Genomic DNA, 57,671 nt, shown 5'->3' with positions numbered 1-57,671 from the left:
ATTCCAAGAATGATATAAATGACCGGGTTGCTCCAAAGAATCCCATTGAGCCAAGAAATGAAAGCTTCCAAATGAATCCCCCTTTATCAAAATAATTTCTTGCTATTTTGAATTATAAGATAATTTAACCCAAAGGACAATCAAAATGTGATATTTAACAGTAAACAATTTATTAAGCTGTGTGAAAACAATTGCTCGTGGGGTTTACTCTGCTATTTTTGTGATTTGACTAATCCGACTTGCTCTGGTTCTGTCGGGATTCGATTCTCAGGTAAAACTCTTTGAAGGTTGCCTGTCTTCAGACAAGTTTGTGCTGTTTTCTCTAAAAGTTGTCAAAAAAACGCTCTACTTCAGACAGCTTTTCGTTGTTTACCTGAGAAGTTGTCTGAAGTTGCCCTGGGTTCAGACTAGTTTGGACTGGTTTCCCTCGAAGCTGTCATAAGTGGCACGCAATCTCCTTAAAAAACACACGAAAAAGCGAGAGAAAATTATCTCCCACTCTTTCAGTGTTAGTGTTTTAACAAGTTGAATAAATATTATTGAACACTTCTTTCACGCATAATTGGAAGTGTGCAGCATCTGAAGGATCCGCCAGATTTGATGATTTCCGTTATATCCACTTCAATGACATCAAATCCTTTACTTCTTAGCTGTTCATTAACGCCATTATTCACAGGCAAGCTCAGTATTTTCTTGTTCCCGATACCAAGCACATTCGTTCCAAGTGTGAATTGTTCTTCCTCGCTAACATCGATCAATTCATATTTCGAGCTGAACATTTTAATATCCTCGTCTGTCAGTGCAGGTCGATAGATTAGTGCAACTTCAGGGGAAACGACATTGAAAACACAGTCAAGGTGCAGATACTCCGCTTTAAATGGGACGGATTTCACTTCAAAGGTCGGAAGCAGTCCTTGAAGGTGGTCTGCCGCTTGTTGGTTGGTCCGGTTACTCAGCCCGACATATACAGTGTCTTGATCAATGACAACATCCCCGCCTTCTATATGGTCCCCGATTAAATTATAGTATGATATTCCGTCATCCTCGAGCCATTGTTTCAGGACGTCTTCCTCACCTTTACGTACATCGCTTGCCATATCCGCCACAAATATGGTTTGGCCAAGTGTGAATCCGATATCCCTCGTAAACACTTGCTCCGGATATTTTTTGTGGTATGGAAGCAGGATGACCTCTACCCCATGATTTTTCAATGTGTTCACAAATTCATTATGCTGTTCCAAGGCAACTTCTATATGTATGCCTTCATCCTTGAAATGTTTCTGGGTTTCATTTATTACTTCGCGGATTGTCATATACTGTGGCTGACAAAGAATGACTTTCTTAAGTACGTCATATTCATTTATGACATACCCTCTATTTTCGGGCTGCATATTTTGTTCCATCATCATTCCTCCTTTGAACAAATCATTATAGGTTTTCCGGATTACACTTTAAACATTACTTTACTCAAAAAAAACCTGTCAGATATCCTTACGAAGTCGCTGACTTTATTCCAGAAAATCATTAAGCTTGAAAAAATGTTTCAATATTGAGGAGATGAATATGAAAAGTCGGAATGGAATGGAATTAGCTCAATTGATTATCTTGGTCGATCTTTTTCGTGATGAATTGTATGAAGAACTTTTGAAAAGGCATGGAAAGCACGCTCTTGAACTGTTACGTACTGCCCAGAATGAAACTTATTAAGGAGTGATTCACTGTGTCCTTGCATTTGCGTACTGCCGTGGAAAAGCTTAAAGACCATTATATCCAGCATCTGATTAAATCAAATATGACAAATGAAAGCGAAGAAGAATTAAGAAAGCTAACATTAACGGAACTGAAAAATTTAATAAATAGGTTTTAGCCAATTTACAAATTGATATACCATGTGAGAAAATATAACATATAATATTAAAAGTGAATAAAGTGTGGTGAATGAATTGGCTGCAGACCCCTCCTCCTACAAAGAAAAGAAAGTAATTACCATTGGTATTGTCAGTGAGTTGACCGGTCTTTCAGAACGACAGATACGATATTATGAAGAAAGGAAATTGGTTTTCCCCGACCGTACTCCTGGCGGAAGCAGAAGATATTCATTCTTAGACGTTGAACAATTAGTGGAGATTGCCAACAAAATCGAAGATGGTGTACAGACTTATGAGATCCGGCAGGAAATGATTAAAGAAAAGAAGCGACATAAAGACGAAGATCATAAGAAAATGATACAAGGACAATTGAACGCAAGATTCGGCGTTCGAAAATACTAAACTGAAGACCTTCATTATTGGAGGTTTTTTCTTATGTCCAGAATTCGTGTTAGGTTTTCTTACATAAACGTAGATTGAAATAAAAATCCATGCGAGAATACAAACTACATTCACAATTTGAAAGGGGACGAAAAAAATGGATACGGTATTTTTAATGAATAGCCTATGGGTAATGATCTCCGCTGTTTTAGTTATTTTGATGATTGGTGGCTTCATCCTGCTTGAAACAGGATCAACCCGAATGAAGAACGCTGGCCACATTGCTGGAAAAACGATTTTGACATTTGGAATTTCATCAATTGTTTTCTGGGCTGTAGGTTATGGACTTATCTTTGGAGAAGGCAACTCAATTCTTGGATTCTCAAACTTTTTTTATTCAGGCTATGATATTGAGGGGTTAGGACTTTCAGGTGCTGTCTTCTTTCTATTCCAACTGGCATTTGCGGGAATCTCTTTAACGATTGCTTTTGGCGGATTTGCTGAGAGGGCAAAATTATCTGTCTATCTTGTTTTTGCACTCCTGTTCTCAGTATTGGTTTATCCGTTCATCGCCCACTGGATTTGGGGCGGTGGCTGGCTTGCAGAACATGGAAAACAGGATTTTGCTGGCTCGACTGTTGTCCATCTCACTGGAGCAATGGCAGCACTAGCAGCAACCATTCTTCTGAAGCCGCGGATTGGTAAATTCAATAAAGACGGTTCAGCTAATAATATCGAAGGTCACAACCAGGTCTTCACAGCATTGAGCGTATTGTTACTATGGGTTGGCTGGTTTGGATTTAATGCAGGAAGCACCGTTTCTGTTGATGGAGCATTTTTTGGATTTGTTGCGCTCAACACGAATCTTGCAGCAGCTGCCGGTACTGTTGCAGCCATGCTCATCTCCTGGATTGTTTTAGGCAAAGCGGATGTTCCAATGATGCTGAACGGAGCACTGGCAGGACTCGTGGCCATTACGGCCTCTTGTGCTTTTGTTGATACTTGGGCAGCGGTCCTGATCGGATTGATCGCCGGCATCCTTGTTTTCTATAGTATTCGCTTCTTTGAAAGCAGGAAGATAGATGATCCTATCTTTGCGCTATCTGTACATGGTACGGCTGGTGTTTGGGGAACTCTTTCCACAGGATTCTTTGCGACACCTGAACTAGCCACAGTTGGAAATCCAGGTTTGTTCTATGGCGGCGGTTTTGAACAGCTAGGAGTGCAGGCGCTGGGAGTTTTCGCCTCAGGAGCTTTCGCTTTCGCAGTATCTTATATCATCTTATCGATTATGAAGGTAACAATGAAGGGCTTGCGGGTAACAGAAGAAGAAGAAATCATTGGCCTGGATATTAGTGAACATGGGAGCTATGGGTATCCAGAATTGGTCAATAAGGAAGCAGCAGCTAAGGTTTCAATGGATGTCACTTCAACATCCAACATCCCCTTAAATTCACAGCAACCTTCTGTCAATTAGATTATTAAGTCTGTTATATGGAGCGGCGGTCCCTATTGGGGCCAGCCCTCTTTTGATGAATGGAGAAAGGAGGACGTCCGAATTATGAACTTCGTTGACTATACTAATATAAACGCTCTAAGAGTTAAAGGACTGACTGAAGCTTCTTTTAATAATGAACAATTAAATCATTTCCATGACTTTATTTATGATCAAGTCATCTCTGCTGCTGTCAGCAAATTGACAAAGCAATATGGGAATCCCCCTTCCCCATTTTCCTTCTTCGTCATGGGAAGTGCTGGAAGGATGGAGCAATCTATTTGGAGTGACCAGGACCACGGACTGGTTTTCACGATGAACACCGATGAAGCAAAGGAATACTTTTTAAAGTTAGGTAAAGAGATTTCCGAAGGATTAGAGCTGGCTGGCTATAAAAAATGTTCCGGCGGTGTCATGGCAAGCAATGCATTGTGGTGTAAATCGCTGAAGGATTGGGAGAATCAACTTGGAGTTTGGGCTGGTGAAGCTACATGGGAGTCAATTCGATATTTGCTTATTTTTGCCGATGCCAGGTCTATCCACGGTGAAGCTGGTCTGTTAAGAAGGTTGAAAGAAAAAGCCTTTGAAGAAGTTAAAAGAGAACAATTACTGTTAAGAATGCTTCATAACACAATGTTTCTTAAAAAAGGGATCGGAGTACTTGGCCAGCTGCTTGCAGAAACTCATGGCACCTATACGGGATCTATTAATCTAAAGGAGACAGCGTTTTTCCCTTTTGTAAATGCTGCAAGGTTGTTGTCATTTTCAGAAGGGATAAAAGAAACTCCGACTCTCTTCCGTATCAGCCTTTTATCCGACGACTTGATGACACATCAAGAAAAAGCTTTGTACAGCAATAACTTCTCTGCATTGCTTGACTATCGCCTGAAACATGGAAGTCATAGGGATTATGACTCCGGACACTACGTTAATATCAATAAACTTTCTAAAGATGAAAAGAAAGCATTAAAAGAGATCATTAAAGTAGGTGAACAGTTTTATGAACATGTCAAAAAGCTGGTTTAAAGGATGTGAATATTATGGGGATGAATGATATGATTCGTTTCTTTCGGCAAATGACCGGGAAGCTCGGATCGAACATCTATGCCGGTATGCCAACGCACTCAAATCCACAACAAATGTCGTTTTTAAGACAGCTGCAAAAAGAAATGAAGGAAGGAACTAGCCTCGACTGTCCGTTGGAGGAATTGCAGGTCATTGTATTTGATCTTGAAACAACAGGCTTTTATCCTGAAAAAGGCGATAGGATCATCTCTATAGGAGCTGTAAAAGTTATTGGTTCCACAATACTTGAAAATGAGTTCTTCTATTCATTAATCAACCCTGAAATTCCAGTACCGCCTGATGTCCTGAGCCTGACTTCTATTACTGAGGAAGAGCTTTTGACTGCCCCGAAAACTTCACAAGCCCTGATGGAATTTTTAAGTTTCATAGGCAGCTCAGTCCTTGTAGCTCACCATGCAAGACATGAGCAAGCCTTTATGAAGAAATTCACAGGCAGCCATTTGCGGTTGAATTTTGAACACAGGGTGATTGATACTTCATTTTTAATAAGGATTTTCCAGCCTGTTGTCAATTCCCTGCCTTTGGAACAAATTTGCCATGAGTGCGGGATTGAAGTGAAAGATAGGCATCATGCATTGGCGGATGCCAAAATGGCAGCGAAGCTATGGGCTTTCTATATTAAAAAAGCCCGGGAGCAAGGCTACAAAAATTTGCGCGAGGTTTATGAATACCTATCTTTAAAGAGATAAGCTTGTTCCTCGCATCCTTCCCCACCCCATGTCCTCATTTCTATTATCTCAAACATTTTATTTTGATTACCGAAAGATAATTGTTACTATTGAATGGTATAATCGCTGGGAATAGTAAAAATGCTAACCCTGGCAGTTACTATTATTCAATGAAGGAAGATGAAAAATGACCGACAACAAACGTTTAAACGATATAAAATACTCCGTGCTCGACTTGGCTCCGATTCTAGAAGGCAGCACAGCAACAGATGCTTTTAAGAACACCCTTGACCTTGCCCAGCATGCAGAAAAATGGGGTTATAACCGCTATTGGTTAGCAGAGCACCATAACATGCCAGGCATCGCAAGTTCTGCAACGTCCGTTGTGATCGGCCATGTCGCAGCGGGAACGAGCTCCATCAGAGTTGGCTCCGGAGGGATCATGCTCCCTAATCATGCTCCTCTTGTCATCGCTGAACAATTCGGGACCCTTGAATCTCTTTTCCCGGGACGCATTGATCTTGGTCTCGGACGCGCTCCAGGGACTGACCAGGTGACGGCCTATGCTTTAAGGCGGGAACGTCGAAGTGATGGCCAGGACTTCCCGGAGCAATTGGATGAACTTAGAGCCTATTTCAATCCGGAACTGGATTCACAATATCGCAGTGTCAGGGCGATTCCAGGTGAAGGATTGAATATACCAATCTGGTTATTGGGCTCAAGCGGCTACAGTGCACAGCTTGCGGGACAACTGGGTTTGCCATTTTCATTCGCCAGCCATTTTTCACCGGAAAATACATTAGGTGCATTAAAGCTTTACCGCAGAAACTTCCAGCCTTCAGATGTTTTGCAAAAGCCATACGCAATGGTCGGCGTCAACGTGATTGCTGCGGAAACGGATGAAGAAGCGGAATTCCTGGCAACCTCTATGCAGCAGCAGTTCCTAAACCTGTTCAGGAATAATCCAAGTCCTCTGCTGCCCCCTGTCAAAAATATGGAAGATCAGCTGAGCGAGTATGAAAAAATGCTACTTGGCAGCCGTATCGGTTCTTCCATTGTCGGCAGCCCTGAAACGATCAAAATCAAACTACAGGAATTCCTGGAAGAAACACAGGCGGATGAAATGATCATCAACGCACAAATATTTGACCATAAAGCCAGATTGAAATCTTTCGAAATCGTTTCTGAGATTTTTAAAGGGTAGTAAATAACTTCATCATAAAAAGAGGAGAATCTAATAAAGCTAGATGCTCCTCTTTCTATGATCCTTTTTTAAAAATGTCTCAAATCATCTGAGCATAGCCCCGATTGCCCCGCTGAATTCCCCGTTTTGCAAAAAGATTGGTTCCAGGCCAGACATTTTACAATAGTAATCCAGGCTGTCTTGCAATGGTTTATTGCCTGCCAGCGTACTACCTATGAAAATGACATTCTTGATTCCATGTAATGCAGCAGTTTGTACGGTCAGTAGTGTGATGGTCTCTGCCATCAAATTCATAAAGGAAGCCATCTTGTCGGCTCGGGAGCTTGCATTGATTGCTTCTGTTTTGGCGAAGTTGCTTGCAGTCAGGTCGCCAGGTATCGGAGGTTCTTCCGGATGATAGAGATCTTTCACCAGCAGGTCAACATTTCCCCTTTGTCCTGAGGCTGACATATGAACCAGATTAGCGAAATCACTGGAATCTGCTAAAAGCCTTCCCATCCCCATAAAAGTCCCTCCGCCTATTCCACTGCCAAGGACCCGGTTATATTCTTCCCCTTCGATTTTAAACCACGAAGTTCCTGTACCAATATTAATGAGCAAGGAATTTTCTGCAGCAGGCAGCCCTTCCTTCCTCATCAGGTAGTTCGCACCTTCACATGCGGATGAAAATTCATCGACAATCTCTGATTCCGGAAAAAGTTTTGCTTTGATTTTTCCAGCTCGACCTCCTGTCAGGAAAATGGATTTGTTTGAAGAAATTAGTTTCAGCCATCCTAATGCTTCGTCCATTTCACTGATCGGTTGTTTTCGATAATGCAGAATGCCATTTTCCTCATAAGCAATTTTTATTAAGGACCCTCCAGCATCAATGCCGACTCTATTATTCACGAAGTCTCCTCCTTTCATGACTATCAATCAAGTTAGATCCTATCTTCTATTTTAAGTCTTTGGAAAACTTGAAAGCAATGAAAACAGCGGCAGTTATTTTAACTGCCGCTTTGTATGTCTATAAGCAAGGATTTGTGTACCTTTTCCAAAAGGAATCAGCAGCTAAGAACAGTTGGGCACCTATGCATAGCCCTATACACCCATTAATCAACCTTGATTGGCACGACCTTCCCATCCTCAATTGCTGCAACGATCAGCTCGCCTTCAAATCCGCCGTTCGGGTCAATCTTTGGTATGACATATACCTTCTTGTCTTCTGGAAGATTATCCAGGCCATCCTGCATATGTGCCATGATTTTTTCAGGGTCATCTACAGATCCTGCGGCTTTTATTGCCTCTGCAAAAACATACATGGCGATATAATTCAAGCCAGCTTCAGAACCTGGGTCTTCATTATATTTCTCACGATAATTCTTGACGAATTCTGGAATTCCTGGACTGTCTGAATCAACAAGGGGCATGACACCAATCGCTCCATTTAGAACATCATAGCTCCCGGTAACCTTCTTCATTTCGTCGAACTTTGCCTGGTCCATGACAATGAAACCGCCTTTGAAGCCAAGTTCTCTTGCTTGTTTGGCAACTTTTGCCGTTGGCTCGGACGGTCCCCCGATAAATAATACATCAGGCTTCTCCTTCAGGGCATTCGTTATGATCGTAAAGAAATCGGTATCTTTCGCAAAGTCGATCGAAGAGTTATACACGACTTTCCCGCCTGCTTTTTCCCAGTGAGGCTGCAGCTTTTCTGCCCAGTCTTTACCGTACTGGGACGCAGTAGGAAGGAAAGCGATTTTCTTGCCGAATTTCTCCATTGAATAATTTGTGAATGGCTCAAGATAGCCATCATAACGAGGAGGGATTCTGACTGTTAATTTATTGCCGCCTTCAGTAACTTTAGGTTCACTGGTATAGGCGCCGATAATGAATTTATCCTGCTGGTTGAACACTTGTAAAGCAGCCACTCCGCCGCTATGCGGTGTGAAAATAATCGGTGTCTTGTTTTCCTGCATCAGCCTTTTGGCGTTCGCTCCAGCTTCGTTTGGCAAGTATTTATCGTCCAGGGAGACGATGTTAAATTTATACTTCTTGCCATTCACTTCAATCCCGCCGGCATTGTTGATTTCCTCTGCGGCCATCTGGACACCGTTCAATGTCCTTTCTCCATAAAAGGCTGCAGGTCCGCTTAACGGTCCTGTATAACCAATATTAATTGACCCTTCTCCTGACCCAGCTTCAGTATCAGTTCCTCCAGAATCTGTTTTTTCAGAGTTGTTGCAAGCGGCAAGGCTGAAAATCAAAGCAAACATTACACTTAAAATCAAAAACAGTTTAGATTTCTTCATTTGCTTTCCCCCTTAGTTTTATTTTCCTAATATTCAGAAATATTTGTTCATACCGCTTCACAACCACCTCCCTAAAGACAGAAGTTGTTCTAAGCACCGATATAAGCCTTCTTAATTTCATCATTCGCGAACAGTTCCTCTGAAGTTCCTTCGAGCACAACCGCCCCATTTTCAAATACATATCCTTTATCCGCAATTTTCAAGGCAGCATTGGCATTTTGTTCAGCAAGGAGAATTGTGGTACCCTCGCGATTGATTTTCTTGATCACTTCAAACATTTGTTCCACAATCAATGGTGCAAGCCCGATTGAAGGTTCATCGAGCAACATCAGCTTTGGTTTAGCCATGAGTGCTCTTCCAATCGCAAGCATTTGCTGCTGGCCCCCGCTCAGTGAACCAGCCATATCATCCTGCTTTTCTTGTAAAATAGGGAAAAGCTCGTATACATGCTTTAGCGATTCTTTTATCCCTTTCTTGTGCTTTCTATGGACATAGGCTCCCATCTTCAAGTTCTCTTCTACTGTCATTGAAGGGAATAGTTTACGCCCTTCAGCACACTGGACAATGCCTGACTGGACAATTTTATCGGGAGAGCGTTTGTTAAGGGATTCGCTTTCGAATTCAATACTCCCAGAAGACGCTTTGTTCAGCCCGCTGATCGTCTTGAATATTGTACTTTTTCCAGCTCCATTCGCCCCTAGCAAAACAACAATTTGTCCGGGGTTAACTTCAAGACTGACGTTATGAATAGCAGTAAAGCTTCCGTATTTTACCGAAACGTCCTGCAGTTTAAGCACTTGCGCTCCCTCCCAGATAAGCCTTAATGACATTGGGATCATTCCTGATTTCTTCAGGAGTGCCCTCTGCGATTTTCTCTCCATAGTTGAGAACCATAATTTTGTCTGCTAGTTTCATAATCATTTGCATTTTGTGTTCAATCAGGCATACAGTAATCCCTTTATCCACCATTTTCTTCATTAATTGAGCCAAACCTTCTGTCTCATCAGGATTGACACCTGCTGCAGGCTCATCAAGAAAAACAATTTCCGGTTCCGTCGCAAGGGCCAGAGCAAAAGCCGTCCGTTTTTTCTCTTCCTGAGTCAGGCTGCCCACCAACTTGCCGGCAACCTTTTCTAATCCGGTGAACTTTATCACTTCGAGCGCTTTTTCTCGGCATTTTTCTTCTTCTCTTTTCAACCTCTTTGACCTCAAAACAGCATCCAGCAAATTTGATTTCGTCCTTAATCTATGCCCGACGAACACATTGTCAAGCACTGTTGACTGCTCAAACAGATTCGTAGTCTGAAAGGTGCGTGCGACTCCCAATTCAGCAATTTTATTAGGAGGCATTTTGGTGATATCTTGCCCTTTTAGGATAATAGTGCCTGAGCTTGGAGGATGGAAGCCGCTGATTAAATTGAAAAACGTTGACTTGCCGGCGCCATTAGGTCCGATGATGGCATTGATTTTACCCTTTTCAATGGAGAAATCAACATTGTTAACTGCTGTCAAACCGCCAAATTTCTTCGTTAAATTCTTCGTTTCAAGGAACATCCTTATCCCTCCTTTACCTGATTGTCTGCTGCGATTGGACTTTGTGAGAAGCGTTTATCCTGCTGGTCTTTGGCAAGCTTTTTCTCTGCTCGTTTTCCTTTCCACTCAGCAATCGAACCTGCGATGCCCCGTGGGTAAAAGATCACTAGCAGGGTAAGGATCGGTCCGAAAATAAGCATGCGGTAATCCTGGAGAAATTGCAGCTGCTGTGAAATCCATACGACCAAAACAGTCCCCACGATTGGACCAGAAAGTGTACCGATCCCCCCAATCAGCAGGTAAGTCAGCAAATCAAACGTGATGACAATGTTCCCTATATCAGGCCCTATGAAGCGGATGAAAGAGGCGTAGAGAGCTCCTGACAATCCGGCAAAGAAAGTTGAAAGTACGAAGACTTCGAGTTTATTTTTCATCGTAGAAATACCGATTGTCTGTGCCAGGTCCTCACTATTGCGAATGGCGATATAAGTCCTTCCTGTCAAAGAATTCACGATCCGGTAGACAATCATGATCACAGCGAGCAGGATAACGAGGACCAAGTAATATTGTGATAAAGGTGTTTCAAAGGAAATCGGTCCGATATTGGCAGGTGCCGGAATTCCAATAAGTCCCCGGACGCCCTCTGTTAAGCTGTCCCACTTATCGATGACGAGATAAAGGATATACCCTACACATAGAGTATAAATGGCAAAGAAGTGTTCTTTTGTCCTGAGCGCAATCAGGCCAATCAATAATCCAAGTACGCTTGTGATAATCAAGGCGAGCGCAAAAGCCAGCCAGAAGTTCATTTGTGCTTTTACTGTTAAAAGACCTAAGGAATACGCACCAACCGCAAAGAATCCAGCATGTGCCAATGATAGATATCCAGTATATCCGGCCAATAGGTTAAGACCATAAACTCCAATCATCCAGATGAAAGAGAGAGTCATTACATGGATGAAATAGTCATTTTGAGTCACCAATGGAAAGACGATGGCAAATATCACGAGTGCCAGAATGATAGTCCGTTTATTGATGATTTTTGCCACTAGTGTCCCCCCTTTGCAAAGAGACCTGTTGGTTTTACTGATAGAATGATCACCAGCAGGATGAACGCGATAATATCTTTATAATCGTTAGAAATATACGTGGCACCAAGGCTTTCGCTGAACCCTAAAATATATCCGCCGATGATGGCTCCTGGAATGCTGCCCATGCCGCCGAGAATGATGATGACAAATGCTTTTAAAATCACCAGCTGTCCCATGCCTGGAAAAACCAGATTGATAGGTGCAGCCAGAGAGCTAGCAATCGCAGCAAGCCCTCCGGAAATCAGGAACGTCAGCATCGCGACCCGGTTGGTATTTATTCCGACAAGGTTAGCGCCGTCCCGGTCCTGTGACATGGCGATGATCGATGCTCCTGTATATGTCTTTTTCAGGAAAAGGTAAAGCAGAACCATCACGGCAATCGCTGCAATGATGATCAGTAATCTTTGCATAGTAAAGGTCAAACCGAATAATTGAATGACCTGGCCATATGGTGTCGGCATTGTTTGATAATCGGCTCCCCAGACATACTGGGCAAAGGCTTCCAGAAACAATAGAATTCCAATTGCCGCAATTTTGTCGTGTATTGGCGGTGCATGCCGCAATGGGTAAAAGACCAATCGTTCCATCAGCACGCCAATAAGACCAACAACAATGACAGAAACCAGGATAGCCAGCCAATAATGAAGGCCGTACTGCACCATCATCATCAAGGTGATGTAACCACCCATCATATACAAAGCACCGTGAGCGAAATTTGGGATATGAAGGATACCGTAAACTAGAGTAAGTCCAAGGGCAACAAGTGCATAAACACTTCCTATGGTAAGCCCATTGAACAACTGCTGAACCAAAATCTCCATTAAAATCCTCCTTGAATTTTAATAGCTGCCGCGAAGGAGTGGTATTACCTCACCTGTTTTTCAGCCTTTTCCCGTTCTTCCTCCTGTAGTTTCCGCCATAATATCTTTCCGCTGCTTGTCATAGGAAACTGTGTCCTGAACTCAATCTCCCTTGGATATTTGTAGGCCGCCATATGCTGTTTGGACCATTCTATTATTTCTTCTTCGCTTATTTCCCCCTCATACCCCTCATTCAGAATCACGAAGGCCTTCACGGATTCCCCTCTTTTTGGATCTGGAATACCAACGACCACCGCCTGCTGTATTGCCCGATGTTTGTAGAGATACGATTCCACTTCCGTTGGCCATACCTTGTAACCGGAAGCATTGATCATCCTTTTGACGCGGTCGACCATGAAGTAGTATCCCTCTTCATCGAAACGGCCTATGTCACCTGTCCTGAAAAACTTTTTGCCGTCTATGTCAATGAATGAATTCCTGTTTTCATCTTCCCTGTTGTAATAACCAACCATTACCTGCGGACCATTCACTATGATTTCGCCAATTTCTCCTGCACCCAGTTCTTTTCCGGTTGAAGGTTCAATGATTCTTGCATCAACATCAAAAGACGGGATTCCAAGGCATTGCATTTTTGGCCTATCAGGCGGGTTGAAGTGGGTCTGGGCAATTGTTTCTGAAAGTCCGTAGCCTTCCACAAACCTCAGGCCAGAAAGTTTGTACAGTTTTTCTCCAACTGCCTCAGGGAGCGCTGCGCCGCCGCCTGAAATCGAGGTTAACGTTGCGATATCCTCTTTTTTCAGTTTGGGGTTTGCAAGGAAGTCAACGATCATTGTTGCAATCGCCACCCAGTGCGTGCACCCTTGCGATTGAATCAATTCAACGGCTGCCTCGCGGTTCCATCTTGTCATGAGCACCATTGTGCTGCCTGAATAAATCGGCATATGCATGCTGTGGACCATTCCGGTCACATGGAACAATGGCAGCGTCGTTAAATGAACCGCACTGGTGGTAGAACTCGACCAGTGGTAGGCGCCGATTGTATTCGCCTGGACAGTTCGGTTCGTATGCATGCAGCCTTTTGGCAGTCCCGTTGTTCCAGAAGTATAGGGCAGCACAACAAGGTCACCTGCGCTGGTCGTATGCTTTCTGGGTTCATGCTTTGCCGCAATGGTTTCCTTCCAGAGGAAATGTCCCGGCTGTTCGTAAATCTTTCTTTTTGCCTCTGCCTCCGGAGGTACTGTTCCGTTAAAACGATTCCCTATATAATCTGAATAAGCGGCAACTACCACATTTTTTAATGGAGTTGTTTCTATAAGCGGCTCAACCTTGCCATAAAGCTCCTGGCCAACCAGCGCAGTATTAATTTCACAATCCTTGATATAAAAGCTTAGTTCTTCTGCGGTCAGCATCGGGTTGATCGGGACCACAACTGCGTCTGCTCTTGAAATGGCATAGAATCCAATCACAAACTGTGGTGAATTTTGCATGAACAACAGAACTCTTTCCCCTTTAGCAACACCCAGCTTCTGCTGGAGGAATCCTGCAAGCGCGTTGACCTCTTTATCAAGCTCCTTATAGGAAATTGTATTTCCATAATAGTAAATCGCGCTCTGGTCTGGATATCGGTCAGCACTGACTTTCAAATTTTCATAGAGTGAGGTTTCAGGCAATTTTAGTGACTTAGATATTTTAGGCCAATGTTCTAAATGAAGATTAGGCATCATCCATTCCTCCTTATTTTCTACTCAACTGGTTTAAGAGAACTTTGTTTTTTAAAAGCCGCTGCAGCGTCCTTGATTGCCTTCTTCCCGTCTGGCAAATATTCGGTCATGCCTAGGAAACCATGGAGCATACCCGGGACACAAACATATTCCGTCTCCACTCCGGCATTTTTCAGTTTGTTGGCAAAATGCTCGCCTCCATCACATAATGGGTCAAGCTCTGCCGTCATAATCAGAGCTGGCGGAAGCTTGGCAGTGATATCATCGGGAATCAGCATAGGTGCCGCCAGGGGGTTTAGGGTATCAGCTGGTGTGTTCAGGTATTGTTCACGGAACCAGTTCATTGTGGACTTCGTTAAATGGTAGCCTTCGCCGTATTTTTCGTAAGATGGAGTATACTCAAATCCTGTAGAAGGGTAAAACAGCATTTGGTAAGCAATCGACGGTGTCTGCCTTTCGACTGCAAGATAGCTGACAGCAGCTGCAAGATTCCCTCCTGCACTATCGCCTGCGACTGCTATAAAGTTTTTATCAATATTCAGCTCGTCAGCGTTTTCAAACACCCATTTAGCAGCTAGATATGAATCTTCTACTGCAACCGGGAACTTGCTTTCTGGAGCGAGACTGTAATTCACTGAAACTACTTTACATTCAGCTTCATTGGCTAATGTGTGGCAGAGGGCATCATGTGTTTCAATGTTTCCGATTACCCACCCGCCTCCATGGTAGTAGACAATGGCCGGAAACTGAGATTCACCAGGTCCTTTTGGTGTATAGACCCTGATATCTATTTCTCCATTAAACCCTTTTATTTTCCGATCTTCCGTTTTGGCCAGCTTTTCTGCTCTGCTCATTAGTTTTGCAGACTGTTCAAATCCCTTCCTGGCTTCTGCCAATGGAAGCTGTTCCAGCGGCGGAACAGGATTATTGGCAAACGCTTCGAGCAAAGCCTTTACTTCTGGTTTTAATGCCATACTTTCTCTCCTCCTTTTTGTGTAAGCGCTGTCAATTCAGACAGCAATGATCCGGTTTTTATCTAAAAGCATAGGGACCTTATTAAATATATTTTGCTGAGAAACGAATTCAATTTCCTTTTCAAATCCATGTTTGCTCAGCATCCGTCCGACTCGAGAAGCTTTTAAGATATCAACACTATTTTGATTGTGCCCATGGTAGAAACTATACGCAGCATAGGCAGAATCAGTTAGAAAAAACTCTTCGCGGAATTGCTTAATTAGGCAGTCAATAAAGCAGCCCGCTCCCTGGAAATCTTCGATATTGAATTCATTGGAGGACCCTGAGCAGACAACCACAATCGTCTCGCCCTGGTATTCTTTTAAAATATGTTTCGCAACTGCCTCGCAATTCAACAGGGATGCCGCATAAACCGCCTTCGCATGAGCAGAGTTTTTGAGAGCAACCGTTCCATTTGTAGTGGAGAGAATGACAGACTTCCCTGCAATCTTTTCCTTTAATTCCAGAGGGTTTGGCGAAAGGAACCCGTCAATTGTTGTCCCTTGATACTCTCCGACAAGAACGAAACTATCCTTTTCCTTGCCTTCAGCTTCCTGTTCAGCTTCCTTTCCATCGAGCACGGGGATGACTTCCCTGGCTCCAAACTCAAGAGCAGACGCGATAGTGGAAGTCGCAAGCAGAACATCGAAAACAACAGCGATTTTATTATCAGCCATTTTCTGTTTATCGATGTCTTCTTTTTTTAGCAAAAGGTGAACTTTCATCATCACCGAGCCCTTTCTGTTATTTTTTTTCTGCTGTGTAAAGAGAATATTGTATCAGGCTGCTGACAAATGCATCAAGGTGTGCAAACCGTGGGTCCCTCGTTTGTCCCTTTTTCCATCTGTAATAGATTTGCTGGCAAATGACAGCAAGTTTGAAATAAGCGAATGTTTGATAAAAGTTCATGTTGGCCAGGTCCCTGCCGCTTTTCCTGGCATAGTCCTCCAAAAATTCATCACGTGTCATAAAGCCGGGGGTCACCGTAACGGGCGGCTTTCCCATCCCTTTTTTCAAAAGATCAGAGTCGTCGGGTTCAATCCAGTAGCTCATCGCGACACCTAAATCGGCAAGCGGATCACCCACTGTAGTCATCTCCCAGTCGAACAGTCCTACCATTTCAGTCAATTCCTCATTGAACATAGCATTATTCAATTTGTAATCGTAATGGATAATAGCTGGAGTTTCAGATTCAGATACGTTTTTCAGCATCCATTGCTTCAGCTGCTCCACTCCTTTAACAATATCCGTTTCCGCCCGCTCATAGCGGCGGATCCAGCCAATGACCTGCCTTTCCATGAAGCCTTCTGGTTTTGTCATTTCCGTAAGTTTTGTCTTCTGGTAATCGATACTGTGCAGCTGGACAAGATGGTTGACCATCGTTTCAGACAATGATCTGCATATTTTATCAGTTGGCATGACGCCTTCGGGAAAATCGGTGTCAAGGACAATGCCGCGCTTTCTTTCCATCACAAAAAATGGACTGCCGATCACTCTTTCATCAGCGAACAAATAGGGCTCCGGAGCTGCTGAAAAATGAGGGCTGATTTCTTTTAGGATTTTATATTCTCTTTCCATATCATGGGCTTTTGGTGCCACAGGACCAAGTGGGGGACGCCGTAGGACCGCCTCCCATTCCCCAATCTTCAGCTGATAGGTTAAATTGGATTTTCCAAAGCTGAATTGCTCAATCGTCAGGTTATCTCCAGGAAGATTCGGCAATTGCTCCCTTAAGTAGTTTTCGATCACGCTGGTATCAAGTTCTTCTCCTTGTCTGATTGGAATCGTATCAGAAGCCATAAGTACCAGTCCTCCTTTAAGCTGAAATTTCTATTCTCGTTCAATGATCGTGGCGATACCCTGTCCTCCGCCAATACAGGCAGTGATAAGCGCATACCGTCCGCCTCTTCTTTCGAGCTCGTAAACAGCTTTCGTCACAAGGATTGCTCCTGTGGCTCCAAGAGGATGCCCATGGGCAATTGCTCCACCATTCACATTGACCTTTTCCATATCCATCTTTAGCTCCCTGTCACATGCAATGACCTGGGCAGCGAATGCCTCGTTTATCTCGATGATGTCCATGTCATCGAGCGTCAATCCAGACTTCTCCAGCACTTTCCTGACTGCAGGAACTGGTCCAATGCCCATTAGATTCGGATCTACCCCGGCTACTGCCTGCTCCCTTATGACGGCCATTGGTCTCACACCCAATTCTTGTGCTTTCTCCCTTGACATAACAAGTAATGCTGCCGCGGCATCATTCAGACCGGAACTGCTTCCGGCTGTGACAGTCCCATTCGGTAAAAACGCTGGCTTAAGTTGAGCCAGGGCATCCAAAGTCGTTTGCGGCCGTGGATACTCATCCTTGTAAAAAATGACCGGTGGACCCTTTCGGACAGGTATCGAGATTGGGATAATCTGTTCATCAAACCGGCCTTCACCCATCGCTGCCGCCATTTTTTGCTGGCTGGAGAGTGCGAATTCATCCTGCTCTTCCCTGCTAATTGCATATTTTGTTACGAGATTCTCTGCTGTGATTCCCATTGGCGGATCTCCGATTTCTTTAGGTGACAGCTGGGACTTCCTGAAATTTGGTGGCACAGGGCTATAGGGTCTTTCTGGTTTATCCATTAAATAAGGAGCCCTGCTCATGCTTTCGATGCCGCCAGTAACATAGATATCGCCCGCTCCCGACATAATTGCCTGGGCGGCAAGATTGACTGCATTAATACCTGACCCGCACTGGCGGTCGATCGTCAGGCCAGGCAATTCAAGGGAAAGTCCTGTTTGCAGCACTGTAAGTCGGGCAATGTTCCCACCTCCGCTGATGACATTCCCCATGATGACATCCTCAATCATTTCAGGCTGTACGTTTGCCCTCCTGATTGCCTCTTTGATCACCTCTGCACCAAACACATGGGCAGGTACCGTAGCAAGTGCTCCTCCCTGCCTGCCAATCGCCGTCCTGACTGCAGATACAATCACTGCATCTCTATTCATTGGAGCTGCCTCCTTTTACAGTACATGTGTCCCGCCATCCACAACGACTACATCACCAGTAATGTAATCAGACGCTGCTGCCGCCAGGAATACTGCTACGCCCTTAAGGTCCGTGTCAGAGCCGAATTTTCGTAATGGAGTTCCCTCAAGAATTGCCTGGCCACCTTTTTCCAGCAGTCCCTTTGACATCTTTGTCGGAAAGAAACCCGGTGCAATCGCATTAACATAGATTCCGCGCGGTCCCCATTTTGCTGCCAGGTCCTTTGTAAAAGTAATGACAGCCCCTTTGCTGGCGTTATAGCCAATTGCGTCCATTACCTTTGGATTGGAGCCTTTCAGTCCAGCAACAGAGGCAATGTTGATAATCTTGCCGGACCCTTGTTCCAGCATGACTTTCCCAGCCGCCTGGGACATTAAGAAAGTTCCTGTTACATTGACATTCAATACCTTTTGCCATGCTTCAAGCGGCATTTCCTCAGCCGGCGCTCCCCAGGAAGCTCCACTGTTATTGACAAGGATATCGATCCGGCCGAATTTCTCCACAGTTTGTTCTACTACGCTCTTCACATCTTCCGGATTGGTGATGTCACATTTAAGAGCTATGGATTCAACACCAATTCCCTTCAATTTCTCGCTAACTTCTTCACAGGCTTCGACCCGCCGTGAGCAAACTACGACATTGGCACCTGCTTCTGCGAAACCAATCGCGATTTGTTCCCCAAGGCCTCTTCCTCCGCCAGTGACAATCGCTACTTTTCCTTTAAGTGAAAATAATTCAGATACATGCATTGATGTCTCCTCCTTACATATATTTTTTCAGTTCGTATTTTGCAATCGCTCGTTTGTGTACCTCATCAGGGCCATCCGCCAATCTTAGAGTCCTGATATTCGCCCATGCCGCTGCGAGAGTGAAGTCATCACTTACACCTGCCGCACCAAATGCCTGGATAGCTCTGTCGATGATTTTCAGTGCCATATTAGGAGCAACCACTTTAATCATCGCGATTTCAGCCTTGGCTTCTTTGTTTCCTACCGTATCCATCATGTAGGCAGCCTTCAATGTCAGGAGTCTCGCCTGCTCGATATCAATCCTTGCTTCCGCGATCCACTCCTGGATGACACCCTGGTCGGCGAGCCTTTTTCCGAATGCAGTCCTTTGAAGAACCCGTTTTGACATCTCTTCCAATGCACGTTCGGCCGCGCCAATCGTTCTCATGCAGTGATGGATTCTCCCTGGTCCAAGACGGCCCTGAGCAATGGCAAAGCCTTTTCCTTCTCCCCATAGCATATTGGAGGCTGGCACTCTCACATTCTTGTATTCTATTTCTGCGTGTCCATGAGGCGCATGGTCGTACCCAAATACAGGCAGGATTCTTTTAATCGTTACTCCTGGAGTATCAAGAGGAACAAGAATCATAGATTGCTGTTCATGCTTCGGGGCATCTGGATCATTTTTACCCATCACGATCGCAATCTTGCAGCGAGGATCTCCTGCACCGGAAGACCACCATTTTGTTCCGTTTATGACATACTCATCACCATCACGGACGATGCTTGCCTGGATATTCGTTGCGTCGGAGGAAGCGACGTCAGGCTCTGTCATCGAGAAGCAGGACCTGATCTCGCCATCAAGGAGCGGTTTCAGCCATTGTTCCTTATGTTCTTCAGTTCCGTAACGGACGAGAACTTCCATATTTCCCGTATCAGGCGCAGCACAATTGAACACCTCTGGAGCGATGCTTGACCTTCCCATGATTTCACAAAGCGGTGCGTACTCAAGGTTGGTAAGGCCTTCGCCGTATTGGCTCTCAGGTAAAAACAAGTTCCAAAGTCCTTTCTCTTTCGCTTTATTCTTCAGCTCTTCCATAATTGGAGGAACTTTTGAAAAAGGGTCATTCTTATCTATCTGGTCTTTGTATACCTTCTCATTAGGATAAATGTATTCATCCATGAATTCAGTTAGCCTGGCCTGGTATTCCTTTACCTTCTCCGTATGGTTAAAATTCATCCATACCACCTCTTTCTTTTTTCATACTAACTAGTAGGTATGTTGGCGTGTTAATACTCTTTTTCAAGCTGGGCAGCTATTATGTTTTTCTGTATTTCAGACGTGCCCTCATAAATTCTTGCGATCCGAGCATCACGGAAATATCTTTCAACCGGGTAATCTGATATATAACCGAGACCGCCATGAATCTGCACTGCTTTATCGGCGACCCTGTTGTAAACCTCCGATCCATAGAGCTTTAGCATGGCAGCTTCCTTGATGACCTTTTGGCCGGAATCAACCATCCAGGCAACTCGGTATGTAAAAGACCTGAGTGCTTCGATCTCCACAGCCATTTCTGCTAGCATATGGCTTACTGCCTGGTGCTTGATAATCGGTTTTCCGAACTGGATCCTCTCTTTAGCGTAGGCAACAGACATGTCAAGGAGTTTCTGGCATGACCCCAGATTACGTGCTGCGAGGCCAGCCCTTCCATTGGCCAATATTTTCAACGCATTTACATAGCCTTGGCCTTCAGTTCCAAGAACATTTTCAACTGGAACCTCACAATCCTCGAACACCAATTCTGCTGAATGGGACCCCTTCAGGCCCATCTTTTTTTCTACTTTGCCAAGCTCGAAGCCGGGAAAGTCCTTCTCAACGATAAACGAAGTGATTCCCTTTGCCCCCTTTTCAGAGTCAGTTACTGCCATCACTGTAAAAACACTCGCCTCAATTGCATTTGTAATATAGTGCTTCAAACCGTTGAGTACATATTTATCGCCTTTTTTGACCGCTGTCGTTTTTAGGTTGACCGCATTCGAACCGGCATCAGGTTCTGTGAGAGCAAAGGCACCGATTTTTTCTCCGGCGGCCATAGCAGGCAAATATTTTCGCTTCTGCTGCTGATTGCCCAGCTCGACGATCCCGACTGTGCCAATCCCGGTATGCGCTCCAATTAATGTTGTATAGCCATTGTGCGTCTGGCCGATCTCCTCATACAGCGCACATTTCTCCACCATTCCGATACCGAGCCCGCCATATTCCTCCGGTATGCTTAATCCAAAGAGGCCCATTTCCCTGGAAAGCTGTATAATGTTTTGCGGAATTTTGTCCTCTTCTTCGATTTGCATCGCAACAGGCTCGACTTCACTCTGGATAAAATCACGGACATTTCTTTTTAACGCGAGTACATCTTCGTCAAAATCAAAGTTCACTTGGGTTTAACACCTCGGTTCTTCTTTTTGAATTAGAAATTCCAGATACAAGTAGTGAATTGGAAGTCGATATTCCTTAAAATCACGTTATATTCCTAAGTGGCATCCAATGCCCGTTATAGCAATAAACCCAGCAATTTTATGCCGGGTTTTTGGTTACTAAGAAGCATACCGATGATAGAGGACGTCTCCCTTAATGACTTCATTGCCATTTTGATTGACTGCCTTAACGTTGAATCTAAGGATGTTCGCATTTTCCTCAGCCAGTTCAGCCTGGAGAGTGACTACGTCATTCAGGAACACCATCCCTTTAAACCGAATCGTATAATCCTGAATGAATCCTTCCTCGTAAAAATCAGTGAATAGCTTTGCCAGGTTGCCCATTGTCCACATGCCATGAGCGATGATTCCCGGTAACCCAGCTTTCATAGCTTCATCATCGATTGTATGGATTGGATTGTAATCTCCTGAGGCATCAGCATATTTGATCAGGGTAATCCGGTCGACAGGTTCAAGCTGGACCTCCTTCAGGGATTCTCCTACCTTCAATTCTGCTAAACTGCTCATCCGATCAACACCTTTCTTACTGCTTCCGTGATAATGACAGTTTGAGTGGAGGAAAAAACTAGTTTTCCCATTTCATCCTCACCAAAGCTTTCTAATACAAGAAAGCCCATCTCCCCCTGAGTTCCTTTCTTTTCGAAATAATTTTTGATCACCGAGTAACAGGTTATTTCTTCCCCAACAAGCAAAGGTCGTTCGTAATGATAAGTCTGTTCGCCATGAATCAAGCCTTTATTAGGAAGATGCAGGCCCTCGATTGTTCCGTAATCAAAAACCCTCGGAAAAGTTGGCGGGGCTATATTCCTGTTATATCTTGATCTTTTGCCAGTTTCCTCATCAATGAAAATGGGATGAAGATCTCCGATTGCTTCGGCAAATTTCCTGACAGCGCCGCGTTCCACAATGTTTTTAACTTTGTTGGACTGTTTGCCAATATGCTCTTTGAACACAGGTTCTTCACCTCACATTAATTTTTTGGACCGCCAGCTACATAGATGACCTGGCCGTTGACAAAGGACGATTTTTCATCAGCAAAGAAGGCAACTGCATTGGCGATATCCGCAGGTTTTCCGCTCCTGCCGACCGGAATGCTAGCCACACTGTGCTTAATCAAGTCATCGAACGAGATTCCGATTCGAGCGGCAGTTTCTTTCGTCATTTCCGTCTCGATAAAACCTGGAGCGACTGAATTGGCTGTTATCCCATAACGTCCCAGCTCAATTGCGAGTGTCTTAGTAAAACCCTGGAGGCCTGCCTTTGCGGCTGCATAGTTTGCCTGGCCTCTGTTGCCAAGAGCGGAGGTGGATGAAATATTGATGATCCGCCCATATTTCTGTTCTACCATATACTTCTGAGCTGCTTTAGCAGCATTGAACGAACCTTTCAAATGGACATCCATGACTGTTTGCCAATCGGAATCTGTCATTTTGAACAGCAGATTATCGCGGATGACACCTGCATTGTTCACAAGGATGTCGACAGAGCCAAAAGTGTCATGCACCTCTTTCATTGCTTGTTCCACCTGTTCGGAGTCCGTCACATTTGCTACTTTGGAGAAAACCTCGTATCCTTTTTCACGCAGCTCACTTGTGGTTTCCGCCAACGCTTCCTCATTCAAGTCAATAAAAGCAACCTTCGCACCTTCCTCTGCGAAAAGTTGAACAATCCCTTTCCCGATTCCTCTGCTTCCTCCCGTCACAAAAGCAACCTTGCCCTCAAATCTTCCTGCCATTCTAGTTCCTCCTCTATCTATCACTCTGTTAACGCTTACAATTATCTATTAAACAAACTGGCCGATCTTCACATGTCCTTTCAAAAGGTCCCTGGCGATGATCATTCGTTGGATTTCATCCGTGCCGTCGTAAATTCTCCAAAGTCTTGCTTCACGATACCAGCGCTCGATCGGCAGTTCCCTTGTGTAGCCCATACCTCCATGAATTTGCATAACACGGTCCACAACCCTGTTCCCCATATTGGAACCATACAATTTTGCCATGGATGCCATATGCCTGTTATCTTCACCGGCATCCAGAGTATAGGCTGCATTGAGCACGAGCCATCTTGCGGCTTCGATTTCCACTGCGGAATCCGCGATCATCCATTGGATAGCTTGTCTTTCGGCAATCGGCTTGCCAAAAGTAATCCGTTCTTTTGAATAGTCAATCGCCATTTGCAGCAAGCGTTCCGCGGCTCCTATCGCCCTTGCACCAACAACCCATCTTGCAAATCCGATCCATTCCAGTCCCAGTTTATAGCCTCCATCTACTTCGCCCAGGATATTTTCCTCTGGTACACGGACGTTATCAAACACCAGTCCCGCCGGCCCCCATTCGCCCATCGTATGTATAAACTCTGATTTCCAGCCCATATCCCGGTCGACAATAAAGCAGGTCACCCCGTCACGGCCAGTGGCACGGTGCTTTTCTTTATCCGTGATCGCGATGACCATGACAAAGTCAGCCTCGTTTCCACCTGTAATAAAAGTTTTCTCACCGTTCAGTACCCATTCATTTCCGTCCTTCACAGCTGTCATTTTAATATTTCTTGTATCTGAGCCCGCTCCAGGTTCTGTCATCGCAAAGCATGATTTTTTCTCACCGTTGATGGTTGGAATCAGGTACTTCTGCTTTTGTTCTTCATTTCCATAGTAAAGAATGTTGTCTGCCGAACCGCCAAATTGGAAAGGCACGAACGTTTTCGAAACTTCCATCAGGACGATGGCCATCATCATCTGGCCCAAATCGGCACCGCCATATTGTTCTGGTGTATTGATCCCCCAGAAACCTGCTTCTTTAGCCTTCATCTGCAATTCATTCATTTTTCCGGGAGGAAGGCTTGGCCGTCCTTCTCTCTCATTTCTTAAGACTTCATTTTCGAGCGGCATTAATTCTTTTTCCACAAATCTGCGAATCGTTTTTTGCACCATTTTTTGTTCTTCTGTAAGGCGTAAATGCATACTTGTCACTCCCATCCTATACTTGAATTCTGATAGTCTATTAAAAATATATGTCATAACTTCTCATTACATACCTACCGGTTGGTATGTTAGTTTTATTTTAGATTGAACTTTCTGAAAAATCAAGTAATTTATAAAAAATGCAGGGAAATCTCCCTGCTAAAAATGAGGTAAATGATCGAGATTGTTTTCCTTAATTCCATCTGGCTCGCTCCTCAGAATATCGCGGCCGTATTTATGGAATACATCAACGTGTGCAAGCTTGCCCGCTTTTGCTTCAGACAGCGCTGAAACATAATCGAGCTCTCTCCCGCTCTCAGTTTTAAAAGCAATCAGGTCACCATCATCATTTTTTCGTACGGCAACGATTTGCTCTTTTCCTGGTTGCGGTGAGTTTGCTTCCAGCTCTGCCTGCCCCTGGCTTTGTTCCTTGTATTCATTGTAAATCTGGTTATAATCTTTACTTTCCATAAAAACACCTCCCGAACATATGTTTAGTGTTTGCTAAAGGGAGGCTTTTATACAAAAAAAGGGTGACATTAAGTCACTCCTCAAAAAGGCTGCCATGCCAATGTTCTGGCCTTATTAAACCGCTGCTCTACTTCTTTCCAGTTGACGACCTTCCACCAGTTTTCAACATATTTAGCCCGTTCGTTCTTATACTGCAGATAATAAGCATGCTCCCAAACATCCAAGACAAGTAAAGGGACAACATCCCACTGGGTTAAGTTTTGATGCTTTTCAGCCTGGAGGATTTCCAACCTGTGGGAACGAGGTGACCAAACAAGAATTGCCCAGCCAACTGCTTCAACATTTTTGGCGGCTTCTGAAAAATGTTTTTTGAATCCATCAAAGCTGCCGAATGAATCGTTGATTGCTTTCCCGAGCTGTCCCTTTGGTGTGCCGCCGCCATTTGGGCTCATGATGTTCCAAAAAATTGTATGGAGATAATGGCCGGCTCCATTGAAGGCTGCTTCTCTTTCCCAATGTTTAATCAAACCGAAATCGCCTGTTTGTCTTGCTTTCTGCATTTCTGTTTCTGCCTTGTTCAATCCGTTTACATAGCTCTGGTGGTGCTTTAAATGGTGAAGTCTCATTATCTGCTGATCAATCACAGGCTCAAGCGCATCATAAGCATAAGGCAACGGAGGAAGTTTGTGGCCGCCTATAGGAACAGGCTGAAGTCTCTGGCCTTGCTGCCGATCAATTTCTGATCCAGAGCCATATAAATATCCCGCAAGCTCGTCATATAAGCTTCTAGCTTGAGCATATAGTGCTTCATCATCCATGGAATTTTCGGCATGAGCTTTCAGTGTCAGAAGATTTGCTTCCCATTGATTTAAGGCGGTTTCATCAGCGGAATCTCTAAGTTGCCCTTTTACTGAAGTCCATTTCGCTTCCATCTCCCTGCACCATTCCAGCAATGAATACCTGAACCAATACCCATTCATCTTAATCCCTCCCAAAACTGCATCCATAATCAAAATATGAATAGACTTGGTAGGTGATTACTGTATTTTGGATAAAGGTTTACTTTGCTGCGAGAAAAAAGTTTATAATATGAATTATGCGAAGATTTTTATTTGAGAGGAGTTTTATTATGGCATACCCCAACACAGATGAAACATTAAATTTATTGCAGGAATTGGTCAGTATCCCCAGCCCTTCAGGAAATACAAACGAAGTCATTACATATGTAGAAAATTATTTGAACGAATTGCAGGTTGAAACAAAACGAAACCGAAAAGGAGGTTTGATTGCGACTCTTCCTGGCAAGGATCAGCTGAACCACAGAATGCTGACTGCCCATGTGGATACTCTCGGAGCGATCGTAAAAGAAATCAAGCCGAGTGGACGTCTTAAGCTTGATTTGATTGGCGGCTTCAAGTATAACTCCATCGAAGGTGAATACTGCGAAATTGAAACCTCCAGCGGCAAAAAGTTCACCGGTACTATTTTAATGCACCAGACCTCTGTCCATGTATACAAGGATGCTGGAAAAGCAGAACGCAATCAGGACAACATGGAAGTGCGCATTGATGAAAAAGTACATAGCGCAGATGATGTCAAAGCACTTGGAATTGAAGTTGGAGATTTTGTATCGTTTGATCCGCGCGTTCAGACTACTCCTTCAGGATACATAAAATCACGCCACCTTGATGATAAAGCAAGTGTCGCCATCTTGCTTCAATTAATCAAACAAATGAAAAGCGAAAACATAGAACTGCCTTACACTACACACTTTTTAATTTCTAATAATGAAGAAATTGGCTATGGCGGGAACTCGAATATCACACCGGAAACCGTAGAGTATTTAGCAGTCGATATGGGTGCAATGGGTGATGGCCAGTCAACGGATGAGTATACAGTCTCCATCTGCGTAAAGGATGCGAGCGGCCCATATCATTACGAGCTAAGGAAAAGGCTGACACAGCTTGCGATTGACAATGAAATCGGCTACAAACTCGATATTTATCCATTCTACGGATCAGACGCATCTGCTGCTATCCGATCAGGGCACGACATCATCCATGGACTGATTGGACCGGGAATTGACTCATCACACGCATTCGAAAGAACACACAAGGATTCTATCGAAAACACAGCGAAACTCTTGTACCATTACGTACAATCTGAAATGGTATTGTAAAAGTAAAAAGGTGATCACCTGCTTAATGAGGTGATCACCTTTTTGGTAATTATTGGTGTGTAGGTACGTATAGGTGTTAGCTGCCAGCCATAATTGGCAACAAGAAGTGCTGCTTTTACCGAAAAAGGGCTTTCCACTGAATTACGGGCAAAGCAGAGTGATTGCTTTTACCTAAAAAGAGCTTTCCATTGAATTACGGGCAATGCAGAGTGGTTGCTTTTACCGAATAAAAGCTTTCCACCAAATTACAGGCAAAGCAGAGTGGTTGCTTTTACCGAAACAAAGCTTTCCACCAAATTACGGGCAAAGCAGAGTTTGCTTTTCCTAAAAAGGGCTTTCCACTGAATTACGGGCAAAGCAGTATACTTGCATTTACCCAAGTTACCATCACCATCGATTTTCGGACACCTACGCAATTTCTCCGTTTTCTTATTTCACAGCTTCTTCGGTAACCGAGCCAAATGGCCAAGCAGGGAGCATATTGGACAATGGCTTATCAACACGATAACCTAAAGCGTACTCTCCTTGCATGACTGTGTGGATTTCTCGAGTTCCTTCATAAATGACGGGCGCTTTGGCGTTACGCAGATACCGTTCAACCGGGTATTCGTTGGAGAAACCATAGGCTCCATGGATTTGGACGGCATCATTTGCAGCTTCATAGGCATAGTCGCATGCCTGCCACTTGGCCAAAGAAGTTTCCCTGGTATTTCTCTTCCCCTGATTTTTCAGCCAGCCTGCACGGTATACCAGCAAACGTGATTGTATGAGGCCTGCTTCCATCCTGGCGATCATTTGCTGGACAAGCTGGTGCCTGCCGATTTCTTTGCCAAAGGTGCTTCGTTCATGACAGTACTTCACACTGGCCTCAAGGCTTGCCATGATTGTTCCGCATGCACCCGCAGCTACTGTAAAGCGTCCATTGTCCAGTGCAGACATTGCAATTTTAAATCCATCTCCCTCCTGTCCCAGCAAATTTTCTTTTGGAACCTTTACATTATCAAAGAAGATCTCACCGGTATTTCCGGCCCTAATACCCAACTTCCCTTTTATGGCTTTAGAGGAGAAGCCTTCCCAGGTTCTTTCCACTATAAAGGCAGAGATGCCATGGTGTTTATTGCTTTTATCTGTATAAGCAAATACAAGAAAATGATCAGCTACATCACATAATGAGATCCATGTTTTTGATCCATTGAGTACGTAGTGATCTCCTGCATCACGCGCCGTTGTCTGCATTGCGGCCACATCCGAACCTGCGTTAGGCTCGGTAAGCCCGAATGCTCCAACCTTCTCTCCTTTTGATTGGGGAACGAGATATTTTTGCTTTTGCTTCTCGCTTCCCCATTGGAGCAATGTCATGCTGTTAAGCCCGGTATGGACAGAAACCGCAGTCCTGAAGGCTGTGTCGCCGCGCTCAAGTTCCTCGCATACAATCGCAAGGGAATTGTAGTCCATTCCGCTTCCTCCATATTGCTCTGGTATACAAACCCCCATGAGCCCCAAATCGGCAAGCCTTGTTAAAATACTGGTTTCGAAATGCTGTTTCTCATCCCATTCTTTTATATTTGGCAGGATCTCCTTATCTACGAAACTCCTCACAGTTTTTCTCAAAAGCTCTTGTTCCTCAGTAAAGTCAAAATTCATCTTCTGTGAACACTCCTTTATAGTCCTAATCTGTTAGGAACTGTAAAAAGAGGGTGAACCCCGTTCGGTTTCCCCCTCTAAGTATATTATTTAACCCCAATCGGCACGACCTGCTGGCCGATAGCCTGAATCAGTTCTTTTGGCATCGGGAAGGATACGGCCGCAGGGTCCTTTGCAACGGCACCCGCAACCCTTTCCAGATCTTCCTCGGTCAGGTTGTATTCTGTAAAGTCTGAAGGCAATCCAGTCTTATGCTGAAGCAGCCGCAATTTTTCAACGACTTTAGCCAGGACGGTCTCATTCTCCTCATCGGCATCAAGGTCTATTCTCAATGCAGCGGCCAATTCTTTTACCTTCGGGAGGTACAGGCTTGGTACATATTCCATTACTACTGGCAGGAAAACAGCATTTGCCAGTCCATGAGGGATTCGGAATAAAGCGCCATATGCATGGGCGAAATTATGCACCGGAATGGCATTCAATGCAAAACTGAATGCGGTGATTCCCATTAGGCTCGCCTGCAGCATTTCCATTCTCGCATCAAGATTGGAACCTTCTGCAACTGCAAGTGGGAGATTTTTTTCTATCAGCCTGATTGCATGCAAAGCATGGGCATCAGTCAGTGCAGTAGCACTCGGTGAAGCAAATGCCTCGATTGCATGAGTCAAAGCATCAAAACCGGTAAAAGCCGTGATTGCCGGCGGCAGTCCTACAGTCAAGTCCGGATCCAGCACAGCGATATCAGCGCTGAGAAAAGGATTGATGATATTGCCTTTCATCTGTATATCCTCATTGTAAATGACTGCAATCGGCGACACTTCTGACCCTGTACCCGCTGTTGTAGGAATGGCGATATGTGGAATTGGAATATACGTCGCCTTTGGAAACTGCTCAAATAAAAAGCCGCCGGGGATTGCTTCCTTGATGTCGGTTAACCCTTTATGCATGGCATATTTTACTCCCTTAACTGTGTCCAGCACACTGCCGCCTCCGACAGCAAGCAATCCGTCAGCCCCCACTTCCCTCGCATATCGGAGAGCTTCATTCACTGAACGACTTTCAGCATCCTGGGCTATGTCTACATAAATCCCTGCCAGTTCAGGTCCAGTTCCTTTACTGGTCAACTCGAAAATCTGGGCGACCTTGTCTGCTACTCCGGCTTTTTCCAGCCCCCTGTCGCTAAAAAGAACCACTCTCTTAGACCCTAATCCCTTGAACAAATCAGGTACCATGGCTCGAGAATTTGACCCACTGTAAATTGCCGAACGCAGGGAGAACTGTGATAATGTTGTCGTTTGCATCCTTTTCACCTCATTAGAATTTTTTATTATTCAGCACTGTCAGAAAGCAGCAAACCATACCATGTACGCTTATGTGCTTCAGGGACAAAGGAAGTGTGGACATGCTTGACTTGAGTATATGCATCGAGTGAATGCTTGCCCATCTCGCGGCCGATTCCGCTCTGCTTGTATCCGCCAAATGGAGCATCATTGCGCAGCATATGCCAGTCATTGATCCAGACGACACCAGCCTGCAGCTTGCGGGCAACCTCATAAGCTTTATTCACATCCCTGGTCCATACGCCGGCAGCAAGACCATAAATGGTATCATTCGCCATCTTGATGGCATGGTCCAAATCGGTATATCGAATCACAGATAAAACAGGTCCGAAGATTTCTTCGCGGGCAATTTTCATGTCATTGGTTACATTTGTGAAAATCGTTGGTTCAATGAAATGTCCATTTTCACAGCCAGCAATCTTTGCTTCCTTCCCGCCGCAAACTAGGGTTGCTCCCTCTGCTTTTCCAGCTTCGATATAGGATAAAATCGTCTCTTTTTGCTTTTTTGAAATAACCGGACCGACATCACTTGCTGGGTCAAGTGGATTTCCTAGCTTTATTTTCCCGGCAAGCTTTACAAGATTCTCAACGATTACATCATGTAAATGATCCGGAACAAACAGCCTCGTTCCTGATTCACAAAGCTGTCCCGAATGCAAAAATACGCCAAACAGGCTTCCTGGCAGGGCTAAGCTTAAGTCGGCATCTTCGAGAATGATGTTAGGTGACTTGCCGCCAAGCTCGAGAGTCGTGTTCTTTATTGTCCCTGCTGCAAGCTGCATCACCTTTCGGCCCACTTCAGTCGAACCTGTAAAAGCAACCTTATCAACTTTTGGGTGACTTGCCAGCTTTTCTCCAACTTCTGCACCTGGTCCAGTCACGACATTGATGACTCCTGGTGGAACGACCTGTGAAATGATTTCTGCTAGCTTCAATGTTGACAATGGAGTGTAGGTCGCTGGTTTCACCACAATCGTATTCCCCATCGCCAGTGCTGGTGCGATTTTCCACGTCGCAATCACCATTGGCAGGTTCCAAGGAGTAATCGCTGCGCAAACTCCTATTGGCTCGCGCCAGATAAAATTATGTGCCGGTCCCGGGAATGGCGGACTTGGAAGAGTTTCAGAGAATTCGTATTCTTCAACGAACTTGGCCAAAGTCTGGAACAAATCGACCATTTGTAAAATATCGTTTGCGCCAATTCTTCTAACTGTACCCCCGGAACTGACGGCTTCCAGATAAGCAAGTTCCTCAGCATTGGCAGCTATTTGATAGGAAATCGCATAAAGAACCTTCGATCTTTCCTTCGGGTTCATATCCTTCCATTCCGTTTCATCAAATGCATTACGTGCAGCCTCAACAGCCCTGTCCACATCGGATGCATTCCCTTTTGCCACTCGTGCCACAAGCTCTCCAGTCGCAGGATTAAAGACATCAAAGGTTTCCTGGCTGTCCGCTGCTTCCCATTTTCCATTAATGAATAACGGGAACGTTTTTACATCTACATTTACTGTCATTTTGCGTCCTCCTTTAAATAATTTTTTTGGGGTTAAACCCCTTAATGGTGATCGTTTTTCAATATTTGCACTTGTCTTAGCCTACTTGCTTGAAATTTTAGTTTTTTCCACCTTTTTTTCGGTTCGAAATCATTAATCCGACCACATTTGTGATTTATTCGACCACATTTGTGATTTATTCGACCACATTTGTAATTAATTCGACCAGATATTCGATTAATTCGATCGCATTTTCATTTATTTCGACCAACTAGCTATTATCGCTAGTAGTTGTCCTTATAAAACTCCCATCTCAGTCTCTGAAACTCTATAAACCTCTTCAATCCGTTTGCCCCTTGCACGTGAAAGGATTTCCATCCTTACAGACAGCTGTTTCATGGTAAAATTCATTGTATCTTCAATCTGGTTTCCAAAAGTGCTTACATCCTTCCCTTTGAATCCCTCCTGGTTCAGGCGGATGGCAAGCGGGGTGAGTTCCTGCATCTTCCCTTCAACAAACTCGTACAAATGTGGATGCTCACAAATCAGTCTTTGCAGCAGGAAGGTTCCATAGCCAATATGCCTTGATTCATCTCTTTTTAAATTGCCGATCCCCTTGAGCAAACCTGGCATCAGACCAAGTGTTTCAAGATTTTGATAGAATGAGTAATAGCCCGTTTCAGCAAGGACCCCTTCTACGAACATATTGTAAACAGTGGCTGCTTCGGCTATGGCTTCAGGTGATTGGTCAGTAAGCAATCGGTCCATCGTTGTTGGAAGAATCTCATAGAAAATCCTTTTATACGTTTCTGTATGGTGTCCTGATAGATCACCTGTTTCCCCTAGCGCATTCAGGACTAGCCGGAAAAACTCTGTATGTTTGGCTTCTTCAAACAAGAAGGTAGTTAAAAACATCTCCTCCTCAAGCCTGCCTTCCTTGGCAATAGCCATGATCAGAGGCAGCAAATCGAGGGTAACGGCTTCCTCACCAGCCTGGAACTGTGAAATCAGGCGCAGAATATCGTTTTGCTGTTCGGCGTCCAACTGTTTCCAGTCTTGTTGATCCTGAGTAAAATCAATGTCAGCAGGGTTCCAGATTCCAAATTTCTTCGCTTTTTGGTATAGCCGGAAAGGAAAGGAATCTATCTGCAGTCCCCGCTTGCTGGTTGTTAATATTGTTCTTTGTTCCACTTGCAGTCCTCCTTATATTGTGATGATAGTAGCAGCTGTTTCTCTTAGACGGGTCTTGAGGATCTTGCCGACTCCATTCCGTGGCAAAGTTTCCATAAAAACAATCCGTTTCGGTGTTTTGTTTTTCGCCAGGTGGTCCTGGCAGTAATGGATCAGTTCTTCTTCCATAACATTGTATCCGGCCTTTTTCACGACACATGCGATGATTTCCTCACCCATCGCTTCATCAGGCACCCCTACAACAGCGGCCTCTGAGACAGACTCATGGGCGTTCAGCAGCTCTTCAATATCACGTGGGTATACATTAAAACCTCCCCTGATGACCAAGTCCTTTTTCCTGTCGACAATATAGAGATAGCCTTCGTTGTCTACTTTGGCCATATCACCGGTGAAAAGCCAACCTCCCTTGATTACCTTGTTTGTTTCTTCACTGTTCTGGTAGTATCCCGGGGTAACATTGTCACCAGAAACAATCAATTCGCCAACCTCTCCTGGAGGAACTTCACTTCCCTGATCATCAACGATTTTTATGCTGACACCTGGAAGAGGAATGCCGACTGAACCTGGTTTTATTTCAATTTTTTTATTATGCGCTGTTACGATTGGGGCTGCTTCTGATAACCCATAGCCCTCAAAAACCTTCGCGCCAAACTTCTTGTTAAAACCGTTCAGTAGCGCAATGGGCAGCGGAGCCGAACCTGAGCCAATCCACTCAAGGGAGGATGTATCATATTGGTCGGCTTTTGGGCTGCCAACCATGGCATGAATCATCGCAGGCACTGCGGAGAAAGCTTTTACCTTAAAAGTCTCAATTGCTTTGAAAATTTCCTCTGGGTCAAACCGGGTAAAAACAACAACTGAACTTCCCGTTATATAGCACGTATTCGATATGGTAAGACCATAAACATGTGCTAACGGCAGGACGCCAATCGTAACGCCTCTTTCGGTTTCTGCGGAGTTGACTGCATTGGTGAAGAGATTTTTGTGGGTCAATAGAACGCCTTTCGGATTTCCAGTCGTTCCTGAGGTGTATAAAATCACTGCGACATCGTCTTCATTTGAATTGTCCTCGGTAACAGCTAAATCGGGAGACATGAGATCATAAAGATTTATCATTTCGTCACTGCCAGGAAGATCTGCAACAACCAGGATTGGTTTGACTTCAAGGCCTTCGATTGCCTTTCTCATATTTTCTGCTGTATAGGAAGATGCAATGACAACTTTAGCTTCGCAATTTTTGATGATGTATTGTATTTCTTTTGTGTGAAGGGTGAACATAATCGGAACAATCACTGCGCCGCTCCTGGTGATTCCTTGATAAGAGTAAATCACCTCTGGGTTATTTGGCATACAGACGACAATCCGGTCCCCTTTTCCCACACCGAGCTTATGGAGACCATTCGCAATTTGGTCAGCATAAAGCTTCGTTTCAATGTTTGTATACTGCTGGTCTTTATAATAGATAAATGGGTATTCACCGTAATGACTGATATTATTTTCAAGCAGATCTTTCAGCTTCATTTAATCCACTCCTGTTAAAAAGTTTAAGAAGCTATGGCAACTATCAGATCAGTTTGTAATAAATAATTGAGTCTCTTTCCTCTTTCATCACCTCATTTCGGGCTTCCATCAAATCAAGATGACCTTGTATTTGTGAGAGTCCAAGAAAAACAATACCGCCCTTCAAGTGCGGGTAGACTGCCCGGCATATTTCAAAAACATTTTTATCGCCCTCTTTTAAGACCTGCCGAATTTGCTGGCAGCGTGCATCCTGCTGAGACAATCTTTTATCAATGAGTTCTATATGCTGTGAAAAAGGTTTTCCATGCCCCGAATAACAGGTTCCAAGCTTTCTCCCCCTTGAACGAATCAGGGATTCCCTGTATTGGATCAAGGGAGATGGACGATGCTTCTCTCCTGGTACAGGAGGTTCGATAAAAGCGTTGACTGCCAGTTCCGGAATAATATGGTCCCCGACAAATGTAATTCCCTGCTCCTCATTAATCAGAAGGATATCTGTCTGGCTATGGCCAGGGACATGCAACACACTGTATGATTTTCCACCTATGTAAACATCATCACCTTCGCTGACAAAATGGACATCCTTCCAAATTTCTTCCTTGTATTTTCGCGGGTGCTGGTGAACGGAAGGATCAGCACCACATTCCTTTAGGAAATCATTAAAAAACTGATTGAGTCTAATAAACTCAGTTTCTCCTCCTGTAACTACTGGCCTGGCAAGCTCATGTACATAAACGGGGAGGCTGGCTTCCTGCTGGATCAGGCTGACTCCTCCACAATGGTCCGTATGCATATGGGTGACAATGATATGATCAAAGTCTTTAAACGTCAGATTGTGCTCATTTAATAGAGATTTAAGCTGGTAAAAGGATTTCTCGCCTGGGTTGCCTGTATCTATGAGTGTTGCTGATTCACCAATAACTGCATACACGACAACGATTCCTTCAGAAAAAGGCGAATCCAGCGTAAGCGGTATAATTTTTTGGATAGGTCTTCGCCCCTTTCTATTAGAATCTGATTCTGCACCTGAGAACTGTTTCTAGGAAACTACCTTTGCCGGAGCGCCAGTGAACAGTCCGGCAGCATTACCACCGAGCATTTTATCAATTTGTGTTTCAGATACTCCATTTTCCCTAAGCTGTGGAAGGATATTGTTGAAAATATGTCCTGGCTGCCAGTTTTCCATGATTTTCGCGGCTTGCTCCGGCATAACAGGCGGGCGGCCTAACCAGATATTCACAGTATCATGCGCCAGTAAAATTTGATCTTCGTATCCATCATTAAGTAAAGCCAATAATGTCTGTACCCGTTCCTGGTCAAAAGGAGCTCCAACCATTCCCTGGATGCCAAAACGGTCCAGTCCGACCCTTACTCCCTGATCCATTACCTGTTTATGATATTCAGGGTCAGTGTTTCCACACATATGGCCGATAATGATTTTTCCCGGATCTGCTCCATTCTCGATTAACAGCCTGACCTGTTCAGGTCCCATTGTACCTTCCTGGGTGTGTGTGAGGATTACTGCGCCAGTTTCCTGCTGTACACGGGCACCTGCACGGAAAAACATTTTTTCATACTCTGTGATTTCATCCTTACTTGAAGCGAGCTTGATCACCCCAGGCTTGATTCCGGAACCTGCGATTCCTTCCGTGATCTCTTTCTTGAACATTTGATAGATTTCCTCTTCTGCTGTCCCCAGAGCCTGCCGGAACTTAAAGTACGGGGTTGCCCCTTCGCCTTCGTAATAGTAGCCGGTCGCACAAATTATCTGGAGACCAGTCACTTCAGAGATTTTCTTTAAAAACTCCGGGTTCCTTCCACATTCATTTGGTGTCGGATCCACGACTGTCTTCACGCCAAAGCTCTGCATATACCTGGCAATGTTGATTGCCTCTTCAAGAGCTGATTCCTCATTAAAAGCACCCAATGTTACATCTCCCTGGAAACCAGGATATCCAAAGATAAAGTGCTCATGAATCAGTGTCTTTCCCAATTGCTCTGCTTTGATAGGACCAGTTACTGTATTAATAGTTGCCATTCAGCACACCCCTTATTAAGGTTTTAGAATCAACTTACCCTTCGTCTGCCGTGATTGTAAAAGCCGATGGACTTCTGCTGCCTGCTCGAGTGAGAATACTCCTCCAATTGTCAGCTTTAATTGTCCCTTTGATAAATAACCAAGCATTTCAGCCATACTTGATTGAATCAATGCTGGTTTCCTCATGATTTGTGGCAAGAAAAAACCGATGACTGACTGGTTCCTTGCCATCAAGGATGATGGATAAAAGCGGCTCTGCTCCCCACTAGCCACTCCATAGATAACGAGTCGACCAAATGTGCCAAGACATTTAAGCGTTTTGTTGAAAATCTCGCCGCCTGCCATTTCGAGGGCAACATCGACCCCTTTGCCGCCAGTCGCCTCAAGAACCTTTTCTTCCCATCCTTGTGCCGTATAATTGATCAGGACATCAGCTCCCATATCAGCGGCCAATGCCAATTTATCATCTGTGCTAGCAGTCGCTATTACTTTGCTTGCTCCTGATAGCTTGGCAAGTTGGACAGCCAGCGTACCCACTCCTCCGGCTGCAGCATGCACTAGAACGGTTTCCCCTGCTTCCAGGCGTCCCATCGTTTTCAGAATATGATAAGCACTCAGACCTTGAAGCGGGAGTGCCACCGCCTGCTCAAATTCCATCTTCTCCTGTAAAGGAATCAGTCCACGGCTATCAGCCAGCGCAAACTCAGCGTAACCTCCAGATTCAATCAGGGTAACCACACGGTCTCCTGCCTGAACATTTGTGACGGATTCTCCTGTTTCTACTACTACTCCCGCAATCTCTGCACCAGGGATAAACGGAAGTTTTGTTGGAACAACATACTGTCCTTCTCTTCTTGCAGTGTCAGCATAGTTGACCCCAATCGCATGAATTTTGATTAATACCTGATGCCCTTTAGGAACTGGGCGTTCCAGCTCTACTACCTGAAGAACCTCCGGACCGCCATATTCTTTCAGTTGAATTGCTTTCATGATTTGCCTCCTCGTTAGTTGCCTGTAAAGTTTGGCTTTCTTTTTTCTTTGAAGGCTGCAATGCCTTCTTGATGATCTTCCGTAGAAACCATCATTGTCTGTGTGATCCTTTCCTGCTCAAGAATCTCTTCAAGCGTAGCTGTCATGGAATGGTCAACCAGTTTTTTGATCATACCGTATGCCCTGGTCGGCCCATTTGCAAGAAGGCCAGCTAGCTTAAGCGCCTCTTCCTGTAATTGTGCAACAGGGACAAGATGGTTTATCACGCCCAGCTGGTATAACCGCTGTGCCGGTATTGGTTCTGCAGTGAACATAAATTGTTTTGCCAGGTGAGGACCGACTAATCTTGGGACAAAATAGGAACCTCCGCCATCTGAGACAAGGCCAACCTGCGAAAAGCTAAGCGCAAATTGACTTTCTTCCGCAGCGACAATTAAATCACAAGCAAGTGCCAGATTAAAACCTGCGCCAGCAGCAAAGCCATGTACCGCTGCAATAATCGGCTTCTCCAAAGCTTTCATTGCAAGGATACATTCGTTCAGCCTGCCTATATGGTCATATACTCCTGCCGCGTTTGCCTGGCCCATCGTTTTTACATCGCCGCCAGCACTGAACGATCGACCGGCGCCAGACAATACGATTACTTTTACCTCAGGGTCAAGCTGTGCCTCTCTTAATTCCTCCGTCAGTGTTAGAATCATTTCCGGACTGAAGGCATTCAAGCTTTCGGGTCTGTTCAATGTTAAGGAAAGTACCGCCCCATTTTTGTTCTTGACCAAATGGTCACTACTTTTTACATTCGTCAAATCAATCATCCTTTCTCGGGTTTAATAGAATCATAGACTTATTTAATCAGCCAGCCGCCATCAACGAGAATGTCGGAACCTGTCATGTAAGAAGCTTCCGGAGAAGCAGCAAATGCAATCACATTCGCGATTTCATCGGGCTTGCCAACTCGCTTCAAGGCTGTATTTTTTCTGATTGCTTTTATAAATTGTTCATTTTGCATTCCTTGCTCAGTCAGCGGAGTTTTCACGAATCCAGGTGATACGGAATTGACCCTGATCCCGAAAGGAGACAATTCCAAAGCCAATGCTTTAGTAAAATTGATGACACCCGCTTTTGCTGCACTATAGTGAGGGATATGCGCACCGGCCTGGTGACCGGATAAGCTGGCCACGTTCACGATCGAGCGGTTTTGCCGGAAATCTCTTTTTTCGTCTGAGTGATCAGCCATGAGTTTTCCAAGCACTTTCGAAACGAGGAAAACGCTTTTCAGATTCGTATTTTGTACAAAATCCCAATCACTTTCCGAGGTCTCCATTATTTTTGAGTGGACCGAACCGCCGGCATTATTGACTAGAACATGCAATTCGCCAAATTGCTCTTCCACATATTCAGCTAACTCGATAATATCTTCCTCATCTGTTACGTCAGCAGGGAAAATTTCAGCTCTCGGAAGCTTGTATGATTCATTTATTTCGTTTGCCGCGCTCTCAAGTTTGGATTTCGTCCGTCCAACCAAAAGTACTTTTGCTCCTTCACTTGCAAACCGGGCGGCGGCCGCTTTCCCGATTCCACTCCCTGCTCCTGTAACTAGAACCACTGTGTCTGCGAATCTCAATCCTTTCACCTCCTGAATTTTAACGGAATATTCAGTTATTTACGCTGGCAGTAAATAACTTTTCAGCCCCTCTTTCAACAAGTCGGGTAATACCTCACTATTCTGGTTTTTAAAATCATAATACACAATAATTGCGGTACCTTTAGCAATCAACTGCTGGGTCTGTGAGCATACAATGTCATGCTCAAGCTGGAAGCTTTTTGAACCAATTCTTGAAACATAAGTTTTTACAGTCAATAGCTGGTCGAAATACCCCTGGCTGACAAAATCACATTTGGTGGAAGCCAAAATGAATTTCCAATCGTTCAATTCCATGCTATATCCTAATGTTTCAAAAAAACGGATCCTCGCCTCCTCCAGATAGACAAAATAACTGGTATTGTTGATATGTCCCAGCGCATCTGTCTCGCCAAAACGTGCTTGAACCTGGATCTCCTGCATGCATCTCTCCTCTTTCTCTCTGAGTATAGTTTTTCGTACTAACCGGTTGGTATGTAAGTGGCGTAGAAAGAGGCCAGGCTTTCAACGCCTCTCCCTACAATATACTTCAGTTGACTTCGATTCCCTTCAGAATCATTTCAACAAAAATCTCCGCCACTTCCCGATCAGAAACTTTCCCTTGTGGATTGAACCACTGGTAGCTCCAGTTTGCAGCGCCCAGTATACCAAATGTCACAATGATTGGATTCAAATCCTTGCGGAATTCACCGCTTTCGATCCCTTCGCGAATGAGCCGTTCGACGTTCAATCTGAATTGGTCGCGTTTAGCGACAATCTGGGCCAGACGATCATCACTTAAGTGGCGCATTTCCCTGAAAAAGATTTTTGCGGATGCTCCTTTGGATTTAATGCTGCTTATCAGCATATAAACGATATCGAATAATTTTTGCTTGCTTGTTGATGGCTCGGCGAGAATTTCTTCCTGACGGCCCAGTAATTCGTCAATATATCTCAGGTGAATGTCCATCAGTAATTCTTCTTTGCTGGAAAAATAATAATAGAAAGAACCTTTAGTTACCCCAAGAGAATCCACGATATCCTGGATCGATGTTTCACTGAAGCCTTTCTTCTCAAATAATTTTATGCTGTGTGCGGTAATTTTTTCTTTCACTTTGCTGTCCTCGCAATCCTACTAGTCTGCACAGAAATTATACCATATTTTACCCCCTGTCCCATTGGGTTAAAAGTATTTATCTGCTCTTCACTTCTTCTCTTAGGGCCCTTCGCAGTATTTTGCCAACACTTGTCTTCGGCAGCTGTTCACGGAATTCGACGACGTTTGGAACCTTGTATGCGGCCATATTTTCACGGCAAAATTCCTTTATTTGATCCTCATCCGCCTCCTTGCCTGCTTTGAGGACGATCACTGCTTTGACAGCCTCGCCACGGTATTCATCCGGGATGCCAATGATAACGGCCTCCTGTACAGCTGGGTGCTCATATAAAACTTCCTCAATATCACGCGGATAGATATTGTATCCGCTCGCGATAATCATGTCTTTTTTCCTGTCGACAATATAGAGATATCCGTCTTCATCAACTTTAGCGATATCTCCTGTATATAGCCATCCATCTCTTAAGGTGTTGGCTGTCTCCTCCGGCATATTCCAGTAGCCTTTCATGACCTGTGGGCCTTTGAGGATGACTTCACCCAGCTCTCCAGCTGGGACGTCTTTTGTCCCTGTTGCCAGGTCGACGACCCTGTATTCCGTTGAAGGCATGCCAATACCGACACTGCCAGGCTTTCTCTCCGCAAAACTTGGATTGCAATGTGTAGTAGGAGAGGCTTCTGATAGGCCATAACCTTCAAGGATTTTTGATCCAGTTTTTCTCTCGAATTCTTTCAGCAGCTCTACTGGCATTGGTGCGCTGCCACTGTTGCAAATTTCTATGCTGCCAATTCCATACTCCTCTGCCTTCGGATGATTCGTAATGGCGACGTACATTGTCGGAACGCCTGGGAACATGGTGGGTTGCTCATTTTTAATTGTATTCAGGACCTCTTCCAGGTCGAAACGTGGCAACAAAATGATTTCTGCTCCTGTATAGATTGATAGGTTCATGCATGCTGTCATCCCGAATACATGGAACAGCGGGATGACCGTCAATGAACGCTCCACTCCAGGTTTGATGTCATGCTTGAAAAATTCATATGATTGCAGTACATTCGCGAGCAGATTCCGATGGGTCAGCATCGCACCCTTGGATCTTCCTGTAGTACCGCCCGTATACTGCAGGACAGCGACGTCTTCAGCTGGATTAACATCAACTACAGATGTCCTGCCGCTGCTTTCTGCTAAAAACGCTTCAAATTTTGTATCCGGTACAAAGGTATGTTCGGTAGGCTGAAGGCTGACAACGATAATATTTCTTAGTTTGGTAGAAGCCTGAACACTTTTAACCTTGGAATAAAGCGCATCAAACACAACAATCGTTTCTGCTCCTGAATCATTAAGGATGTATTCAAGTTCGCGTTCAACGGACATTGGATTAACCTGGGTAATGATCGCACCTGCGGTCAAAATACCAAAATAGGTTATGACGTATTGAGGGCAATTTGGAAGCATGATGGCAACCCTGTCTCTACCCTCCACACCTCTGTTTTGCAGCGCTGAAGCAAAATGTGTGACTGTTTGGGATAGTTGCTCATAAGTGACTTTTCTGCCATAGAAGGATAAGGCATTATTTTGAGGATACTTCTCAGCTGATTCTCGCAGCATTTGTGGCAAAGATTTTTCAGGAACTGTGATTGTGGATGCAATGGAGTCAGGATACTTGGAAAGCCAGACCTTATTCTCGCTCATTAAATTTCCCCCATTCAAATAATAACTTGAAATATATGGCTAAAATGTCAGTCCACCGCCGTCGACTGACAAAGTGGCACCGGTTATAAAAGAAGCTTCATCAGAAGCGAGGAACAGAACCGCATTAGCGACCTCCTCGGGTGTGCCGATCCTGCCTAAGGCATTGGCCTTTGAAATGATTGGCCATTTGCGTTCATCATTTTTCCATCCTTCTATAATATGTGTATCAATGACACCAGGTGCAATGGCGTTCACACGTATATGATTTTTGCCATATTCCAATGCTGCATTTTTTGTCAGCAGGATGACACCGGCTTTCGATGCATTGTAAGCTGCAAGATACTTTTGCCCCTTTATGCCAAGCAAGCTTGAGGTGTTGATGATTGCGCCGCCGCCAGCCTTCATCATTTCAGGAACTGCATGTTTAATACCGAGGAAAACACCTTTAAGATTAATATCAATAATCTGGTCCCAGTCCTCTTCATCGAGATCGACACTTTTTACATTCGGATTTCCTATCCCTGCGTTATTAAAAAGAATATCCAGCTTCCCAAAGGTTTCGACAGTTACCGAAATAACTTCCTTCATCTGTTTGGAATCGCTTACATTTAATTCGGTAAAAATCGCTCTTCCTCCATGTTTCTCAATGAGTTCTGCAGTCGCCCGGCCGCCATCAACATTGATATCCCCGATAACAACCTGGGCTCCTTCACGAGCAAAGCGGAGTGCGGCTGCACGTCCAATTCCACTGGCACCGCCAGTAATAGTGGCTGTCTTGTTTCCCAATCTCATTTTATTCCTCCTACAGCTTTCTACTAACCGGTCGGTATGTATTATTAATCTTATTATAACGTTTATATTGAAATATTCAACTATTAGTCTAAATATTCTAATAAATTAGTAAATAATGCTACTAAGAAGGTTCGTATTTGGTGCTTGGTACTATTCCGGCTAAGATGGTTATTGCACATAAGATAAAAAAGCCCTAAGAGTACTTAGGGCTAAGATTATTTAGAGCTTTATTTTTACAGCTTTTGTTGCGACAAAGCATTTAATAAACTCATCTAGTGGCCTTCTGCCGCCAAAATCGTCCTCATACAAACCAGCAATGACTAGGCCTGCATCAATTTGACCTTGAATCTGGTCTTCTAGTGTATGAAAAAATTCAATGGTATTGTTTGATTCTATATATTTCTCTTTTTCATAGTCTGTCAGGTTGGCCAGGGAAGATCCGGGAATTTTGTTTTTGACCACAAGATTTCCTTTCATATCCTCTTCATCATCAAAGATGAATAAGAGAGGATTTGTAAATCCCGAAATAAGTGTTCCTTTGTTTTTCAATACTCTTGAAGCTTCTTTCCACACTTTGGAAATATCCTCTACGAATACATTCGACACTGGGTGGACAATCAAGTCAAATTCCTCATCGCTGAAAGCTGAAAGATCTGTCATGCTGCATTGCAGAGTGCTTAACTGAAGTCCGTCTCTATTAGCGACAAACTCATCCTGCTCCAGTTGTTTTTTTGAAATATCAACAACCGTTACATCCGCTCCAGCTGCCGCCAGAACAGGCCCCTGCTGTCCTCCGCCAGAAGCAAGACAAAGAACCTTCAAGCCCGCCAACGATTCAGGAAACCAGTTTCTAGGAACTGGTTTTTCCGTTGTCACCGTAATTTCCCATTCGCCTGCTTTGCTCTTTTCAATAATCTCCCTGGAGACAGCCTTGGTATATACTGATTCACTTTCAACCTTCTTGTCCCAAGCAAGGCTATTTTGTTTAATAGCGTCCATTCTCTTCACCCTAACTTTCCTAATCTATTATTTTTTACTTTCTGCAATTCTTAAAATATGCTCATAAAGCTGGTGCCAATCATGGTAATATTCTTGTACCTGGTTAGGATCCAAGAAGATTCGTTCTGAGGATTCGTATTCTGCTTCGAAATTATGGACTTCCGTTATATCCATCCGATAAAATACCTGGAAACCGATTTTTGGATAAGGACTATCCTCATTCCATTGGGTGTTTTCACTATGATCGACTATAATCGAACCTAAAAGCGTACAATCACCAGAAACATAGGCCTCTTCCATGGTTTCTCTCTTAAAACACTCCTCAGCAGATTCATCTGCCTCAATATGACCGCCAGTCATATCCCATCCACGTTGATTCAAATTCACTAGGAGCACCTTGTCATCGAGGAAGCAGAAGCCATGGACACTGCTAATCAAATCCCTGGGAGGAAGCTGATCCTCTTCCTGCCATGATAACTTTACTTTTGCATGATCCCAATTTACATATGTAGTGACCAACCATACTCCCCCTTTCAGTTTTGCAAACGCCCTTGCTTCCAATTGTAACCAAAATATGAAGTGGGTGACAATATAAAAAAGCATTGGCAAATTGGCCAATGCTTTTAAGTTTCTGGAATACTATAAATTCATTCTCAAGGTGTGAAGTCAATCATTGTCATTAGCCCTTTTGCCTGATTCTTTCAACAACAGTGCCTATTTCATCAGGTTTGGCAAATTCCACTGGTGAAAAACCTTTTTCAAAGGTAATCGTATCAGCTTCAATCATGATGACATACTTACCGTTAACCTTTGCAAGATGGATACTGTCACCATAATCAGCCAGCAGACCTTTCACGGAAATGTGGTCGAGCTTCATCTTTAGCTCCAGTTCAGGTGTATGCTCGATAAGCTGAGCAGCCGCTTCAATCACCTGCTCTGGTTCGAATCGCTCCTGGAGCTCACGTTTATCGCTTGCAGCCCAGATTTCCATCGCATTCTCCAGCTGCTCCCGTTCCTCGCTTTCAGGCTCAAAGGTTTCCTCCATATGCCCTCTGACCATTTCAATGACCTGGGTTTTAACAATTTCCGGCATCGACTGGCCATACTCCACATATTTCAAAAAGTCTTCAAAATAACGTGCATGCGAAGATTGGTTAATTTTCAATTCATTATCCTGGATCATGCCCTCTTCTGGCATATAAGGATATTGAATTGATTTCATATTCTTCGTTGTGATCGCCATCTCAACCTGCCGAATCAAAGTCGATTCATCTGAAATGGAAGCTACTTTTGGTTCAAAGTCACATTTCAGGATGAACACAAACGCATCATCGAAAAACTTGCGAAGCTTTGCTCTCGCCACGATAAACGCACCGCCTCTCACAGCGCTTGTATCAACGTAGGCGATGGCAAACTTTTCACTCTCTTGCTGGAATGCCTCTTTTGACTCCGCAAAGCGAACACGATGAAATAGATTGTAGTTTGGATTTGATGTTAAATCATGTCCTTCTTCAACGATGAAGTATCCGAGTTTTGTAGGAACTTCGTCCGTCTTTGGATGACGCTCCACCTTGCGCTTGACGATTTTTGCAAACTCCCCATCGAGGAAATCCTTTAATGGACCGGATTCATATTCTTCCTCATTCAAAGTCTGGAAATGCTTATATCTTTTATCTGCTTGCTCCCCTTTGCCTTCTACCTGTACAACATAAAAAGAAAGGTATTGAACTTCAAATTCCATGATTAAACTCCCTGCTGACTATATTTGATGAACGTTTCGTAAATATGCATAAGGATCTCCAATAAGCGCGAAAATACAGCATCTATCTGTGGAAGGATGCTGTATTTCAGCGTCAATTCATTAAGACGAATTCTGTTTTGCTTCCTGTTTGTGTAGAGATAACCTCAAGTCTTGCATCAATTCTTTCCTTTAATTCAGGAACGTGGGAAATAATCCCGACTAGACGGCCGCTGCTTTGTATATCGATCAATGCTTCGATTGCCTGATCGAGTGACTCCGGATCAAGGGTTCCAAACCCTTCATCAATGAACATGGTTTCGAGCGAAACACCGCCAGCATAGTTCTGGACCACATCGGCCAAGCCAAGTGCCAGTGATAGCGCGGCTTTGAAGCTTTCGCCTCCGGATAGGGTCTTGACATGCCTTTCTTGCCCTGTATAGGCATCTAGCACGAGAAGTTCCAAACCACTCTGGACATTGCCTTTTGAACGATCCGTTTTCCTCATTAACCGATATCGGCCACTCGTCATTTTGTTCAGCCTTACATTTGCCTCTTGAAGGATATCATCGAGGAAAGCTGCTAGGACAAAGCGCTCGAATGTGATCCTATATGTGTTCTGACCCTTTGAGATTTCATATAAATGACCTACCAGTTTATACTTTTCCTCAAGCACCTTCATTTGTTCATTTAAGCTAACAACCTGTTCAAAGATCGATTGATTGTCGCGTTTTTTCATATTCAAATACTGATACGCCTCGTCAGCTTCTTTAATCTTCTGGTTTAATTCCGCAAAGAGATTTTGGAGTGTATCCATATCCGGCTTTTTAACTTCCTTTAACATCTCTGTAAGTTCTGAAAAACGATCCCTTACAGACCGGATCTCTTCACGATAGTTCCTAACATCTGATTCAAGCTTTTGTATGGCTTGCTCAGAAATTTTAGCCTGACTATAAGCTTGGTAGTTTTTAAACCCCTGTGCTGTCATATTGTCTTTGAATGTTTCGCGTTCGGTTGTCAATTTTGTTTCAATTTCTTTTATCCTTTTTTCAGCCTCTTCACGACGGGCAGTTTCGGTTCCCAGCAGTTCCTTGGCATCCTGGAAGTTTTTCCGGGCCTGTTCAAGTTCCTGATCAAGCTGCTTTTGCAAAAGTTCTGCGGAATGGAGGCTTGCCTCGAAGGCCTGCAGTGATCGAAGCTCAGCTGGTATCCTTTCTATCATTCGCTCCAGCGTCGTCTTCTTTTCTGTATACTGGATGACCAGTTTTTGATAGGCTTCGTCCAACTCTTTCAATTGCTGTTGCAATTTTTCTTTTCCTTCTTCGAATCTAGTGATTTCTGTTTTTATTTTCTCAAGGTTGTCTTTCTTCAAAGAAAGGTTTTGTTGCTCTTTTTTTAGCTTTTCAATATCCCTTTCAGTCAACATCACAGCATCGGACAGCTGTTCCATTTCAAACCCAGCCAGGAAGCCGGTAATTTCAGCAAGTAATTCCTCTCCCGCCTCGTTCAAAGACCTTAGGTTCGCTTCAGTTTCAATAAAGGATTTTTCAGCACTGCTCTTTTCTTTTTCAAGAAGAGAGACTTGTTCACGTGCAGCTTTTAGATCCTCTTCAGTAGGAATGAAGCCTTCGCTTGCTTTTGCTGGTGAGGGATGATGGTCTGAGCCGCAAACTGGGCAGGCATTGCCATCGCTAAGCTTTCCGGCCAGTACAGCAGCCTGGGAATGAAGCCATTTTTGCTCCAGCTCTTCTGCTGCGGATTTGCCATCGTTTAAACGGGCAACAGCCTGGTTAAACAGCCCCATTCTTGTTTCAAAGCTTTTTTGGGCCTGATGGAGTCTTTGGTTATGAATGGAAAGTTTTTTCAGCTTGTCCAGTTCACGGTTCAGTTTTTCCAGCTGCCTGTCATTCTCGAAATAAGTAATCTGAGCTGTTTCTGCCTCTTCTTTGCCAGCCTGTAAAACCTTAAGACGGTCTTCTGCCGTCTTAAGGGTATTTTCACCCTTTTCCCGTTCCTGTTTTTTTGCATCGAAGGTTGCTTTTATTTTCTTTACCTCGGAATCAATGCGGGAAAAGGCCAGGACCTCTTCTTTCATATTCGCCAGCTTACTTAGTTGGTCAGCCGCCGCCTTCCGTTCTGGTTCACGGTCAATTTGCTTCTGCTGTTCCTGTTCAGCAGCCTTCAGTTTCACTGTTAAGTCTTCGATTCGTTTCATTATTTGTGCAGCCTGGTTCGAAATGGAATCAAAATCAGCCTTCAATCTGTGGCAGAGCTGTTCCTGGGCGTCAAGCAGTGCTGCTTTTTTCGCCAGCATAGACTGCTTCTCTTTTTCAACAAATAATGACTCCTGTGCTTCCAGTTTTTCCTTCACAGTCTTTAAGGTCTCAAGAGATTGAATTTGTTTCAATGTAGCTTCGGCTTCGAATAGCCGTTGCTGCATCTGGTCACGTTCAAGCTGAAGTTTTTCACGGCCTTTTGCCAGATGCTGAAGCTTTTCCTCCATAGCACTTATTTCCTTTTTCAGAAGTGGGAGGATCATGGTATCATTCACACTGCCCGCTGCTAGTAGCACCTTGAGTTCATCATTCTCGACAGCTTTAATGCTTCGGAGCTGGGAGTCCCTCTTTTCAACCTGGTCCTCAACCGATTTTTTCAAAATTGTTGCTTCTTCTTTAAGTTTCTCTTCTACCCTTTTATAAATCTCAGTATGGAATAATCTCTGCAGGATGACTTCTTTTTCCTTGCTGTCGGATGTTAGCAGCTTGCGGAATTCCCCCTGAGGAATCATCAGGATCTGCCGAAATTGGTTGCTGTCGATGATCATGATTTCCTTGATTTTTTCATCAACTTCGCGAACATTGGATGCTAACAGCTGCAATTCACCATTTTCATCAATCAAATAGAGTTCGGCTTTTGCTCCTATATTGGTTGTTCCTTCCCCTGACTTCTTTTTCCTCTCCTGTTGTGGAGATCTTGTGATTCGATAAGTCTTTCGGCGAAGAGAAAACTCCAACGTAACCTCTGTCAAAACATCATCTTCTGCGAACTGGCTCCGCAAGTCAGGCCCGTTCCGATCCTCCCCGCTTGCCTTGCCGTAAATCGCATAACTGATTCCATCAAAAATCGTTGTTTTACCTGAACCTGTTTTCCCGGAAATGACAAACATCGTCCTGTTCTCCAACTGTTTGAAGTCGATAGTTTCGGAACCGGCATAAGGACCGAACGCCTGCATGGTCAATTTAAGAGGTTTCATTTTTGCGCCTCCTCTTTCAGCACATTGCCAATCACATCTGTCATTACACCTCGTTTTTCGTCTGTGAATTCACTTGTCGTCATTTCCTGATAAAACTGTTCGAATAGCTCTAGTTCGGATTTTTTTTCTTCCCTTATGGATGTGAAGCTTTGCTTATGTTTTTGGTCGATGGATTCTATTTTTCTCTCAAGGTGGAGAACATTTGGGAAAACCTGACGCAGCTTGCCCATTGGGTCAATCATCGCCCCATCATCAAGCAAAGTTACTTTTAAATAGTCATTCGTATTCTCTTTTTCATAAAAGGATGGATCAAGTAGCTGTTCTAAGTGGCCTTCCAACTCCCGCATATCTTGCTTCGGCTTTAAAGTCTTATAGCGCATCTCGAAACTGCCGTTATCATTCATTTCAACGATTGAAATGGACTTCCGCTGTTTTGCCTCGGAAAAGGAATATTTTAAAAGGGATCCAGAGTACTTAATCTTGTCATGTTTGATCGCATCAGGACTGTGAAGATGTCCGAGTGCTGTGAAGGAGAATGGGTCAAATAAATCCTGCGTAACACAGCCAGAACCGCCAACTGACAATGACCTCTCCGAATCACATGAGTCCCCGCCAAGTACGAAGGCATGTCCTACAAAAACGTTTGGCTCGTTTGGGTTCAGGTTTTCTTCTATTTTACCGATCACTGCTTTCATTGCTTCCTGATGGGAATGGATGGATGAATCGTCCAGCAAATGGCGGACAACTCCAGGTTCCGCATAAGGAACCAAATGGAAATTCACACCATTGATATGTACTGGCTTAAAATCGTTCGCCAATTTTCCTGTAAGGTAAAAATGATTATGGCGGTACCATGAGCTCCCAAATGACAGGCGCTCTGCACTATCGTGGTTACCAGCAATTGCAACAACCGGAGTGTTCAGCTCCACATTGATCCGGAACAGCACTTCATCAAGAAGCTCGACGGCATCTGTTGGCGGTACAGACCTGTCATACAAATCACCTGCAATCACTACAGCATCAGGTTGTTCTTCTGCGACAAGCTCAACAAATTGATTCAATACTTCTCGCTGATCTTCTGTCATGTACATTCCATGAACCAGCTTCCCAAGATGCCAATCACCTGTATGGATAAATTTCATCCCAAATCCCCCCTGTTAATTAAATTATCTATTTAAATAGTTCTTAAATGCTTTTTTGACAATGTTTCTATTATACCAAACTCAAAAATCTAATGGGCACTCAAAAAAAGGAAAGTGAAAGGAACGTTTGTTCTGATTCTATCAAACATCCAATCTGAAATCTACCTGAATTTTCCTCTTATTTTGTCTATTATATTACAGTTAATAATTGACTCTCAGATTTGACTTTTCTACCACGGTTTTCCACAATAGAGGTAACGACAAATCAATTAAAGCAGGGATTAAAATGAAAACAAAATCAAGGGCATTATATGAATTTTTAGTAGAGCATGCAACGGATTTTTCAGAGGATTGGCTTAAACGCCAGCGTGTTATTAAAGGTTCGGATTACTCTGCTGATGCTCCTTCTGAAGTAATGAACAGAGTGAAGGAACAGAACTCAAACTATGTTCGCCTTGTGGCCAAATCACTTTATCAGTCTGAGGAAGAGATGAAGGAAACCATTTCAGCCTGGACGAGTCAGACTGCAGCTGACCGCATTAAATCTAAAACCGACCTGACAGAAGTAGCATGGAATTCAGGAGTTTTTAGACGTGTTTATTGGGAATATGTTCAACGCTTCGTAAAGCAGACGGAAATGGAGATTACACTGGACGACATATTTACCTGGGAAAAAAAGATCAATTACACATTGGATTATGTCTTTGAAACTTTTATCGTTGTTTTCATGGAAATCCTTATGAATCGCTTAGCCTCCCAAGCCACACTAATCAAGGAATTGAGCACTCCAGTGATTAGCTTGACTAAGGAAGTCGGCCTCCTGCCATTGATTGGTGAAATTGATACAACGAGAGCAAAAAGCTTGATGGAATCAACACTTACACAAAGTATCGATGCACGAATTAACACCTTGATTGTCGATCTTTCAGGGGTCGTGATGGTTGACACGATGGTAGCCCATCAGATCTTCAAACTGATGGACGCATTAAATCTACTTGGCGTGCGATCAATCGTAACAGGTATCAGGCCGGAGGTTGCCCAAACCGCTGTTCAGCTAGGAATCGATTTTTCAGGAATAACAACGGAAGGCAACCTGCAGAATGTCGTGAAAAAAATTATTCAAAGTTAAAACCTGCTAGCAAGCCACTAGCAGGTTTTTCTTTTTAAGAGGAGCATCCTCCGCCGCAGCTCGAACAACTGCTTGAACAGCTGCTCGAACAGCTATGGCCTCCTCCGTCGTTATGAGAATCATTAAGCCCTCCCGAACCGCAAAAAACAGCACTGCAGCCCGATGTACCGTTTATCTGGTTTGAATAGGCATATGCTTTAGCATAATCCCAGTACTCATCAAAGTAGTAATAAGAATAAAATACCATTACCAAGCTTAATCCGGATAGGTCGCCGAAAAGCCCTGGCCTTTCAAAAGCCCCTTTTTTATCTGTATGATAGATTTCTTGAGCATCTTTCAGTTGCGCTCTTAACTGGGTTATTAAGTAATCCACCAGTTCCTGATTATCCCCAGTTACGTTAAATAATTGCTGTTTCAATTCATCGTCACTAAGGAGACTCATTTTTTGGAGGACTTGCCTATCCATTGGATAATGGAAGAAATCTCCCCAGGCCTGCCACGTATACTCAGTTATTTCAAACAGCTGAGAGAACACCCAATCAAAAAATGCTCTTTGCTGGGGTGCCGGTTCAGGTTCCAAGTTAGGGGTATGATGAAGCATTTTCCCAAGGAATCGATCAGAAAATCCTTCATATTGCTTTGTGAACATCAGCATCTCATGCCAAACCTCATCCACCTTGCTGCTGAACATTGGCGTACTTTTCAAAAAAGAATTAAGGAAGAAATACCGTTTTAGTTCGAAAAGACGCCACTCGAATTCATCTTCAGACACTTGGGGATGATCACTTAAGAAACGTAGTTTCACTTGATGGATGTATTCATAAGGCAGTGCGTTCTCTAGTTTTTGGAAGGTGGATGAAGCTGGAACGTTTCCCAGCAAGCCAAGGCGATCCGGGATGTTCTCCTTCAATAAAACCTTCTTCTTGCTTCCATTGCCAGAGAAATAGTAAATCGCAAAAAGGATCCCTGCTCCAGCGGCAATCGTTAAGAAAATACCCATTTATCATGCACCTCACCTTATGTAATCATTGTTAACGTTAATACGGTTTTCTTAATGGAAAAGTTTCAAAGTGGGTGAATTTTTTGATTAAAAAAGCCCAGCCAGCTGGCTGAGCTTCAAGTGGAATGAAGGGAGCAATTGTTTTAAAAAGTTAGCAGCAAGTCATCTTTACAATGTTTTGGTGAAGCGAATATGGAAGGTTGTCCCCATTCCAATCTGGCTTTTCACTTCCACCTTCCCTCTCATTGCACGAATGATGCTGAATGTTACCATCATGCCAAGACCAGTTCCTTGCTTTCCTTTTGTCGTGTAGTATGGTTCACCCAGCCGGGCAATTTGCTCTTCATTCATCCCGATCCCTGTATCCCTGACAAGAATATGGATCACAGAACCGGTGAGGAACGTCTGGATGATCAGTTCACCGCCATTTGGCATAGCCTCCAAACCGTTTTTCATCAGATTAATGAATCCTTGCTTAAACTTCGAGCGATCTCCTGATATGAATAAACCTGGACTGAATTTTTTTGTTATTTTGACACCATTCAGATTGGCCAATGGGCTAAGTACATTAAGTACATGATTCAGTTCCTTCTCGACTTCGATTTTCTCTTCCTTTTCAAACGCTGGCCTAGCAAAAGTCAGATAATCATTGATCACTTCTTCCGCCCTCTTCAATTCCTGGACAGCAATATCAATGAATTCTTTTTTCTTATCTTCAGGATAGTCTTTCTCACCTAAAAGCTGCAAAAAACCTTTTACTGTGGTTAGCGGATTACGGATTTCATGAGAAATAGACGCACTTAAATGGCTGACTGCTTCAATTTTATCAGCCTTTGCCAACCTTTGGCGGATAATGAAGGTTTGGCGGATCGTCTCAATTGAATAACTGACTAGACCTGAAGTTAAGGCAGGAATCAAGATGAAGCTGATCCATGCTTCTGGATGACTAATGGGTTCGTTAACTATGGCGACCATCTGCATTAATAAAAAGGAAGTGATGACTGTCAATAAGACAGAAACACCGACTCTGCTGTTCAAGCTTAACCTGTTAAACCATGGGTGAATCCACTTCAAAAGGATGGCAAGTCCGGAAAAGACCCCAACCGACACCCAGAACCCATCGTTTATTCCCAACAAAGCTCGCATTAAAAGAGTAAGCCCTGCAAGAAGAAAACTATATCCAGTATAGAGACCACCGAGAATCATCGGGACCTGTCGAAGATCAAAACGGATGCCATCCTGAACTTGAACTGAAAATATATAACAGGTAAAAATCGATATAATAAAATAGAATAATTGATAAATTTCACGCTTCTCTTCATTTACTTGTCTTTCAATGATTAACTGTGTAAAAAACAGCAGGACAAGGAGCAGCGAGAGGTTCATTAATAAATGCTTTGTAATTTCCACTGCAACACCACCATAAGTACTTATAAAGATAGTATTATAATCCTGTGGACAGCGCAAATTTTACCCATTATCACCTTTTTATTCCTTGTCATTTGTTTTATATTGGAAAAAAGGAGTGTTGTATATGTTATTATGGATCATCGTAATTTTGCTCGTTCTCATCCTTATTGATGTTATAAGACTGCATAGAAAGGTTGACCGATTGTATGAGTTCTTAAATCCAAAGACTCCGCCAACAGTTGAAGAAATCGAAAACATGTTAACATCGAAGAATGATAGCCTTGAATAAAAAATGGCTTCCTTACGCACTCGTCCTTATTTCAGTCTTATTAATTTATACATTGGATACCTTCAATTCACGAGTGCCAGAGCAGGAAAAAGAAGCATCTACTAGTATACCGAAAGCTGTCATCACGATTGACGGTCAGGAAGTATTGTATAAATCAGGTGCGTTTTCCTGGGTGGAAAAAGGAATCGGACCTGTAGTCGACCAGGATGAGCCACCAATCCTGTTTCATGATTTGCTTCCTGTAAACGTAAAACCATTCAGCAAGTTGAAGATCACTTTACCTGAAAAAGCCGGGATTGAAACTGTTTCCGTTTATCGCTCACGAGGAGATTTGGAACTGGGCCCACTTCCTTTAGAAACGATTTTTGATGATACCTATACTTTTAACAATGTGGCTGGACTAAGTACGGTAATCATAGAAGCCGGCAGGCAAGATCAAGTCTATCATTATACTTTTCCAATCATCCTAGAAGAAGTGATTTCTTATCAATCCCAGCTCGCGGAAGAAAAAGGCTATTTGGCTGTATTGGAGCTATATCTGCCAGACGCACAGCAGCAAAATTGGGCTCTTGAACAGGTAAACAACAAGTATGTTCATAAAGCTCATTCCATGCAGGTGAATAATGTTGAAGAAGCACGCCAGCAATTCCCCGATTTAACAATCGAAGCACTGCCGTATTATGCCATCTTCAATCATGAAAGACTGCTCTATGAGGCAAATAACCGGGAAGATTTTTTCAAGCTGCTGAAAGTAGCGGCTCCTTAGTGAAGTTGGAGCTGGTCTGTACAGTGAATGAGAAACGCCATCCAAAATGGATGGCGTAAAGTCTGACATTCTCTTATTCTGTGGCTGTTAAAACCTGGCTGACGGACATTTTTTTCGATATGGGCGTAATTGTGTCCGTCATTGTGTCGTTGATGGTCACTTTTTTCGAAAGAAGTCGCGGTTTTTGTCCATCATAGCGTGATGATGGACACTTTTTTGAATGAAGTCATGATTTTTGTCCGTCATATGCTTGATGATGGACATTTTTTAGAATGAAGTCATGATTTTTGTCCATCATAGCGTCGATGATGGACATTTTTTGACTTGAAGTCTTGGTTTTTGTCCGTCATATCCTTGATGATGGACATTTTTTAGAATGAAGTCATGATTTTTGTCCATCATATCCTTGATGATGGACATTTTCTATCGATATAGTCGTGATTTTGTCCATCATGATCTGGCTGACGGGAATTCATCATAATGAATAGAAAAGCCCCCCCAGAGGAAGCTGTGAAAGTCAATTTAGCTTTTTTTCAATTTGTTCTCGGGTCATTTCTATTTTTCCTGGCAATACGAACAGATATTGAATTAAGTCTTCCAGTAAATCCATGATTAGTTCAGTCATTTCATCATCCATCTCGTATTCCAACTCAAGCATCTTATGGAGCGCCCCTTCAGGTTTCATCAAAGGGCTTAATGAAGTGACTGCTCTATCCAAATGAATATGGTCCGGCAGCATTTCGAATTGCTGGTCAAGAGTCAAGCCCTTTGCCTTATCCCCCAGAAAGTTTTTCAGTACATTCTCAAGAACCCGCTTGGCCAATACAGCAGTTGCTGTATTTTCTTTTGAAAGATAGACGCTGACTGCTGATTTATAGGCCCTGACCAATTCTTCTGGTATTTTAGGAATGTGCTGGATCTGGTTTGTTGGATCAGTTGAGCTTTGTGGATCATATATGTATACTTCAGGCTGTGTCATGTTTTCCCTCGTAATGATCACAAATGGAACACTATTTTTACATGAGGGGCAAACACTTTCAGTCATCAGTCCATGTTTGCTGCTCTGATACGTCGACTTAAGTACAAACTCCACCTTCTCCTTGCAAACAGGACAGATATTCCTTATACCTTTAGGGACCTTCAAATGTCCGAACTGACTATAAGATGTAATCGAGCCGGCAAAGATTCGCCTCATTTTCATGCCCCTTTCTGTGCCGCAGTTTCCATTCGCTATCAATAGCATATGTTTCCATACTTCCCAAAAAATTAACCATGCTTTTATATATCCCTAATTTATGCAATAAAAACTCTACTTTTGACTTTGCTCTATGTTCATATCAATTTGTTTTCCCAAAAGTCCTGAAATTAATTCCAGGGAGCTAAGTGAGGAAATATCCTGCTCAAGGAGCGGAAGGAAAACTTGTCTCTGATTTTTGAATTTTTCTGCGATTTCATCTAGATACAATCTTTCGTTCGATCTCCTTTGTGCCATGAACCTTCCATCTGCCTCCTCAGGGATAACCTTGTTGACAACGATGGAGTTCACATGAATTCCATGCTGATGAAGTGTTTCTATTGCCTTGGCTGTTTCAAGTATTGGCAGACGTTCGGCGTTCAGTACAAATACATACTCTGTTTGTCTACCGTCAAGCAGGATTTCCCTAACGCGTTTGAATCGATTTTTTCGTTCATTCAGCTTGTCATATAAAGGGTCGTCAACGACTTCTCCATCATTCATCCACTGCGCGTAATTTTCGTTCGCCTTTTTCCGCCGTTCCAACAGCCCGTCCATCCAGACACCCATCAACTCCGGCAGAGTCAGCAACCGGATTGTATGACCTGTCGGTGCTGTATCAAAAACAATGGCATCATAATTTGTTATTTCCTCCAGAACCAATGAGGTGATTTTGTCAAACAGTGCTGCTTCTTCTGACCCAGGCGAGGATGCGGCCATATCAATCTGTCTGTTGACCTCCTCCAGCATGGTCGCTTTCACCAGTCCTTTCAAATTTCCCTTTACACCATTGATGTAGTTCCTGGACTCCTGTTCTGAGTCGATCTCCAGAACGTCAAGGTTTCGAGTTGCTCTTTCAATTTTTCCACCAGTGAAGTTCCGGTGAAATAAATCCCCGGTATTATGGGCGGGATCTGTTGAAACCAGCAGGATCTTCTTCCCTTTTTGCGCAAGCAAGAGCGCCATGGCTGCTGATGTTGTACTTTTGCCAACACCACCTTTTCCGCCAATAAAATATATCTTCTTATCCAGCATAGTCATAACACTTCCTCCTAACAGCAGCGTATTCCTTCAAGCGGGGATTTCTCCATACCAGCCCTCAGATGCCAATCATGGAAACGTTCGATAATGACAGGGTAGAGTTCCAAAGTATAGTAAAATGCCGGGTTAGGCAGGCCGAGCATTTCCGAAAAACAAAGGAGCATAAAAAGGTCTTCTTCGTCTCTTAACTCACGGGCAATTTCCGTTCTGTGCGGCTGCCTGAGGATTTCATCGTATACAGCGATGGCGCGTTTGAATTGGTCATAGAATCCCACTATGCTTTACCCCCTTTCCAAAATGACAATAGAGACCGGTCACCCGGCCTCCACTAACTTACATTTCCTTGCCTATAGGCGGCGGATTGTTCTTACTAAAAGCAGAGATTGCCTCGAGGATGATCCAGAATACAAAAATCAGGATCAGTCCGCCGATGCCAAAGAGCAGCATATTCAACTCGCCGCTTCCATAACCAGACCACTGGAAAATGACCTGCTGAATCATTGCCCAGAGTGTCATGAAGAATACAAAAACCATTGGAATGAAGGTGACAAGATAATTCCTTCCCTGACGTTTCAGCCAGATGGAAACAAGGAGAAGACTTACACCTGCCAAAAGCTGGTTGCTCGTTCCAAACAATGGCCACAACAGGTATCCACCAGAACCGAATCCGTTTGGTCCCTTTGGCAATAGTACAAGTGCAGCACTTGAAACAACTGCTACAGTCGTGGCTACATGAGTTTTTGTCAAAGCCTGGACGTTGTACTCGCTTCCAATCTCAGCGATGATATAACGCATCAATCTTACGGATGTGTCTAATGTTGTAGCAGCAAAGCTGACAACGATAATGGAAACAATCGTCCTTGCAATATCTGCAGGAATCCAGATTCCAGTTGCAAGCTGTGCAGCACCATTGATGAAGTTGCCAAGGCCTCCTGCACTTGCAGCAGCAAAGCTAGAATAAGCAGCAGTAAAATCTGCTTTTGTTGCAAATACGGTGACTACCGCAATGATAGCGATCAGGGCAAGTACCCCTTCACCGACTGCTCCGAGATAACCAACAAACCGCGCATCGGTTTCTTTTTCAAGCTGCTTGGAGGATGTTCCTGAAGAAACAAGTCCATGGAAACCTGAAATTGCCCCGCATGCAATTGTGATGAATAAAAGCGGGAACCAGGAAACATCGG

At 43.8% G+C, this 57,671-nt stretch carries 58 protein-coding genes (2 of these 58 only partly in view); 11 read left to right on the top strand and 47 right to left on the bottom strand.

The window, feature by feature from the left end:
- Together LGO15_RS12885 and LGO15_RS12880 are read right to left on the bottom strand one after the other, a co-directional pair.
- Positions 1-71: the beginning of an alanine/glycine:cation symporter family protein gene (locus tag LGO15_RS12885; protein ID WP_167830809.1), read on the bottom strand. 1,390 nt of this gene lie to the left of the window's left edge; 71 of the gene's 1,461 nt are visible here — the first part of the coding sequence; it begins with the start codon at positions 69-71; its stop codon lies beyond the left edge, outside the window.
- A 465-nt stretch (positions 72-536) separates the two neighbouring features.
- On the bottom strand, positions 537-1,403 hold the full coding sequence (locus tag LGO15_RS12880) for a dimethylarginine dimethylaminohydrolase family protein (RefSeq protein WP_413231401.1): 867 nt from the start codon (positions 1,401-1,403) through the stop codon (positions 537-539).
- A 160-nt stretch (positions 1,404-1,563) separates the two neighbouring features.
- Here LGO15_RS12880 and LGO15_RS12875 point away from each other — a divergent pair, with 160 nt between their 5' ends.
- From LGO15_RS12875 to LGO15_RS12845, 7 genes are all read left to right on the top strand, one after another.
- A complete protein-coding gene (locus LGO15_RS12875; protein ID WP_167830407.1) occupies positions 1,564-1,707 on the top strand; it encodes a hypothetical protein in 144 nt (47 codons plus the stop codon).
- Between the two features lie 13 nt (positions 1,708-1,720).
- A complete protein-coding gene (gene fbpA, locus LGO15_RS12870; protein WP_318999783.1) occupies positions 1,721-1,867 on the top strand; it encodes a Fur-regulated basic protein FbpA in 147 nt (48 codons plus the stop codon).
- A 64-nt stretch (positions 1,868-1,931) separates the two neighbouring features.
- Positions 1,932-2,270, top strand: a complete 339-nt coding sequence (locus tag LGO15_RS12865; RefSeq protein ID WP_318999782.1) for a MerR family DNA-binding transcriptional regulator — start codon at positions 1,932-1,934, stop codon at positions 2,268-2,270.
- A 136-nt stretch (positions 2,271-2,406) separates the two neighbouring features.
- On the top strand, positions 2,407-3,726 hold the full coding sequence (locus LGO15_RS12860) for an ammonium transporter (RefSeq protein WP_167830807.1): 1,320 nt from the start codon (positions 2,407-2,409) through the stop codon (positions 3,724-3,726).
- An 84-nt stretch (positions 3,727-3,810) separates the two neighbouring features.
- The gene (locus tag LGO15_RS12855; RefSeq protein ID WP_226084983.1) at positions 3,811-4,770 is read left to right on the top strand and encodes a DUF294 nucleotidyltransferase-like domain-containing protein; all 960 of its coding nucleotides are present in this window, start codon (positions 3,811-3,813) and stop codon (positions 4,768-4,770) included.
- A gap of 14 nt (positions 4,771-4,784) precedes the next feature.
- On the top strand, positions 4,785-5,519 hold the full coding sequence (locus LGO15_RS12850; RefSeq protein ID WP_167830805.1) for an exonuclease domain-containing protein: 735 nt from the start codon (positions 4,785-4,787) through the stop codon (positions 5,517-5,519).
- A gap of 166 nt (positions 5,520-5,685) precedes the next feature.
- Positions 5,686-6,702: an LLM class flavin-dependent oxidoreductase gene (locus LGO15_RS12845; RefSeq protein ID WP_226084982.1), complete on the top strand. Its 1,017-nt coding sequence runs from the start codon at positions 5,686-5,688 to the stop codon at positions 6,700-6,702.
- A gap of 84 nt (positions 6,703-6,786) precedes the next feature.
- Here the strand turns inward: LGO15_RS12845 and coaW are convergent, their stop codons facing one another.
- The 20 genes from coaW to LGO15_RS12745 form a co-directional block, all read right to left on the bottom strand.
- Positions 6,787-7,590, bottom strand: a complete 804-nt coding sequence (gene coaW / locus LGO15_RS12840) for a type II pantothenate kinase (RefSeq protein ID WP_226084981.1) — start codon at positions 7,588-7,590, stop codon at positions 6,787-6,789.
- Positions 7,591-7,793: 203 nt separating this feature from the next.
- Entirely contained in the window at positions 7,794-8,993 is a 1,200-nt protein-coding gene (locus LGO15_RS12835) for an ABC transporter substrate-binding protein (protein ID WP_167830803.1), read from the bottom strand.
- 89 nt (positions 8,994-9,082) lie between these two features.
- Positions 9,083-9,790, bottom strand: a complete 708-nt coding sequence (locus LGO15_RS12830) for an ABC transporter ATP-binding protein (RefSeq protein ID WP_167830802.1) — start codon at positions 9,788-9,790, stop codon at positions 9,083-9,085.
- Positions 9,783-10,547, bottom strand: coding sequence for an ABC transporter ATP-binding protein (locus LGO15_RS12825; RefSeq protein WP_226084980.1), 765 nt, complete (start codon positions 10,545-10,547; stop codon positions 9,783-9,785). Before LGO15_RS12825 ends, LGO15_RS12830 begins: the two co-directional genes overlap by 8 nt.
- Before the next feature lie 2 nt (positions 10,548-10,549).
- Positions 10,550-11,575 (bottom strand): branched-chain amino acid ABC transporter permease, encoded by a 1,026-nt coding sequence (locus tag LGO15_RS12820; RefSeq protein WP_226084979.1) that lies wholly within the window; start codon positions 11,573-11,575, stop codon positions 10,550-10,552.
- The gene (locus LGO15_RS12815) at positions 11,575-12,438 is read right to left on the bottom strand and encodes a branched-chain amino acid ABC transporter permease (protein ID WP_192472044.1); all 864 of its coding nucleotides are present in this window, start codon (positions 12,436-12,438) and stop codon (positions 11,575-11,577) included. The genes LGO15_RS12820 and LGO15_RS12815 overlap by 1 nt, the downstream gene beginning before the upstream one ends.
- Positions 12,439-12,482: 44 nt before the next feature.
- Positions 12,483-14,159, bottom strand: coding sequence for a long-chain fatty acid--CoA ligase (locus LGO15_RS12810; RefSeq protein WP_226087886.1), 1,677 nt, complete (start codon positions 14,157-14,159; stop codon positions 12,483-12,485).
- Between the two features lie 20 nt (positions 14,160-14,179).
- Positions 14,180-15,133 carry an alpha/beta hydrolase gene (locus tag LGO15_RS12805; protein ID WP_226084978.1) on the bottom strand — a complete coding sequence of 318 codons (954 nt, stop codon included), beginning with the start codon at positions 15,131-15,133 and terminating at the stop codon, positions 14,180-14,182.
- 36 nt (positions 15,134-15,169) lie between these two features.
- Positions 15,170-15,901, bottom strand: coding sequence for a 2-phosphosulfolactate phosphatase (locus LGO15_RS12800; protein ID WP_226084977.1), 732 nt, complete (start codon positions 15,899-15,901; stop codon positions 15,170-15,172).
- Positions 15,902-15,917: 16 nt separating this feature from the next.
- Positions 15,918-16,973 (bottom strand): phosphotransferase family protein, encoded by a 1,056-nt coding sequence (locus tag LGO15_RS12795; RefSeq protein ID WP_226084976.1) that lies wholly within the window; start codon positions 16,971-16,973, stop codon positions 15,918-15,920.
- Positions 16,974-17,003: 30 nt separating this feature from the next.
- Positions 17,004-18,173 (bottom strand): thiolase family protein, encoded by a 1,170-nt coding sequence (locus LGO15_RS12790; RefSeq protein ID WP_226084975.1) that lies wholly within the window; start codon positions 18,171-18,173, stop codon positions 17,004-17,006.
- Positions 18,174-18,188: 15 nt separating this feature from the next.
- The gene (locus LGO15_RS12785) at positions 18,189-18,962 is read right to left on the bottom strand and encodes an SDR family oxidoreductase (protein WP_226084974.1); all 774 of its coding nucleotides are present in this window, start codon (positions 18,960-18,962) and stop codon (positions 18,189-18,191) included.
- Positions 18,963-18,975: 13 nt separating this feature from the next.
- A complete protein-coding gene (locus tag LGO15_RS12780; RefSeq protein ID WP_226084973.1) occupies positions 18,976-20,181 on the bottom strand; it encodes an acyl-CoA dehydrogenase in 1,206 nt (401 codons plus the stop codon).
- A 50-nt stretch (positions 20,182-20,231) separates the two neighbouring features.
- Entirely contained in the window at positions 20,232-21,377 is a 1,146-nt protein-coding gene (locus LGO15_RS12775) for an acyl-CoA dehydrogenase family protein (RefSeq protein ID WP_226084972.1), read from the bottom strand.
- A gap of 159 nt (positions 21,378-21,536) precedes the next feature.
- Entirely contained in the window at positions 21,537-21,944 is a 408-nt protein-coding gene (locus LGO15_RS12770) for a MaoC/PaaZ C-terminal domain-containing protein (RefSeq protein ID WP_226084971.1), read from the bottom strand.
- Positions 21,941-22,390 carry a MaoC family dehydratase N-terminal domain-containing protein gene (locus tag LGO15_RS12765; RefSeq protein WP_226084970.1) on the bottom strand — a complete coding sequence of 150 codons (450 nt, stop codon included), beginning with the start codon at positions 22,388-22,390 and terminating at the stop codon, positions 21,941-21,943. The genes LGO15_RS12770 and LGO15_RS12765 overlap by 4 nt, the downstream gene beginning before the upstream one ends.
- Before the next feature lie 17 nt (positions 22,391-22,407).
- On the bottom strand, positions 22,408-23,172 hold the full coding sequence (locus LGO15_RS12760) for a beta-ketoacyl-ACP reductase (RefSeq protein WP_226084969.1): 765 nt from the start codon (positions 23,170-23,172) through the stop codon (positions 22,408-22,410).
- Positions 23,173-23,220: 48 nt separating this feature from the next.
- Positions 23,221-24,396, bottom strand: a complete 1,176-nt coding sequence (locus LGO15_RS12755) for an acyl-CoA dehydrogenase family protein (RefSeq protein WP_226084968.1) — start codon at positions 24,394-24,396, stop codon at positions 23,221-23,223.
- A 159-nt stretch (positions 24,397-24,555) separates the two neighbouring features.
- Positions 24,556-24,867 carry a DUF3892 domain-containing protein gene (locus tag LGO15_RS12750; RefSeq protein ID WP_167830788.1) on the bottom strand — a complete coding sequence of 104 codons (312 nt, stop codon included), beginning with the start codon at positions 24,865-24,867 and terminating at the stop codon, positions 24,556-24,558.
- An 80-nt stretch (positions 24,868-24,947) separates the two neighbouring features.
- Positions 24,948-25,847, bottom strand: a complete 900-nt coding sequence (locus LGO15_RS12745; RefSeq protein ID WP_226084967.1) for a superoxide dismutase — start codon at positions 25,845-25,847, stop codon at positions 24,948-24,950.
- Between the two features lie 149 nt (positions 25,848-25,996).
- On the opposite strand from LGO15_RS12745, the gene LGO15_RS12740 reads away from it, so the two are divergent.
- Complete coding sequence (locus LGO15_RS12740) at positions 25,997-27,046, top strand: M42 family metallopeptidase (protein ID WP_226084966.1); 1,050 nt, start codon at positions 25,997-25,999, stop codon at positions 27,044-27,046.
- A gap of 429 nt (positions 27,047-27,475) precedes the next feature.
- Here LGO15_RS12740 and LGO15_RS12735 read toward each other — a convergent pair whose 3' ends face one another.
- The 19 genes from LGO15_RS12735 to LGO15_RS12645 form a co-directional block, all read right to left on the bottom strand.
- On the bottom strand, positions 27,476-28,690 hold the full coding sequence (locus tag LGO15_RS12735) for an acyl-CoA dehydrogenase family protein (protein ID WP_226084965.1): 1,215 nt from the start codon (positions 28,688-28,690) through the stop codon (positions 27,476-27,478).
- Positions 28,691-28,776: 86 nt separating this feature from the next.
- The gene (locus LGO15_RS12730) at positions 28,777-29,991 is read right to left on the bottom strand and encodes an iron-containing alcohol dehydrogenase (RefSeq protein WP_226084964.1); all 1,215 of its coding nucleotides are present in this window, start codon (positions 29,989-29,991) and stop codon (positions 28,777-28,779) included.
- Positions 29,992-30,017: 26 nt separating this feature from the next.
- Positions 30,018-31,547 (bottom strand): aldehyde dehydrogenase family protein, encoded by a 1,530-nt coding sequence (locus LGO15_RS12725; RefSeq protein ID WP_226084963.1) that lies wholly within the window; start codon positions 31,545-31,547, stop codon positions 30,018-30,020.
- Positions 31,548-31,823: 276 nt separating this feature from the next.
- Positions 31,824-32,717 carry a R2-like ligand-binding oxidase gene (locus LGO15_RS12720; RefSeq protein WP_226084962.1) on the bottom strand — a complete coding sequence of 298 codons (894 nt, stop codon included), beginning with the start codon at positions 32,715-32,717 and terminating at the stop codon, positions 31,824-31,826.
- A 12-nt stretch (positions 32,718-32,729) separates the two neighbouring features.
- On the bottom strand, positions 32,730-34,238 hold the full coding sequence (locus LGO15_RS12715) for a class I adenylate-forming enzyme family protein (protein WP_226084961.1): 1,509 nt from the start codon (positions 34,236-34,238) through the stop codon (positions 32,730-32,732).
- Between the two features lie 43 nt (positions 34,239-34,281).
- Positions 34,282-35,169, bottom strand: coding sequence for an MBL fold metallo-hydrolase (locus tag LGO15_RS12710; protein ID WP_226084960.1), 888 nt, complete (start codon positions 35,167-35,169; stop codon positions 34,282-34,284).
- 108 nt (positions 35,170-35,277) lie between these two features.
- Positions 35,278-36,276 carry a phosphotriesterase family protein gene (locus LGO15_RS12705; RefSeq protein WP_226084959.1) on the bottom strand — a complete coding sequence of 333 codons (999 nt, stop codon included), beginning with the start codon at positions 36,274-36,276 and terminating at the stop codon, positions 35,278-35,280.
- Between the two features lie 15 nt (positions 36,277-36,291).
- Positions 36,292-37,266 carry a quinone oxidoreductase family protein gene (locus tag LGO15_RS12700; RefSeq protein WP_226084958.1) on the bottom strand — a complete coding sequence of 325 codons (975 nt, stop codon included), beginning with the start codon at positions 37,264-37,266 and terminating at the stop codon, positions 36,292-36,294.
- Positions 37,267-37,280: 14 nt separating this feature from the next.
- Positions 37,281-38,072, bottom strand: a complete 792-nt coding sequence (locus LGO15_RS12695) for an enoyl-CoA hydratase/isomerase family protein (protein WP_226084957.1) — start codon at positions 38,070-38,072, stop codon at positions 37,281-37,283.
- A gap of 38 nt (positions 38,073-38,110) precedes the next feature.
- Positions 38,111-38,890 (bottom strand): SDR family NAD(P)-dependent oxidoreductase, encoded by a 780-nt coding sequence (locus LGO15_RS12690; RefSeq protein ID WP_226084956.1) that lies wholly within the window; start codon positions 38,888-38,890, stop codon positions 38,111-38,113.
- Between the two features lie 39 nt (positions 38,891-38,929).
- Positions 38,930-39,331, bottom strand: coding sequence for an acyl-CoA thioesterase (locus tag LGO15_RS12685; RefSeq protein ID WP_226084955.1), 402 nt, complete (start codon positions 39,329-39,331; stop codon positions 38,930-38,932).
- A 106-nt stretch (positions 39,332-39,437) separates the two neighbouring features.
- Positions 39,438-40,001 carry a TetR/AcrR family transcriptional regulator gene (locus LGO15_RS12680; protein ID WP_167830774.1) on the bottom strand — a complete coding sequence of 188 codons (564 nt, stop codon included), beginning with the start codon at positions 39,999-40,001 and terminating at the stop codon, positions 39,438-39,440.
- A 79-nt stretch (positions 40,002-40,080) separates the two neighbouring features.
- The gene (locus tag LGO15_RS12675; protein ID WP_226084954.1) at positions 40,081-41,694 is read right to left on the bottom strand and encodes a long-chain-fatty-acid--CoA ligase; all 1,614 of its coding nucleotides are present in this window, start codon (positions 41,692-41,694) and stop codon (positions 40,081-40,083) included.
- Positions 41,695-41,733: 39 nt separating this feature from the next.
- Positions 41,734-42,486 carry an SDR family NAD(P)-dependent oxidoreductase gene (locus LGO15_RS12670; RefSeq protein WP_226084953.1) on the bottom strand — a complete coding sequence of 251 codons (753 nt, stop codon included), beginning with the start codon at positions 42,484-42,486 and terminating at the stop codon, positions 41,734-41,736.
- Between the two features lie 219 nt (positions 42,487-42,705).
- Complete coding sequence (locus tag LGO15_RS12665) at positions 42,706-43,485, bottom strand: class I SAM-dependent methyltransferase (RefSeq protein WP_226084952.1); 780 nt, start codon at positions 43,483-43,485, stop codon at positions 42,706-42,708.
- A gap of 27 nt (positions 43,486-43,512) precedes the next feature.
- Positions 43,513-44,004, bottom strand: coding sequence for an NUDIX hydrolase (locus LGO15_RS12660; RefSeq protein WP_226084951.1), 492 nt, complete (start codon positions 44,002-44,004; stop codon positions 43,513-43,515).
- 160 nt (positions 44,005-44,164) lie between these two features.
- Complete coding sequence (locus tag LGO15_RS12655) at positions 44,165-45,226, bottom strand: DUF3900 domain-containing protein (protein ID WP_167830769.1); 1,062 nt, start codon at positions 45,224-45,226, stop codon at positions 44,165-44,167.
- A gap of 112 nt (positions 45,227-45,338) precedes the next feature.
- Positions 45,339-48,476 (bottom strand): AAA family ATPase, encoded by a 3,138-nt coding sequence (locus LGO15_RS12650; RefSeq protein ID WP_226084950.1) that lies wholly within the window; start codon positions 48,474-48,476, stop codon positions 45,339-45,341.
- Positions 48,473-49,618 carry an exonuclease SbcCD subunit D gene (locus LGO15_RS12645; protein ID WP_167830767.1) on the bottom strand — a complete coding sequence of 382 codons (1,146 nt, stop codon included), beginning with the start codon at positions 49,616-49,618 and terminating at the stop codon, positions 48,473-48,475. The genes LGO15_RS12650 and LGO15_RS12645 overlap by 4 nt, the downstream gene beginning before the upstream one ends.
- A gap of 286 nt (positions 49,619-49,904) precedes the next feature.
- Between LGO15_RS12645 and LGO15_RS12640 the strand changes: the two genes are divergently transcribed.
- Entirely contained in the window at positions 49,905-50,747 is an 843-nt protein-coding gene (locus LGO15_RS12640; RefSeq protein ID WP_167830766.1) for an STAS domain-containing protein, read from the top strand.
- Positions 50,748-50,781: 34 nt separating this feature from the next.
- Here the strand turns inward: LGO15_RS12640 and LGO15_RS12635 are convergent, their stop codons facing one another.
- Together LGO15_RS12635 and LGO15_RS12630 are read right to left on the bottom strand one after the other, a co-directional pair.
- A complete protein-coding gene (locus tag LGO15_RS12635; protein ID WP_167830765.1) occupies positions 50,782-51,747 on the bottom strand; it encodes a hypothetical protein in 966 nt (321 codons plus the stop codon).
- Positions 51,748-51,915: 168 nt separating this feature from the next.
- On the bottom strand, positions 51,916-53,157 hold the full coding sequence (locus LGO15_RS12630) for an ATP-binding protein (RefSeq protein WP_167830764.1): 1,242 nt from the start codon (positions 53,155-53,157) through the stop codon (positions 51,916-51,918).
- 124 nt (positions 53,158-53,281) lie between these two features.
- On the opposite strand from LGO15_RS12630, the gene LGO15_RS12625 reads away from it, so the two are divergent.
- On the top strand, positions 53,282-53,446 hold the full coding sequence (locus LGO15_RS12625) for a hypothetical protein (RefSeq protein WP_167830763.1): 165 nt from the start codon (positions 53,282-53,284) through the stop codon (positions 53,444-53,446).
- The gene (locus LGO15_RS12620) at positions 53,439-54,212 is read left to right on the top strand and encodes a hypothetical protein (protein WP_167830762.1); all 774 of its coding nucleotides are present in this window, start codon (positions 53,439-53,441) and stop codon (positions 54,210-54,212) included. Before LGO15_RS12625 ends, LGO15_RS12620 begins: the two co-directional genes overlap by 8 nt.
- Positions 54,213-54,729: 517 nt before the next feature.
- Here LGO15_RS12620 and LGO15_RS12615 read toward each other — a convergent pair.
- The 4 genes from LGO15_RS12615 to LGO15_RS12600 all read right to left on the bottom strand — a co-directional run.
- Entirely contained in the window at positions 54,730-55,407 is a 678-nt protein-coding gene (locus tag LGO15_RS12615) for a hypothetical protein (RefSeq protein ID WP_226084949.1), read from the bottom strand.
- Positions 55,408-55,521: 114 nt separating this feature from the next.
- The gene (locus tag LGO15_RS12610; RefSeq protein ID WP_167830761.1) at positions 55,522-56,487 is read right to left on the bottom strand and encodes an ArsA family ATPase; all 966 of its coding nucleotides are present in this window, start codon (positions 56,485-56,487) and stop codon (positions 55,522-55,524) included.
- Positions 56,488-56,498: 11 nt separating this feature from the next.
- On the bottom strand, positions 56,499-56,762 hold the full coding sequence (locus tag LGO15_RS12605) for a cory-CC-star protein (protein ID WP_167830760.1): 264 nt from the start codon (positions 56,760-56,762) through the stop codon (positions 56,499-56,501).
- Positions 56,763-56,820: 58 nt separating this feature from the next.
- A protein-coding gene (locus LGO15_RS12600) for a carbon starvation CstA family protein (RefSeq protein ID WP_167830759.1) crosses the window boundary here: on the bottom strand, positions 56,821-57,671 show its 3' portion. It continues 892 nt past the right edge of the window; only the last 851 of its 1,743 coding nucleotides appear in the window; the start codon falls outside the window, past its right edge — the gene reads right to left on this strand; its stop codon occupies positions 56,821-56,823.

The sequence above is a fragment of the Mesobacillus sp. S13 genome, assembly GCF_020422885.1.
Taxonomy (GTDB): domain Bacteria; phylum Bacillota; class Bacilli; order Bacillales; family Cytobacillaceae; genus Mesobacillus; species Mesobacillus selenatarsenatis_A.
Note: the sequence above shows the minus strand (reverse complement) of the source record. Positions and strands in the feature narration are given on the sequence as shown.

What these genes read in the sequence shown, in the direction of transcription:
- LGO15_RS12810 (WP_226087886.1), bottom strand. Translation starts at nt 14,159, where the DNA reads ATGCCTAATCTTCATTTAGAACATTGGCCTAAAATATCTAAGTCACTA.
- LGO15_RS12675 (WP_226084954.1), bottom strand. Translation starts at nt 41,694, where the DNA reads ATGAGCGAGAATAAGGTCTGGCTTTCCAAGTATCCTGACTCCATTGCA.
- LGO15_RS12845 (WP_226084982.1), top strand. Translation starts at nt 5,686, where the DNA reads ATGACCGACAACAAACGTTTAAACGATATAAAATACTCCGTGCTCGAC.
- LGO15_RS12650 (WP_226084950.1), bottom strand. Translation starts at nt 48,476, where the DNA reads ATGAAACCTCTTAAATTGACCATGCAGGCGTTCGGTCCTTATGCCGGT.
- LGO15_RS12740 (WP_226084966.1), top strand. Translation starts at nt 25,997, where the DNA reads ATGGCATACCCCAACACAGATGAAACATTAAATTTATTGCAGGAATTG.
- LGO15_RS12805 (WP_226084978.1), bottom strand. Translation starts at nt 15,133, where the DNA reads ATGGCATTAAAACCAGAAGTAAAGGCTTTGCTCGAAGCGTTTGCCAAT.
- LGO15_RS12770 (WP_226084971.1), bottom strand. Translation starts at nt 21,944, where the DNA reads ATGAGCAGTTTAGCAGAATTGAAGGTAGGAGAATCCCTGAAGGAGGTC.
- LGO15_RS12850 (WP_167830805.1), top strand. Translation starts at nt 4,785, where the DNA reads ATGGGGATGAATGATATGATTCGTTTCTTTCGGCAAATGACCGGGAAG.
- LGO15_RS12670 (WP_226084953.1), bottom strand. Translation starts at nt 42,486, where the DNA reads ATGAGATTGGGAAACAAGACAGCCACTATTACTGGCGGTGCCAGTGGA.
- LGO15_RS12685 (WP_226084955.1), bottom strand. Translation starts at nt 39,331, where the DNA reads ATGCAGGAGATCCAGGTTCAAGCACGTTTTGGCGAGACAGATGCGCTG.
- LGO15_RS12615 (WP_226084949.1), bottom strand. Translation starts at nt 55,407, where the DNA reads ATGAGGCGAATCTTTGCCGGCTCGATTACATCTTATAGTCAGTTCGGA.
- LGO15_RS12855 (WP_226084983.1), top strand. Translation starts at nt 3,811, where the DNA reads ATGAACTTCGTTGACTATACTAATATAAACGCTCTAAGAGTTAAAGGA.
- LGO15_RS12795 (WP_226084976.1), bottom strand. Translation starts at nt 16,973, where the DNA reads ATGGCTTCTGATACGATTCCAATCAGACAAGGAGAAGAACTTGATACC.
- LGO15_RS12780 (WP_226084973.1), bottom strand. Translation starts at nt 20,181, where the DNA reads ATGAATTTTAACCATACGGAGAAGGTAAAGGAATACCAGGCCAGGCTA.
- LGO15_RS12825 (WP_226084980.1), bottom strand. Translation starts at nt 10,547, where the DNA reads ATGTTCCTTGAAACGAAGAATTTAACGAAGAAATTTGGCGGTTTGACA.
- LGO15_RS12760 (WP_226084969.1), bottom strand. Translation starts at nt 23,172, where the DNA reads ATGGCAGGAAGATTTGAGGGCAAGGTTGCTTTTGTGACGGGAGGAAGC.
- LGO15_RS12625 (WP_167830763.1), top strand. Translation starts at nt 53,282, where the DNA reads ATGTTATTATGGATCATCGTAATTTTGCTCGTTCTCATCCTTATTGAT.
- LGO15_RS12750 (WP_167830788.1), bottom strand. Translation starts at nt 24,867, where the DNA reads ATGGAAAGTAAAGATTATAACCAGATTTACAATGAATACAAGGAACAA.
- LGO15_RS12635 (WP_167830765.1), bottom strand. Translation starts at nt 51,747, where the DNA reads ATGGGTATTTTCTTAACGATTGCCGCTGGAGCAGGGATCCTTTTTGCG.
- LGO15_RS12875 (WP_167830407.1), top strand. Translation starts at nt 1,564, where the DNA reads ATGAAAAGTCGGAATGGAATGGAATTAGCTCAATTGATTATCTTGGTC.
- LGO15_RS12880 (WP_413231401.1), bottom strand. Translation starts at nt 1,403, where the DNA reads ATGGAACAAAATATGCAGCCCGAAAATAGAGGGTATGTCATAAATGAA.
- LGO15_RS12655 (WP_167830769.1), bottom strand. Translation starts at nt 45,226, where the DNA reads ATGGAATTTGAAGTTCAATACCTTTCTTTTTATGTTGTACAGGTAGAA.
- LGO15_RS12745 (WP_226084967.1), bottom strand. Translation starts at nt 25,847, where the DNA reads ATGAATGGGTATTGGTTCAGGTATTCATTGCTGGAATGGTGCAGGGAG.
- LGO15_RS12665 (WP_226084952.1), bottom strand. Translation starts at nt 43,485, where the DNA reads ATGGACGCTATTAAACAAAATAGCCTTGCTTGGGACAAGAAGGTTGAA.
- LGO15_RS12700 (WP_226084958.1), bottom strand. Translation starts at nt 37,266, where the DNA reads ATGAAAGCAATTCAACTGAAAGAATATGGCGGTCCGGAGGTTCTTCAG.
- LGO15_RS12705 (WP_226084959.1), bottom strand. Translation starts at nt 36,276, where the DNA reads ATGGCAACTATTAATACAGTAACTGGTCCTATCAAAGCAGAGCAATTG.
- LGO15_RS12755 (WP_226084968.1), bottom strand. Translation starts at nt 24,396, where the DNA reads ATGCATTTACGCCTTACAGAAGAACAAAAAATGGTGCAAAAAACGATT.
- LGO15_RS12790 (WP_226084975.1), bottom strand. Translation starts at nt 18,173, where the DNA reads ATGAATAGAGATGCAGTGATTGTATCTGCAGTCAGGACGGCGATTGGC.
- LGO15_RS12610 (WP_167830761.1), bottom strand. Translation starts at nt 56,487, where the DNA reads ATGACTATGCTGGATAAGAAGATATATTTTATTGGCGGAAAAGGTGGT.
- LGO15_RS12785 (WP_226084974.1), bottom strand. Translation starts at nt 18,962, where the DNA reads ATGCATGTATCTGAATTATTTTCACTTAAAGGAAAAGTAGCGATTGTC.
- LGO15_RS12640 (WP_167830766.1), top strand. Translation starts at nt 49,905, where the DNA reads ATGAAAACAAAATCAAGGGCATTATATGAATTTTTAGTAGAGCATGCA.
- LGO15_RS12735 (WP_226084965.1), bottom strand. Translation starts at nt 28,690, where the DNA reads ATGAATTTTGACTTTACTGAGGAACAAGAGCTTTTGAGAAAAACTGTG.
- LGO15_RS12725 (WP_226084963.1), bottom strand. Translation starts at nt 31,547, where the DNA reads ATGACAGTAAATGTAGATGTAAAAACGTTCCCGTTATTCATTAATGGA.
- LGO15_RS12815 (WP_192472044.1), bottom strand. Translation starts at nt 12,438, where the DNA reads ATGGAGATTTTGGTTCAGCAGTTGTTCAATGGGCTTACCATAGGAAGT.
- LGO15_RS12860 (WP_167830807.1), top strand. Translation starts at nt 2,407, where the DNA reads ATGGATACGGTATTTTTAATGAATAGCCTATGGGTAATGATCTCCGCT.
- LGO15_RS12835 (WP_167830803.1), bottom strand. Translation starts at nt 8,993, where the DNA reads ATGAAGAAATCTAAACTGTTTTTGATTTTAAGTGTAATGTTTGCTTTG.
- LGO15_RS12800 (WP_226084977.1), bottom strand. Translation starts at nt 15,901, where the DNA reads ATGATGAAAGTTCACCTTTTGCTAAAAAAAGAAGACATCGATAAACAG.
- LGO15_RS12730 (WP_226084964.1), bottom strand. Translation starts at nt 29,991, where the DNA reads ATGCAAACGACAACATTATCACAGTTCTCCCTGCGTTCGGCAATTTAC.
- LGO15_RS12645 (WP_167830767.1), bottom strand. Translation starts at nt 49,618, where the DNA reads ATGAAATTTATCCATACAGGTGATTGGCATCTTGGGAAGCTGGTTCAT.
- LGO15_RS12715 (WP_226084961.1), bottom strand. Translation starts at nt 34,238, where the DNA reads ATGAAGCTGAAAGATCTGCTTGAAAATAATATCAGTCATTACGGTGAA.